20 protein-coding genes (1 of these 20 cut by a window edge) are annotated in these 44,157 nt (G+C 72.2%); 7 read left to right on the forward strand and 13 right to left on the reverse strand.

Features of this window, described 5'->3' with window-relative positions; all coding sequences use genetic code 11:
- Window positions 1-2,987, forward strand: partial view of a phosphocholine-specific phospholipase C gene (locus ACIP82_RS20545; protein ID WP_400654947.1) — the 3' portion only. Its footprint begins 133 nt before the window's first position; the window shows 2,987 of its 3,120 coding nt (coding positions 134-3,120); its start codon lies beyond the left edge, outside the window; the stop codon is at window positions 2,985-2,987.
- Window positions 2,988-3,096: 109 nt separating this feature from the next.
- Here ACIP82_RS20545 and ACIP82_RS20550 read toward each other — a convergent pair whose 3' ends face one another.
- Window positions 3,097-3,300 (reverse strand): hypothetical protein, encoded by a 204-nt coding sequence (locus ACIP82_RS20550; RefSeq protein WP_363610337.1) that lies wholly within the window; start codon window positions 3,298-3,300, stop codon window positions 3,097-3,099.
- A gap of 270 nt (window positions 3,301-3,570) precedes the next feature.
- Here ACIP82_RS20550 and ACIP82_RS20555 point away from each other — a divergent pair, with 270 nt between their 5' ends.
- A complete protein-coding gene (locus ACIP82_RS20555; RefSeq protein WP_400655057.1) occupies window positions 3,571-5,691 on the forward strand; it encodes an MMPL family transporter in 2,121 nt (706 codons plus the stop codon).
- Window positions 5,692-5,773: 82 nt separating this feature from the next.
- Complete coding sequence (locus ACIP82_RS20560; RefSeq protein WP_400654950.1) at window positions 5,774-6,277, forward strand: MarR family transcriptional regulator; 504 nt, start codon at window positions 5,774-5,776, stop codon at window positions 6,275-6,277.
- 79 nt (window positions 6,278-6,356) lie between these two features.
- Here the strand turns inward: ACIP82_RS20560 and ACIP82_RS20565 are convergent, their stop codons facing one another.
- The 4 genes from ACIP82_RS20565 to ACIP82_RS20580 all read right to left on the reverse strand — a co-directional run bounded on the left by ACIP82_RS20565 (window position 6,357) and on the right by ACIP82_RS20580 (window position 12,400).
- On the reverse strand, window positions 6,357-6,728 hold the full coding sequence (locus tag ACIP82_RS20565; RefSeq protein WP_400654951.1) for a nuclear transport factor 2 family protein: 372 nt from the start codon (window positions 6,726-6,728) through the stop codon (window positions 6,357-6,359).
- Between the two features lie 54 nt (window positions 6,729-6,782).
- Entirely contained in the window at window positions 6,783-10,184 is a 3,402-nt protein-coding gene (gene car / locus ACIP82_RS20570; protein WP_400654954.1) for a carboxylic acid reductase, read from the reverse strand.
- Window positions 10,185-10,308: 124 nt separating this feature from the next.
- The gene (locus ACIP82_RS20575; RefSeq protein ID WP_363610329.1) at window positions 10,309-11,505 is read right to left on the reverse strand and encodes a cytochrome P450; all 1,197 of its coding nucleotides are present in this window, start codon (window positions 11,503-11,505) and stop codon (window positions 10,309-10,311) included.
- A gap of 148 nt (window positions 11,506-11,653) precedes the next feature.
- Window positions 11,654-12,400: an SDR family oxidoreductase gene (locus ACIP82_RS20580; protein WP_400654957.1), complete on the reverse strand. Its 747-nt coding sequence runs from the start codon at window positions 12,398-12,400 to the stop codon at window positions 11,654-11,656.
- 407 nt (window positions 12,401-12,807) lie between these two features.
- Between ACIP82_RS20580 and ACIP82_RS20585 the strand changes: the two genes are divergently transcribed.
- A complete protein-coding gene (locus tag ACIP82_RS20585; protein ID WP_363610325.1) occupies window positions 12,808-13,896 on the forward strand; it encodes an NADH:flavin oxidoreductase in 1,089 nt (362 codons plus the stop codon).
- A 96-nt stretch (window positions 13,897-13,992) separates the two neighbouring features.
- Here ACIP82_RS20585 and ACIP82_RS20590 read toward each other — a convergent pair whose 3' ends face one another.
- From ACIP82_RS20590 to ACIP82_RS20620, 7 genes are all read right to left on the reverse strand, one after another.
- Window positions 13,993-33,078, reverse strand: coding sequence for an SDR family NAD(P)-dependent oxidoreductase (locus ACIP82_RS20590; protein ID WP_400654960.1), 19,086 nt, complete (start codon window positions 33,076-33,078; stop codon window positions 13,993-13,995).
- Window positions 33,075-35,069, reverse strand: a complete 1,995-nt coding sequence (asnB, locus tag ACIP82_RS20595; RefSeq protein ID WP_400654962.1) for an asparagine synthase (glutamine-hydrolyzing) — start codon at window positions 35,067-35,069, stop codon at window positions 33,075-33,077. Before asnB ends, ACIP82_RS20590 begins: the two co-directional genes overlap by 4 nt.
- Window positions 35,070-35,080: 11 nt before the next feature.
- The gene (locus tag ACIP82_RS20600) at window positions 35,081-35,332 is read right to left on the reverse strand and encodes an acyl carrier protein (protein ID WP_363610320.1); all 252 of its coding nucleotides are present in this window, start codon (window positions 35,330-35,332) and stop codon (window positions 35,081-35,083) included.
- Window positions 35,333-35,335: 3 nt separating this feature from the next.
- Window positions 35,336-36,193, reverse strand: a complete 858-nt coding sequence (fabD, locus tag ACIP82_RS20605; RefSeq protein WP_400654965.1) for an ACP S-malonyltransferase — start codon at window positions 36,191-36,193, stop codon at window positions 35,336-35,338.
- A gap of 96 nt (window positions 36,194-36,289) precedes the next feature.
- On the reverse strand, window positions 36,290-37,273 hold the full coding sequence (locus ACIP82_RS20610; protein ID WP_363610316.1) for a LysR family transcriptional regulator: 984 nt from the start codon (window positions 37,271-37,273) through the stop codon (window positions 36,290-36,292).
- A 531-nt stretch (window positions 37,274-37,804) separates the two neighbouring features.
- A complete protein-coding gene (locus ACIP82_RS20615) occupies window positions 37,805-39,694 on the reverse strand; it encodes a hypothetical protein (protein ID WP_400654969.1) in 1,890 nt (629 codons plus the stop codon).
- Window positions 39,695-39,760: 66 nt separating this feature from the next.
- Window positions 39,761-41,293, reverse strand: a complete 1,533-nt coding sequence (locus ACIP82_RS20620; RefSeq protein ID WP_400654971.1) for an SDR family oxidoreductase — start codon at window positions 41,291-41,293, stop codon at window positions 39,761-39,763.
- A 362-nt stretch (window positions 41,294-41,655) separates the two neighbouring features.
- On the opposite strand from ACIP82_RS20620, the gene ACIP82_RS20625 reads away from it, so the two are divergent.
- Together ACIP82_RS20625 and ACIP82_RS20630 are read left to right on the forward strand one after the other, a co-directional pair.
- Entirely contained in the window at window positions 41,656-42,282 is a 627-nt protein-coding gene (locus ACIP82_RS20625; protein ID WP_363610310.1) for a CBS domain-containing protein, read from the forward strand.
- A 118-nt stretch (window positions 42,283-42,400) separates the two neighbouring features.
- Window positions 42,401-43,051: a beta-glucanase gene (locus ACIP82_RS20630; RefSeq protein WP_363610308.1), complete on the forward strand. Its 651-nt coding sequence runs from the start codon at window positions 42,401-42,403 to the stop codon at window positions 43,049-43,051.
- A 45-nt stretch (window positions 43,052-43,096) separates the two neighbouring features.
- Here the strand turns inward: ACIP82_RS20630 and ACIP82_RS20635 are convergent, their stop codons facing one another.
- The gene (locus ACIP82_RS20635) at window positions 43,097-43,468 is read right to left on the reverse strand and encodes a hypothetical protein (RefSeq protein WP_400654975.1); all 372 of its coding nucleotides are present in this window, start codon (window positions 43,466-43,468) and stop codon (window positions 43,097-43,099) included.
- A gap of 149 nt (window positions 43,469-43,617) precedes the next feature.
- Here ACIP82_RS20635 and ACIP82_RS20640 point away from each other — a divergent pair, with 149 nt between their 5' ends.
- The gene (locus ACIP82_RS20640; RefSeq protein WP_400654978.1) at window positions 43,618-43,953 is read left to right on the forward strand and encodes an SHOCT domain-containing protein; all 336 of its coding nucleotides are present in this window, start codon (window positions 43,618-43,620) and stop codon (window positions 43,951-43,953) included.
- The last annotated feature ends 204 nt before the right edge of the window (window positions 43,954-44,157 follow it).

Here is a 44,157-nt window from a genome sequence, read left to right on the forward strand (position 1 = left end):
TCCAGCACGTCGTGGTGTTCATGCAGGAGAACCGCGCGTTCGACCACTACTTCGGCACACTGCCCGGCGTGCGCGGCTTCGGCGACCGGACGGCGGTGCGCGGGGTCAACGGGCGCTCGGTGTTCCACCAGCCCGACCCGGGCCGCAAGGAGGGGCACCTGCTGCCGTTCCCGATGAACGCCGCACACACCAACGCGTACCAGCAGGGCGCCCCCGCCTTCGGCTTCGTCGACTCGATGAAGGCCTGGAACGACGGCCTCGCCGACGGCTCGGTCACCCGCCGCGCCAGCGGCTGGCTCGGCCAGGGCTACTACGAGAGCGCCGACATGCCGTTCTACAACGCGCTCGCCTCGGTGTTCACCACCTGTGACGCCTACTACGCGTCGGTGCAGTGCAACACCAACACCAACCGCGAGCACCTGATGACCGGCACCAGCGGCGGCACCGTGCGCGACACCCCGGTGACCGACAACACCGAGATCCCCGGCGGCTACGAGTGGACCACCTACGCCGAGCGGCTGGAGCGGGCCGGCGTCAGCTGGAAGACGTACCAGGCGCTGGACAACTTCGACGACAACGCGCTGGCCTGGTTCGCACCCTTCGTCAAGGCCAAGCCGGGCGAGCCGCTGTACGAGCGCGGCATGCGCGCCGTCGGCGACCCGGCGAAGAAGAACGACCCGTTCGCGATGGGCGACGCCCTGGTCGAGGCGTTCACCGCCGACGTCCAGGCGGACCGGCTGCCGCAGGTCTCCTGGCTGATCGCGCCCGCCGCGCTCTCCGAGCACGCCAACTACGCGCCGCCGAACGGTGAACACCTGACGGCCCGGCTGCTCGCGGCGCTGGCGGCCAAGCCCGAGGTGTGGGAGAAGACCGTCTTCATCCTCAACTACGACGAGCACGGCGGCTTCTTCGACCACCAGCTGCCGCCCGTCCCGCCGCTGGCGGCCGGGCGCGGCAAGTCGACCGTCTCCGTCGACGGCGAGGTGGTGGTCCGGGTGAGCAAGGGCGGCTCGACCTACCACCGGGTGGTCGGCCAGGACGGCAGGTACCGGGTGAAGGCCGCCGACGGCTCGCTCACCTGGTCGGACACCCTGCCCGCCGGGGAGACCGTGGTCTCCGGCCCGTATCCGATGGGCCTCGGCGTCCGGGTGCCGATGGTCGTCGTCTCGCCGTGGACGCGCGGTGGCGTGGTCGACTCCACCGTCTACGACCACACCTCGGTGCTGCGCTTCCTGGAGCAGCGCTTCGGCGTCCAGGAGCCCAACATCAGCCCCTGGCGGCGCGCCGTCTGCGGCGACCTCACCAACGTCTTCGACTTCTCCGGCCGCAACCCGGTCTGGCCGGAGCTGCCCGACACCAGCGGCAACCGGCAGAAGGTCGTGGACACCGGCAAGCTGCCCGCCCCCACCGTGCCCAGCCCGCAGGTCCTCCCGCAGCAGCAGCGCGGCACCCGCACCGCCCGGCCCGCGCCGTACAACCTGCTGGTCAAGCCGAAGCTCAAGGGCAACGAGCTGACCGTCGACTTCATCAACCAGGGCCGCCAGGGCGCCGTCTTCGCCGTCTACCCCGAGCCCGGCAGCGCGCCCCGCCACTACACGGTGGGCGCCAAGAACCGGCTCTCGGACGTCTGGACGGTCGGGCCCGACGGCTACGACCTGCGCGTGCACGGCCCCAACGGCGCGCTCTGGCACCTGCGCGGCGACGCCGCCGCCGCGTACGAGGTCTCGCTCTCCGAGGAGCGCAACGGCAAGGTGCTGGAGGTGGACGTGATCAACCGCTCGCGCACCGCCCAGACCTTCCTGGTCGGCGACCTCGCCTACGGGGACGGGCTGCGCGAGGTCAGGGTCGCGGCGGGCGACGACAAGACCGTCAACCTGACCGTCGGCCCGGAGGGCTGGTACGACGTCGCGGTGGCCGTCCGCGGCGACCTCGCCTTCCGCCGCCGGATCGCCGGCCGCTTCCCGTGGGACGAGCGGACCGTCACCGACCCGGCGCTGGGCCTGTCCGACCCGCTCGCCCTGGAGGTCGCCCTCAGGGCCGCCTCCACCACCATCGACGAGGCCGTCCTGCTGCCCGGGCGGCCCGCCCGGATCAGCGCCCGGTTCACCGCCGCCGCCGCGCTGAGCGCGATCGAGGCACAGCCGGTCGTCCCGGCCGGCTGGACGGTCACCGCCGTCACCGTGCCGCCCGCCACGCTCGCGGCGGGCGCCACCGGCACCGCCGAATGGGACGTCACCCCGCCCGCCCAGCTGCCCGACGGTGCCACCCACCGCGTCCTGGTCACCGCCCGGGCACTGGCCGGGAACCGCTTCGCCGTCGCCGACGGCGAGATCGCCGCGCGTACCGCCCCCACGATGGCCGGCCACCTGCTCGGCGAGGACTTCGAGTCGCTGGCCGGGGCCCTCCAGCCGCTGGACGGCGTGCTCGGCTGGACCCCGCAGGCCCCGCAGGGCTGGTCGGTGGTCAACGCGCCGGGCATGCCGCAGGGCACCGTCCGGCTCCAGGGCTGGACCTTCCACACCAAGCGGGCCTGGTCCACCCCGGCCGGCCAGGACCGGGGCAACTTCACCCGCGGTCTGGGCGTCCTCGCGGTCGCCGACCCCGACGACTGGGACGACACCGGCGCGCCGTCCCGCAAGGGCGTCTTCGACTCCACCCTGGTCTCGCCCGCTGTCCAACTCCCGTCCGGCGCGAGCACGCTGTACCTCGCCTTCGACTCGCACTACCGTCAGGAGGCTCCGCAGAAGGCCGCCGTGACGGCCGTCTTCGACAACGGCACCGAGATCCGCCTGCTCAGCTACAGCAGCGACGCCACCGGCAACGACAACGCCGGCAAGGACGTCCAGAACGCCTTCGTCACCAAGCAGTTCGCCGTTCCGGCGGGCGCCCGTACGGTGACCCTGAAGTTCCGGATGTACGACGCCGGCAACAACTGGTACTGGGCCGTCGACCACATCCGCCTCGACACCGGGCCCATCGCCGGCTGACCCCCACCGCCGTGCCGGCCCGGCCCGCGCACCCACCGGGGTGCGCGGGCCGGGCCGGGCGGGGCGACGGCCCCGGGTCGGAGCCCGGGGCCGTCGGTGCCGCGAGGGCTCAGAGGAAGTAGATCGCGTCCACCTGCCCGTCCGGGCGGTAGGAGAACCCGAACTCCCCGGCGCCCTGGGCGGGCGCGAGGTTGACGAAGGTCACGGCGTCCTGGACGGTCGCGAACGTGAGGGAGTGCCACGTCTTGACCTGGTCGACGGTCACGGCGAGGGCGGACTTGAGGGTCTTGGCGTCGGCGATGGGGAGGGCCATGGGAACAACTCCTATGGTGAGGGTGTGAGTTGAGGCTGATGGGTCAGCCATGGACTAGTGTGTCCGGGCCGATTTGTTTCTATGCGCACCAACCGCCACTCGATCGGGTGAATCTGCGTGTCCGGATCCCGGAGGCCCTCGGCGGGTGCGCGCTCCCGGTGGCCGCTCCGCCGACGGGGCGGGAGGCCTCTCGACGGTGAAGTCTCTCGATCATCGAGAGATATGATCCCGCTGTCCGTGACCCGCCCCCGCGCGAAGGGCGTTCCCGCCATGCTCACCGCCCCCCCTGCCGTCCGGCGCCGCACCAGGCTGCTGATCCCGCTGTCCCTGCTCGTCGTCTGGCTCGGGCTGGGCGGAGCCTTCGGCTCCTACGCCGGAAAGCTCTCCCAGGTCGCCACCAACGACCGGGCCGCCTTTCTGCCGCGCAGCGCCGAGTCGACCGAAGTGGCGAGGCTCGGACGGGAGTTCCAGACCGGGGCCGCGATGCCGCTGATCGTGGTCTGGGAGAGCCGCACCGGAGCCGTGGACGACGCCCAGCGGGCCGCCGCCGAGCAGGTGCTGCGCGCGGCCGCCGGCGTCACCGGTGCCACCGGGCGGGTCTCGCCGGCCGTGCCCGCCGGGGACGGCCGGGCCCTGCAGGGCGTCGTCCAGTTCCGCTCCGACCTCGGGAGACAGACCGGCGACAGCGTCCGGGCCGTCCGCGAACTCGCCGGGCAGGTCCCGGACTCCACGGTCGGCCTGACCGGGCCGGCCGCGATCCTGGCCGACCTCGGCGGTGCCTTCGCCGGGATCGACGGGCTGCTGCTCGGTGTCGCCCTCGGGGTGGTGCTGCTGATCCTGCTCGCCGTCTACCGCAGTGTGCTGCTGCCGCTGCTGGTGATCCTCGGCGCGGTGTTCGCCCTCGGCATCGCCTGCGCGCTGGTCTACCTGCTCGCCGACCACGGCGTGGTCCGGGTGGACGGCCAGGTGCAGGGGCTGCTGTCGATCCTGGTGATCGGCGCGGCCACCGACTACGGGCTGCTGCTGTCGGCCCGCTTCCGCGAGGAACTGCACCTGCACGGCGACCGGTTCGCCGCGATGCGCACCGCCTGGCGGCAGTCCGTCGAACCGGTCGCCGCCTCCGGGGCGACCGTCGCCCTCGGCCTGCTGGTGCTGCTGATCTCCGACCTGACCAACAACCGGGCGCTCGGGCCGGTCGGCGCGATCGGGATCGGCTGCGCGGTGCTCTCCGCGCTCACCTTCCTCCCGGCCGCGCTGGTGCTGCTCGGCCGCGCCGCGTACTGGCCGGCCCGCCCGGCCGCGGACGGGCGGGCGCCGGTGCACGCCGTCTGGGCCGGGGTGGCCGGGCTGGTCGGCCGGCGGCCGCGCGCGACCTGGGCGGTGAGCCTGGCCGTCCTCGCCGGGCTGGCGGCCTTCGCGCCCACCCTGGACGCGGGCGGGGTGCCGCAGACCGAACTGTTCATCAAGGCCCAGCCCTCGGTGGCCGGCCAGCGGCTGCTCTCCGCGCACTTCGCGGGGGGCTCCGGCAACCCGGCCGTGGTGATCGCCGCCGCCGGGCGGGCCGAGGCCGTCACCGCGGCGGCCGGTGCCGTCCCCGGGGTGGCGGCCGTCCGCCCGTACACCGGCGGGGCGCCGGGCGGGCCGGCCAAGGAGGTGGACGGGAAGGTCCGGCTGGACGTCACGCTCGCCGACCCGGCCGACAGCGACGCCGCGATCGCCACCGCGCGGAGCCTGCGGCAGGCCGTGCACGCGGTGCCGGACGCGGACGCGCTGGTCGGCGGGTACACCGCGCAGCAGTACGACACCCGCGTCACGGCCGAGCGCGACCGGACACTGATCATGCCGGTCGTGCTGGTCTGCGTCCTCGCCGTGCTCGTGCTGCTGCTGCGCTCGCTGCTCGCCCCGGTGCTGCTCGCGGCCACCGTGGCGCTCTCCTACCTGGCGACGCTCGGGGTCAGCGCGCTGGTCTTCCCGCACGTGTTCGGCTTCTCGGCCACCGACCCCTCGGTGCCGCTGTACGGATACGTGTTCCTGGTGGCGCTCGGGGTGGACTACAACATCTTCCTGATGACCCGGGTGCGCGAGGAGGCGCTGCGGGCCGGCACCCGGGAGGGGGTGCTGCGCGGCCTGACGGCGACCGGCGGGGTGATCACCTCGGCCGGGGTGGTGCTCGCCGCGACCTTCGCCGCGCTGGGCGTGATCCCGCTGGCCTTCCTCGCCCAGATCGCCTTCATCGTGGCGTTCGGCGTGCTGCTGGACACCCTGCTGGTGCGCTCGCTGCTGGTGCCCGCGCTGGTCCGGGACCTCGGCGACCGGGTCTGGTGGCCGGCCCGGCCGCGTCCGGTGACGGTCCGCCAGGCCGTCCGGGAGCCGGTCGCGGACCAGGTGTGAGCGGCCGGCGGCCGCGTCCGGCGCTATCCCGGCCGTTAGGCTGAACGGGTAGGAACGCCGTCCGCGACCGGAGAAGATGACCTTGTCGGAGCAGGAGCCGATCACGACCCCGCCGCCCCCGGGGCCGTCCGACACCCCGGTACTCGGCCGGCTGCTCCAGGACCTCGCCTCCGAGATGAACCTGCTCGGCCACGGCTTCGCCGCCGCGAGCGGGCTGCACGCGACCGACGTCCAGGCGCTGCTCGCCGTCATGCGGGCGGCGCCCGGCCCGGCCGGCGGGCCGGGCGGGATCACCCCCGGCCGGCTGGGCGAGGAGCTGGCGCTCAGCTCGGGGGCGGTCACCGCCGTGCTGGACCGGCTGGAGCGGGCCGGGCACGTCCGGCGGACCAGGGACGCCGCCGACCGCCGGCAGGTCCTGGTGCACTACCTGCCGGGGGCGGGGCGGATGGCGGCCGAGTGGTTCGCCCCGGTGGCGCGCCGGACCGAGGCGGTACGCGGCGAGTTCACCGCGGCGGAGCTGGCCGCGGTGGCGCGCTTCCTCGGCCGGATGACCGGTGAGCTGGAGGAGCTGCGCCGGTCGCGCTGAGCGGTGCCGGACGCCGAACGGGCGGCATGGACGGCACGGTTGCGACCGGCTGCCGCGCGGCCACCTGGCCGCCGCCCGACTATCCCGGCGTGCCCGCCGGCACGGTGTAGACGTACTCCTCGATCCGGTCGATGAGGCCGCCGTCGAACCGGAAGTACACCGCGGTGTGGAGTTCGCTGCGGGACCCGTCGGCCATGGCCAGGTGAAGTACTTGCTGCTGGAGCACCTCGTTCGGATTCTGGAACTGGCGGATCACGTCGTACCGCAGCGAATCGAGGGTGGTGACGAAGGACTTGAACTGTTCCAGCCGCTCGTCGATCGCCTGCTCCGCCTTGCCGTCGTTCTGCCACACGGTGGCCCCGTCGGTGCACATCGCCCGGACGCCGGCGAAGTCGTACTCCTCCAGCCGCCGCAGACACCGGATCGCCGTCTCGCTGATGTTCTGTTCCATGCCGGGTTCTCATTTCGTTCTCGTGACGCCACCGCCAACGGGCGGGACCAAGCCCTAGAGCAGGCCGAGCCGGCGCAGGTCGGTGACGTACTTGCGGATGAGGGCCGCCGACAGGTGGGGGATGTCCTCGCCGGGGCCGATCTTGGCGGCTCGTACGGCGGCGTGGAACCGCTCGGCGGGGACCGCCGGACCCGGGCCGCCTTCCTGGGGTTGCGCGAAGGCGTGCAGCAGGGGCAGCAGCGAGTGCGGACGCTGCCTCTCCGGCAGGGCGCGGACCGCGGCCGTGACGCGGGCGAGCCATTCGTCGTAGTCGTCGATCCGCTGGATCGGGTGGCCGGCCTCGGTGAGCCAGTCGGTGAAGGTGTCCAGCGAGATGCCGTCGTCGTGCGGGTTCAGCACGTTGAAGGTCCGGTAGCCCTCGGTGGCCCGCGCGCCCAGCGAGGCGATGGCCTCGGCGGTGAAGTCGACCGGCAGACCGTCGTAGTGCGCGCGGGCGCCGGTCCGGTAGAACGAGCCCGGCGCGATGCCGGTGGCGACCAGGCTGAGCAGCAGCCGGGTGAACATGTCGGGCACGTTCACCTGCCCCGCGTACCGGCTGTGCGCGAGGATCATGTCCGACCGGAAGACGGCGACCGGCAGGCCGCACAGGTCGTGTGCCTCCCGGAGCAGGACCTCGCCGGCCCACTTGCTGGTCGCGTACCCGTTGGCGTAGCCCTGATCGAGCCGCCGCACCGGGCTGGTGCCGCGGATGTCGGCGTCCTCGTCGAGGGCCGCAGCCGCGGCTCCGGCCTGCACGGCGACGCTGGACACGTAGGTGACGGGCTTGATCCGCGTGGTGAGCGCCAACCGGATCAGTTCGGCCGTGCCGACGACGTTGGGTCCGAACAACTGGGTGTACGGCAGCACGTGGTTGACCAGGGCGGCCGGATGGACGATCAGGTCCACGGTGTCGGCCAGCCGGTTCCAGGCGTCCTCGCCCAGGCCCAGGTACGGCTCGCCGATGTCACCCGCGAGCACTTCCAGGGTCCCGTCGGCCAGCTCCCGGTACCGCCGGAGCAGTTCGGCGTCGCCGCTGTCGAAGGCCTTCTCGAGCCGCTTCGCCGCTGCGACCGCGTCGCTTCCGCGGACGACGCAGATCAGCCTGCCGCCCGAGGGCGCCAGCCGCTCCAGCCATTCCAGGCACAGGAACCGGCCGAGGTAGCCGTTGGCCCCGGTCAGCAGGACGGCCCGCACGGCACCGTCGGGGCGGGGCAGCGCCGGGGCGGCGGCGAGCGTCGGCGCGTCGACGAACTTCTCCAGGGTGAGGTCGCCGGCGCGGACTTCGGAGCCGTTCCCGCCGTGGACGGAGGCGAACGTGGGCCGCTTCGCCCCGGACTCGCGCTCCGCCTCGATGTATCCCGCCAACCGCGCCAGGTCGTTGGTCGGGCTGATGACCACCCCGACCGGAACCTCGATGTGGAAGATCTCCTTCATGAGGCTGGAGAAGGACAGCGCGGACAGGGAGTCCCCGCCCAGGGCGGTGAAGTGCGCGTCGGCGCGCAGCTCGGTGTCCGGGCAGCCCAGCAGTGCCTGGGCGGCCCGGCCGACCGTTTCCAGCACCGGCTGGTCCGGCCCGGCCTGCCGCAGTTCGCGCAGTCGCCTGGCCTGCCCGTCGGCGAGTTCGGTGTAGAGCCGTTCGAGGGCCTCGCCGTAACGCTCCCTGAGCCTGGGGCGCAGCAGTTTGTGGCTGTCGGCGAGCAGGCCGTTCGCGGAGCTGAAGGGTTCGGTCTCGATCACGAAGTCGCGGGGGATCTCGTACGAGTTGAGTTCGGCCTCCCCGGCGATCCGCTGGAGCGACGCGCTGAGCAGCGGCTTGAGCGACTCGACGTCCCCGCCGCTCCTGGCCAGCGCCTCCGGGGTGGGCACCACCACCGCGAGCAGGTAGGCGCGTTCACTGTTGCCGTACACGAAGATCTGCCGGACCAGGGGGCCGGCGACGAAGAGGGCCTCCAGGCGGGAGACGGCCACGAACTCGCCCTGGGACAGCTTCAGGACGTCCTTGGTGCGGTCGACGTAGACCAGCCGGTCGGGCCCGAGCTCGGCCATGATGTCGCCGGTCCGGTAGTAGCCGTCCTCGTCGAAGATCTCGGCGGTGACCTCGGGCCGCTGGTAGTACCCGGGAATGACGCTGGCCGTCTTGAGCAGCAGTTCCCCGCGCGGATGCGGGAGGTCGGTTCGGAAGTAGCCCAGTTCCGGGACGTCGACCAGCTTGTAGTCGATCACCGGCGGGCGCTGCACCACCGTGTCGAGCAGCACCCCGCCGGCCTCGGTGGAGCCGTAACCGGTGTACAGGTGGAGATCCAGGCAGGACTCGACGAAGGCCGCCAGCTCGGCGGAGATCGGGGCGGTCCCGACGAAGGCCTTGGCGACGCGCCCGCCCAGGAAGTTCTCCCGCAGCTCCCTCCTCACCGCCGCCTCGACGTCACCCGGCTCGCCGGCCCGCCGGTCCAGCTCGCTCCGGTACTGCTGGAAGAGCATGTCGCACACGCGCGGAACCATGGTCAGCTCCGTGGGGCGGACCAGCGCGATGTCCTCGAACAGGGTGGAGAGGTCGCTCCTGGCGGTGAAGTGGCCGACACCGCCCCGGGCGAGCGAGCCCATCAGCGAATAGCGGCCGGCGAGGTGGCTCTGCGGCATGTAGTGGACGACGATCGCGGGCACGTCCGCCGAGCCGTAGGTGAACCCGTTCCACGCGGTGCCGACCAGCCGCTGGGTGTACATGGCACCCTTGGGGGTCCCGGTGCTGCCGGACGTGTAGATGAGCAGGGCCAGCGGATCGTCGCCGGCGTCGGCGGTGAACAGGGGAGCGGGCGGCAGGCGGGTTCCGCGTTCGATCACCGCGGCCAGCGATTCGACGACCACCGGGCGGCCGGCTTCGGCCAGGCGCCGCCGGGTGGACTCGAAGGCCTCGCGCTGGTCCGCGACCTCGGGGCGGTAGTCGAACACGATCACGCGCTGGATCGACGTTTCCCCGAGAACGGCTTCGACGGCGGTGTCCAGGCGCTCGGTGCTCGCGGCGAGGACGCGCGGCCCGGTCTCCGCGATGATCGGCCGCAGCTGGGACAGCGGCGCGCTGGACTGCAGCGGCACGGAGACGATGCCCGAGTGGATGCAGGCGAGGTCGAGCGTCGCGTAGTCGGTGCTGCTGAAGCCCAGGATGCCGATCCGGTCGCCCGCGCCCAACGGATACTCCGGGTCGTGGTACCAGGTGCCGGCGACCGCACGGACGCGTGTCCACAGTTCGCGGTAGCTGATGGTGCCGAACCTCGGGAGCAGGCGCCCCGTCGAAGGTTCCCTGACACGTTCGCCGAGGGCCGGCCGGTCCCCGTAGCCCTCCATGACGGCCGCCATGACCTCGGCAAGCCCCTTGCCCGGGTCATGCACCGCCGCAGTGATCGCCTCCAGTGGTTCGGCCATGGTCAGCCCTCCCGTAGCGTCCCGGTGATGTCGGCGAGTCGTGCAGGTCGGACTGGGTACTGGTCGAGGGGCAGGGGACGCGGGCGACGACAGCCTCCGGCGACCCTTCCCGCCGGTGAGAGCCTCACCAGCTGACCGGCAGCGCGGCAGCCCCGCGGATCAGGCGCTCGGTCCGCCAGGACACCTGGTCGGCCGGCACCGCGAGGCGCAGACCGGGCAGGCGGCGGACCAGGGACTCGAGCACCACGCGCAACTCCGTCCTGGCCAGCTGCGCGCCGAGGCAGTAGTGCACGCCGTGCCCGAAGGTGACGTGCGGGACGTTCCCGCGGTGGAAGTCGATCTCCTCGGGGCGGTCGAACACCTCGGGATCCCGGTTGGCCAGGGCCAGTTCGGCGACCACGGCGTCGCCGGCGCGAACGGTTCGCCCGCTCAGTTCCACGTCCTCGGTGGCGATACGGGTGAAGCCGGCCAAGGCGCTGATCGGGATGATCCGGGAGAGCTCCTCGACCGCACCGGGCACCAGGCCGGGATCGGCGACGAGCTCCCGCCAGAGACCGGGCTCGGTCAGCAGCGTGTAGACGAAGTTGCCGAGCTGGTTGGCGGTGGCCTCCTGACCGGCGGACAGCAGGCTGACCCCGAGGCTGACCAACTCCTCCTCGCTGAGCCGGTCCCCCTCGTCCCGCACGGTGACCAGCTCGCCGAGCAGGTCGTCGGTGGGGGCGGTACGGCGGAGGGCGACCAGACCGGCGAGGTAGTCGTTGAGGTCTTCGCGGGCCCGCGCGGACCGGGCCGGATCGGACAGCATCAGCAGGCCGTCCACCCAGACGCTGAACCGGTCGCGGTCGGCGACGGGCACGCCGAGCAGTTCGCAGATCACCGTGAGCGGCAGCGGCCAGGTCAGCGTCCGAGTCAGGTCGGCGGGCGGTCCCGCGGCGATCATGGTGTCGATCAGGCCGTTCACGATCTGCTCGATGCGCGGGCGCATCGCCTCGACACGGCGCAGCGTGAAGGCGTTTGCCACCGGGCGCCGCAGCCGGCTGTGTTCCGGCGGGTCCATGCTCAGCATGGAGGTGCTGGGCAGCCCGGCGGAGACCGTGCGGGGCACGTCCTCGCCGACCGCGGCGGCCCGGCTGAAGCGGGGGTCGGCCAGCACCGTCTTGACGTCCGCGTGCCGCGTGACCAGCCAGCCGTCGCCACCGTAGGGCAGGCTCACGCGCAGCACCGGCTGTTCGCCGCAGATCTCGGCCAGCTTCGGGTCCACGTCGAGCCGGTCGGCCGGACCGAACGGATAGGCCGGCACCCCGTCCTCTGTCGCGGTCATCGTGTCCGTCCTTCCCGTCCTGGCAAGCGGTTGTCTGTGCGTCCGTGGTTACTGGGCATACGTGGTGACTGGTCCGGTCGGAGTCCGTGATCCTCGGAGTTCGCGGGTCTGCGGCCGATGCCGGATCCCGTCGGGTGTCAGCCGCTGGTCACAGGGCCGTGGTCCGCCCGCCGTCGATGACGAGATTGCTGCCGGTGATCCACGAAGCGCGTCGGGAGACCAGAAAGCCGACCGCATCGGCGATGTCCTGGGACTGGCCGATCCGCCCGAGCGGAATTTCGTCGGCCCACTCCTCGGACTCGCTGCCGAGATAGTCGACGATCTTCTCGCGGGCCTCGTCCGCCCCCGGTGTCATCACGTTCCCCGGAGAGACGGCGACGACGCGGATGCCGTGCGGTGCCAACTCGGCCGCGAGCCCCTTGTTGTACGTTTCGAGCGCGGACTTGGCGGCGGCATAGTGCAGGATCATCGGATAGGACGAAATGGTGGCGATGGACGAGAGGTGCACGATGACCCCGCCGCCGTTCGCGCGCATGGACGGCACAAGTGCGGAATTGAGCCGGACGGCGGCCAGAAAGTTGATGTCCACCGTGTACTGCCAGTCGTTTTCAATGTCCAGCGCGCTCTGAAAGGCCCGACAGCCACCCGCGTTGTTGACGACGATGTCCACTCCGCCGAGATTTTCCAGCGCGGCGGCCGCGAACCCGCGCACACCGTCCGGCGTGCTGAGATCGGCCCGCACGAACGTGGCCGCGGACGGGGTGTGCTCGGTCGGGTTGCGGGCGGAGGTCACCACGGTGGCGCCGGCGTCGAGCAGGTTCTGTACGATCGCGGCGCCGATACCGCGGCTACCGCCGGTAACCACGGCCCGCTTGCCTTCCAGCCCGTCGGGCATCCTTGCGGTAAGGCGACTTTGGCTCACCCTGGGTTCTGCCCCCTTTTCCTGCCTCGACAACCCTGTCCGCGACACGGATCAGCAGGGGAAATCAGTTCTCCGGTCGCGATTTGCCGTGGGAGTTTCGCTTCGGCCGATCATGGCGGTGCGGAATCACTACGACCACTATCAGCGATCTCGTTGACACGGTCAAGCTGATTATGTCGATGCACTGGATCGCATCAGGCAATCCACCGGCGGCGCAGCCGTCACCACCGGCTGGACGTTTGCGGTCGGAAAGGGCGATAATCATGCGCTGCCCGTGCGGCCACAAAACTTTCCGAACAGCCTGGAAGCGCTTTGTCGGGTTGGGGGAAAGGCGCACACGGGGCGTCTGTCCAAGTAGTGCCGACCATTCGGGAGGAACAATGGCAAGCCTTGACGAGCCGTTCACCGTGGGTGATCTCAGGCTCCCCAACCGGATCGTGATGGCCCCGATGACCAGGATGCAGTCCCCCGGCGGGGTGCCGGGCCAGGACGTGGCGGAGTACTACGCCCGCCGGGCGGCCAACCAGGTCGGGCTGATCATCACCGAGGGCACCTACGTCAACCGCGCTGCCGCCGCCGCGTACGAGAACGTGCCCCACTTCTACGGTGAGGAGTCCCTGGCGGGCTGGGCCCACGTGGTCCGGCGGGTGCACCAGGCCGGCGGCAGGATCATTCCGCAGCTGTGGCACACCGGGGTCGCGCGGACCGGGACCGAGCCGCCCGCCGAGGGCCCGTCCGGGCTCGGGCTGGACGGCGCCCCGACGGGGAGGGCCATGACCCAGCAGGACATCGACGACACGGTGGCCGCCTTCACGGAGGCCGCCGTGGCCGCCGAGCGGCTCGGGTTCGACGGCGTCGAACTGCACGGCGCGCACGGCTACCTGATCGACGACTTCCTGTGGAGCGGCACCAACCGGCGTACCGACCGCTACGGCGGCGACCCGGCCTCCCGCGCCCGCTTCGGCGCCGAGATCGTGCAGGCCGTCCGCGCGGTCGTCAGCCCGGGGTTCCCGGTCTTCTTCCGGCTCTCCCAGTGGAAGGTCAACCAGTACGGGGCCCGCATCGCGGAGAGCCCGGACGAGCTGGCGCAGCTGCTGACCCCGCTGGCGGACGCCGGTGTCGACGTGTTCCACGCCTCGACCCGCCGCTACTGGCTGCCCGAATTCGACGGCAGCGAGCTCAACCTGGCCGGCTGGGTGCGCAAGCTCAGCGGCAAGGCCACCGTGACGGTCGGCTCGGTCGGCCTGGACCGGCAGTACGGGGAGGGCGAATTCGCCCAGGGCTTCACCCGGCAGGCCGGCGTGACCGGCATCGACGAGCTGGTGGCCCGTCTGGAGCGCAACGAGTTCGACCTCGTCGCCGTGGGCAGGACGCTGCTGGCCAACCCGGACTGGGCGGCGAAGGTGCTCCGCGGTGAGCTGGCCCAGACCGTCCCCTACGACCCGGCCGTGCTCAGGACCCTGGCCTGACCGTCACGTTCGGGCGAGCCACGGCATCCGGGCCGCGACGACCGTCGCGGCCCGGATGCCGTGCGGCGCCCGGCGTCGCCGGGGCGCGACGATCCCTTATCGCAGGCCCAGCTCACTCTGAATGATCGAATACCACTCGTCCGTCATACGGCGCGCGGTGGCTCCACTGAACGCATTCGCGTCGTACTTGAGGAACATCTTGTACCCGTCACCCTCCCGATAGAATTCCGCGGAGAGTACATATTCCCCGGTGTACGGCAGGTCGTCGAACAGCCGCAGGTCCAACTCGCCCTGACCGGCCGGCGAGTCGTTGGTGAGCAGTTCCGCGCCGTCGAAGTTCTGGAACAGGAAGTTCGTCAGGACCAGCGGTTCGTCGTCCGTTCCCAGCGCGCGGGTGATCTCCCGCAACGGGTAGGCGCCGTGCTCGATGCCGGCGACCATCTTGCGCTGCACGGATTTGAGCAGTTCGGGGAAGCCGTCGGTGACCGTGCAGCGGATGGGCAGGCAGTTCGCGAACTGGCCGACCACGCCCTGGAACCGCTCCTCGTGGCGGGCGGCCGTGGTCATGCCCAGGACCAGGTCGTGCTGCCCGGTCAGTTGGTGCAGGAACCGCACGTACGTCGTGAACAGCACGGTGGCGACACTGACCCGGTGTTCCCGCGCCTTGTCGGCAAGCGCGGTGACCAGCGCCGGCGGCAGCCGGACCGTCGCCACGTCCACGCGGGGCAGCCGCTTCGGGTCGTACGGACGGTCGTAGGGCAGCGCGAGCGTGGCACGCGGCCCCTCCAGCTCATGGACCCAGTAGTCCCGGTGCTGCTGTGCCCGCGGACCGGCGAGCATCGCCTCCTCCCAGGCGACGAAGTCGCCGTAGGTGGCCAGGACCGGACTTACCTTGCCCTGGTAGGCGTCCTTGAGCGTGCGGATCAGGACCGCCGTCGACGTGCCGTCCAGCAGGATGTGGTGCGCCGTGATCAGCAGCAGCCGTCGTCGCCCGGCCAGGGAGACCAGATGTGTCCGGACCAGCGGGCCCGCCGCCAGATCGAACGGGACGTCGACCAGGTCCCGCAGCCTGGCCAGTTGCGCGACGCGCGAGCCGGCCGCGATGTCGACCCGGTCGAACGACGGGACCCTGGTGGGGTCGATGTCCATGTACGGCAGGCCGTCCCGCTCACCGAAGACCGCGCTCAGCACCGGGTGGATCTCCGTCTGGGCGCGGATCGCCCGCTCCAGGGCCGCCTCGTCCAGGTCGCCGTGGATCTCGAAGAGGATCGGGAGGTTGTAGGCGGTCGACTCCGGCCGGCGCCGCTGGTCCCGGTACATGGTCAGCTGACCGCGCGAGAGGTTCCACCGTTCGCCCGCCGTGCCCGCGAAGTGGGCGCACAGGCCGTCGACGGATTCGATGTCGAAGAGCAGGGCGGAGGAGACGTCGTCGCCGAAGTCCTCGCGCAGGGCGTTGGTGAGCTGGAGGACCAGGATGGAGTCCAGGCCGTAGCCGATGAGCGGGGCCGAGGTGTCGATCCGGTCGGCCGGGATGCCCAGGACAGTGGCGGCTTTGGCCAGGATGAGCGCGGACAGGTCGGATTTCGCCGCCGGCCCGGAGGAAGCGGAAGGAGCGGGCTCGGGGCTCATGGCCGCGGGCCGGGCCACGGGGATCGGGGTGGCCTCGGGGCTCATGGCCGGGGGTCGGGGCACGGGAACCAGGGCGGGCCTGGGCTCCGGTCGCCGGGCCGGCACCGGCCGCTCCGAAACGCCGGCTCCCTGCCGCGCGGCTCCCGCCGGCCTGACCCCGGCCCCTTGCCGAGCCACCCCGTCACTCTCCGCCGCGATGACCTGCTGCCCCAGCGGCAGCGCCTGCGGCAGCGGGAACACGACCGTGCCGAAGCCCTCCCCGGCCAGCACGTCCCGCCAGCTCTCCGGTGACAGCGCCGGCGAGCCCGGGATCCGCAGCGACCGGTCGTCGAACAGCCACCAGCCTTCGAGCAGCCCGAACGTCAGGTGGCTGAACAGGTCGAACGCCGACAGCTCGTTCAGCAGCAGCCACCCGCCGGCCCGCAGGGCGGCCTTGGTGTTGCGCAGGGTGGTGCGGGTGTCCCTGGTCGCGTGCAGCACGTTGGCGGCGATCACCAGATCGAAACCGCCCTCGGCGATGTCCTGCCCGGCCAGCGGCTGTTCGATGTCGAGCAGCCGGCAGTCCAGGTACGGCACGTCCGGCCCGTACGTGGTACGCGCGTGGTTGAGGAACGCCTTGGACAGATCCGTGTAGACGTAGGTCTCGATGCTCTCCCGGTACGGCTCGAGCGCGGCGAACATCCCGGCGCTGGTGCCGCCGGTACCGGCACCGATCTCCAGAATCCGCAGCCGGGCACCGGGTTCCCGGCGCAGCCGCTCCGACACGACGCCGACGGCGGCACGGGCCATGGCACGGTTGAACAGGTCGGCGACGTGGTTGTCCCGGTAGCAACCCTCCACCAGTTCCACGGAACCGCGCGGGAACATGACGTCGGTGGGCCTGGTCCGGCCGGTCAGGATGGACGGCAACGCCCTGAGCGTGGCGGAGACCAGACGCAGCTCGGCCGTGCGGTCGGCGTCGGCCGACCACAGTGCGCACCGCCGGTCCCACTGCCCGAGCACGACGTCCACCGGCTCGACGGCCGACGACCCGAGGACTCGCCTGGCGTGCTCCAGCCAGTCGGCGTACAACGGCAGGATCGTGGCGTGGTCGACGGAGGCCAGCTGCGCCGCCAGAACCCTGGCCAGCCAAGGATCCCGCTCGGTCCGGCGCCACCGCACGACCTCGTCCAGGAGGCCGTCCACTCGGTCGGACGTGATCAGCAGCTCACCGCGAACCCGGGACGGCGTCCGATCGTGCACGGTGACCCTGGTGGCACGATCGAAGTTCGCCAGGGTGTTGTGCTGGTCGGTCTTGACGAACGCGAGCTGCCGCTGGTCCCCACCGAGCAGTGAGTCCAGGGCGACGAGCCCCTCGCGCGGTTCGATCGACACCAGCCCGACCCGGCTCAGCTGCTCCCGGTAGAACTCGGACGTGACGCTCCCGAGGTTGCCCCACCACCCCCAGTTCATGACCCTGACCGGTGTCTCCCAGTGCTGTCCGAGCGCGTGTGCGTAGGCGTCGCTGAAGGTGCACCCGGCCGCGTAGTTGCCCTGGCCGGCCGCTGTCGTGAAGGACTGCATCGACGACAGCAGCACGGCGAAGTCCAGCTGCTCGCCGTCGAAGACCTCGGCCATCGCGGTCGTGACGTCGACCTTGGCCGCCAGCCCCGCGCGGAGCGTGGCCTCGTCCATCCTGGCGAAGGTGGAGTCCCGCAGCACGAGCGCGGCCTGCACAACCCCGTTGACCCGCGGGTGGCGCTGCTTGATCTCCGTCAGGGCACGGCGCAGCGCGGCCGGATCCCCGGCGTCGGCGCTGAGGTAGCGGACCGTGCCGCGCCCCTTGACCGTGCGAATCCTCTCCTCGATGGACGAATCGTGGGCGCTGCGGCCGATCCAGATGACGTGCGCGCCGAAGTGCCGCACCACGTGCTCGGTCCACGCCGTGCCCAGACCGCCGGCACCGCCGATCACGACGTAGACGCCACCTTCGCGGTACACCGGTTTCGCCGGTGCCTCGCACGGCGCCCAGTGCCGGGCGAGCCACTGGCCGGCCCGCCGGACCCAGGCGTCATCGGGCGACCGGGCGGGCAGGGCCGTGAGATCGGCGGGCCACTCGGGGCCGTCGAGGTCGACGCGGCGAACGGTCCACTGCTGGTACTCCCGCCCCAGCGACCCGAACAGGCCGTGCAGCCCGGCGTGCGCCGGCTGGACGGGGTCGCCGGCGTGGGTGGCGAGCGCGCGGGCCGTGACCAGCGTGATCCCCAGCGGCCGGGCGTCGTACCCGGCACCGATCAGCGCCTTGATCATGCGGAACGCCGCGACGACGCCGTCGTTCTGGGCGGCCACGTGGCCGGCGGCGTCGGTGGGCTCCAGTTTGGTCTCGGGTGCGGTCCAGACCAGGTGGTCGATCGGTCCGAGGCCACGCAGCGCGGCGGTCACCTCCTCGACGGACGCCGACGGCGGCAGCGGCCAGGTCAGGGTGGTTTCGAGCGCCGAAGGCCCGCCGACGACCAGTACCCGGTCGGTACGGGAGGGCACGTGCGCGTCGACCGCGGTGATCGGGTCCCACACGGGAGCGAACAGCGCGGGCCCGGTCCGGGCCGTGCGGCGCGAGGTGTATCCGGTCAGCCGCACGCAGACCTCGCCGTCGGCGTCGACCAGGTCGATGTCCAGCTTGCTGAGCGGCCCGGACTCGCCGCCCCGCACCACCGCCCACATCGTCGGCGTGCACGGGGCGAACAGGTCGAGCTGATCCAGGGCGAACGGCACGGCGGTGTCCCGCATCCCGGTGAGGTGGGCCGCGACCGCCGCCTGGATCGCCGAGTCCAGCATCGCGGGCGTCAGCGGCCCCGGCTCCGCCGACTCGGGCAGCACCAGTTCGGCCAGCACGATCCCGGAGCCGACGTGGGCCTGCCGGATCGCCCGGAGGGTCGGGCCGTGGTCGATTCCCATCGACACCAGGGCGTCGTGGATCCGGTCGGCGGAGACGGTTTCCCGGCAGCCCACGCTCAGTGCGGCGAGGTCGACCCGGGGCGGGCGCGGGGCGTCGGACGGCGCGATGCCGCCTTCACAGCAGACGGTTCGGCCGGTGGCGATCTCGAACCGGTGACCGCCCTTGCCGGTCGCGCGCACATCGACCCGTACGTCGACCGGACTGTCCGCAACCTCCAGCGGCTGTACCCACGTCACATTGCGCATCCGCACCGTGACGGCGCCCAGCGCCTTGCGCGCCAGTTCGAGACAGGCGACCGCGGGCAGGATGTGGCGGCCCTGCACCACATGGTCGCGCAGCAGGCCGTCCGCACGGGTCAGCGTCACCTGGTCGCGCGGCGGGCCGTCCGCACGGGCCGGCGTCACCCGATCGTCGCCGGTCGCGGGCCAGTGCCGGTCGCGGGAGAAGGGGTAGGTCGGCAGCGGGATGCGCCGGCCCTGGGCCGGCACCCGGCCGTCCTCGGGCAGCCGGGCCGGGACCGTGCCGTCGAGGACCTGGAGCAGCTCGTCACGATCGCGGACCACGCAGGCGAACCGGTGCGCGAAGCGCTCCCTGCCGACGGCCAGGGTGTACGCGAGGTCGCCGAGGTCGATCGACGCGTCGGCCCGGACGTGTGCCGCCAACCGGCGCTTCTGTTCGACGAGTTGCCGCTCGCTCCGGGCCGACAGCACCACCGGGTGTTCCGCCGGCGGTGCACCGGTTCGCGCAACGGGCGGAGCCTCTTCGATCACGAGGTGCGCGTTGGTCCCGCTGGCGCCGAAGGAGCTCACCACACCGCAGCGCGGGACGCCGGGCGGTGAATTCCAGCCGTGGGTACGGGTGCTCAGGTAGAACGGGCTTCCCGCAAGGGGAATCGCCTCGTTGGCGGTCTCGAAGTGTAGTGAGGCGGGGATCTGCCGGTGCTTCATCGCCAGCAGCACCTTCAGCACGCCCGCGATGCCGGCCGCGAACTGGGTGTGGCCGATGTTGGTCTTCAGCGAGCCGACCGCGCAGTACTCCGTCCTGTCGGTGCGGGCACGGAACGCGCGGTTGAGCGCCTGGAACTCGATGGGGTCGCCGAGCCTGGTGCCGGTGCCGTGCGCCTCGACGAGTCCGATGCGCTCCACGTCGACACCGAACCGCTCGTACACCTCGCCGAGCAGGCTCTCCTGGGACACCGAGCTCGGCGCGGTGATGCCGTTGGTGGCGCCGTCCTGGTTGACCCCGCTGGCCTTGATCACGCCGTGGACGTGGTCGCCGTCGGCCAGCGCGTCCTCAAGCCGTTTGAGCACAACGACTCCGACGCCCTCACCGGGCACGAAACCGTCGGCGCGGTGGTCGAACGTGTGGCAGCGGCCGGTCGGCGAGAGCATGCCGGCGCGGTCCGCGAGCGCGTACAGCCGCGGTGTGGACTGGAGGAACACCCCGCCCGCCAACGCCATCGAGGTCTCACCGGACCAGAGGTCCTTGCACGCCAGGTCGATCGCCACGAGCGAGCTGGAGCACGACGTGTCGACGGCGATCGCCGGGCCCTTGAGGTCGAGGAAGTAGGACACCCGGCTCGGGATGACCGAGGTCATGTTGCCCCACAGGGTCTGCGCCGGTGCGTCCCGGTCGAGCAGCCCCTGGTAGTCGCCCGCCCAGGCCCCGACGTAGACGCCGCAGCGCCGCCGGCCCATCCGGCCCGCGTAGCCGGCGTCCTCCAGCGCCTTCCAGGACTCTTCGAGCAGCAGCCGCTGCTGCGGGTCCATCACGGCGGCCTCGGTGCCGGAGATGTTGAAGAACATCGCGTCGAACTCGTCGATGCGGCTGAGGAAGCCGCCCCGGGTGCAGATGCTCACGCCGTCGAGGTCGAACCGGGCCGTCCCGGTGACCAGGTCGTCGCCGTCGGCCAGGTGCGTCCACAGTTCGTCGAGCGAGTCGGCGCCCGCGAACCGGCCGCTCATGCCGATCACCGCGATCGGTCCGCGCTCCCCGTCCACGGAAGAGCGTCCCCGGTGCCCGATCCCCACGGGTGCGGGTTCCACGGCCGGTCCCGGGACGGTTTCCGGCGTCGGCACGGGCACCGGCGCCGGCGCCGTCTCCGGGACGCCTTCCGTGTGGACGATGGTGTCCCTGTACTCGGTGAGCAGGTGCGCGGCCAGCCGGTCGGCCGTGCTGAAGTCGAAAACCACGCTCGTCGGCAGGTCCAGCGACAGCGCCTCGTTGAGCTGGTGCACCACACGGATCGCCAGGATCGAGTCCAGGCCGTAGTCGGCGAACGCCAGCCCGCCCTCGACCTCGGCGGCCTCCAGCGCCAGCGCGCGGGCGATCTTCTCCCGCACGACGGCGGGCACGAGCTCGTCCGGACCGCGCCGCACCGCGTCCGGACTCCGCCGCACGACAACGGGTTCGACGACCGGAGCCGCAACCGGCGCGGGCATCGGCCGGGTCAGGTCACCGATCCAGAACCGCTCCTTCGCGAACGGGTACGTGGGCAGCGACACCACCCGGCGCGGCGCCCCCCGGTGCAGGCGCTCCCAGTCCACCTCGACGCCCGACGCCCACAGCGCCGCGAGCCTGGACAGCTTGCCGGCGGCGATCCACCGCTGGACCAGCAGCTCCTGGAGATCGCTGTCGCCGGTGATCTCCGCGAGCAGACCACCGGAAGCCCCGACGGTGCCCCGGTGTCCCCGGCCGGCCCGCAGGCCGGTCCTCAGCTCCGCGGTCGACGACACCGCGACCGCGTACCGCTCGGCCATCGCCTCCCGTCCGACCTGGAGGGTGAAGGCCAGGTCGGCGAGGTCGGTGTCCGGGTTGCGGTCGAGGAACCCGGCCAGCCCGTCGACGGCCGCGGTGAGCTGCTCGGGAGTCCTCGCCGAGAGGACGACGACCTGTTCGGTGCCGCTTGTCGCACCGTCAGTGGGCTGCACGGGATACTCCTCGACGATCACGTGCGCGTTCGAGCCACCGGCACCGAAGGAGGACACCGCCGCGATCCGCGGGCCGTCGGAGTGCCACGGGCTCAGTTCGCGCTGGACCCGGAACGGGGTCCGCTCGAAGCTGATGTTCGGGTTGAGCTGTTCGGCGTGCAGGCTCGGCACGAGCTGCCGGTGCTTGAGCTGGAGCAGGACCTTGGTCAGGCCGGCCACCCCGGCCGCGGCCTCCAGGTGGCCGATGCCCGACTTCACCGAGCCGATCGCGCAGTACTGCCGGTCCGCGGTGTCCTGCTCGAACGCCGTGGTCAGGCCGGTGATCTCGATCGGGTCGCCCAGTTCGGTGCCGGTGCCGTGCGCCTCGACGTAGCCGATCTGCCGCGCGGAGACCCCGGCCCGGTCCAGCGTCCGCCGGATCAGATCGGCCTGGGCGACCGGGCTCGGCACGGTGTAGCCGGTGGTGCGGCCGCCGTGGTTGACGCCGGAGCCCCGGATCACCGCGAGCACGCGGTCCCCGTCGGCCACCGCCCGGGACAGCGGCTTGAGCAGCACGCATCCGACGCCCTCACCGGGTACGAACCCGTGGCCGCCGGCGCCGAAGCTGCGGCAGTGCCGGTCGGGCGAGAGCATGCCGGAGCGGCACAGCTCGACGTAGTCCAGCGGGTGCGTGTAGAGGTTCACGCCGCCGGCGATCGCCACCTCGCACGCGCCGCGCCGGAGTTGTTCGCACGCCTCGTGGATCGCGGTCAGCGACGCCGAGCACATCGTGTCGATCGTCAGGCTCGGTCCGCGCAGGTCGAGCAGGTAGGAGGCGCGGGCGCTCAGCGAGGCGAACGACAGGCCGGGCACCACGAGCTCGCCCGAGGGCAACCGGCCCACGCCGTGCCGGGCGTGGCCGATCTTGGTGACGCCCGCGAACACCCCGATCCCGTGGCCGTGGCGGTCGGCGAGGCGTGCCCTCGTGTAGCCCGCGTCCTCGAGGACCTCCCACGCGGCCTGCACGAACAGCCGTTCCTGCGGGTCCATGGCGTACGCGTCGCGCGGGGCGATGCCGAAGAACCTGGGGTCGAAGGCCGCGAAGTCGTCCAGGAAGCCGCCCCACTTGCTGTAGCTGCGACCGGTGGCGACCGCCGTGTTGCGGTCCGGTTCGAAGAAGCCGTCCAGCGGCCAGCGGTCCACCTCACGGACGCAGTCACGGCCGGCCCTGAGGTTGTCCCAGAACTGGTCCGGGTCGGCGGCGCCCGGGTAGCGCCCGCTCAGCCCGATGATCGCGATCGGCTCGTCGGTGCCGACGGTCGGCTGTTCGACGGTGGCGGCCGGCTCGTCGGCGGTGGCCACGGGCTGCTCGGTACTGATGGTCGGCTTGTGGGCGGTGGCGGTCGGCCGTCGGCGCGCCGGTTCCGGCCGGCGGCCCGCGAGCTGGTCGGCCACCGCCCGCAGGGTCGGCTGCTCGTAGAAGATCGTCGAGGAGACATCGGGATGGCTCTTGACCAGCTCCCGGTTCAGCTGGAGGACCAGCACCGAGTCCAGGCCGATGTCGATGAGCGGGCGGTCGGGGTCGACCGAGCCCGGCGCGAGCCTGGTGACCTCGGCGAACAGGGTGACGAGGTGGTCGAGGACGTGCGGGTCGCCGGCGGGTTCGGGAGTCGCCGCCGGCAGCGGCGGGGGCGGGGCCGGCGTTCCCGTCCGCGCCCGCTCCGGGTCGCCGTGGTGCACCCATACCTGGTCCGCCCCCGCGTTCCAGGCGTCGGTCAGCGCCGTGAACCCCGCCTCCGTGGGCATCGGCGACAGCCCCCGGTCCTCCCACAGATACGCCCGGGTGCTGTCGCCGACCCGCATGCCGCCGTCCTCCCACAGCGGCCACGCGACGGACAGCGTGCGCCCACGGCGGTGCCCGTCCGCGACCAGGGCGTTGCGCACGGCGGCGAACCCGTCGAGGAAGGCGTTGGCGGTCGCGTAGTCGGACTGCCCGGGGTTGCCGGTGATCCCGGCGCCCGAGGAGAACGCCAGCACGAACTCCAGCGGACAGTGCGCGGTGGCCCGGTCGAGGTGCACGAGACCGTCCACCTTGCTCGCGAGCACGTCGTCCCACTGCTCGACGGTCTTCTCCGCGAGCAGCGAATCCCGTACCACGCCGGCGGAATGCACGATCCCGGTGATCTCGCCCGCCTCGGCGACGAGGTGCCGCACCTCCTCCCAGCGGGAGACGTCGGCGCGCACGTACCGCGCGACCGCGCCGGCCTGCCGCAGCTCGGCGAGCAGGCTCTCGACCCGGTCGTCACCCGGCGACCGGCCGGCCAGCACAATGGTCGGCCGCCGCACGTCAGCGGCGATTCGGCGGGCCGTCAGGGCGCCGATACCACCGGCACCGCCCGTGATCAGATACCCGCCACCGTCTCGCCAGGGCCTGCCGGACGCCGCTCCCCGGGGCGCGGCCGGGGCCCAGGTGCGGGTGTGCCGGACACCGTCGCGGTAGACGATGAGGTCGTCGGTGGCACCGGCGTTCTCCGCCACGACGGCGGCCACGTCGACACCGCCGTCACCGCCGTCACCGTCGACACCGATGACCTGGCCGACGATCCGCGGGTTCTCCTTGGTGACGGTCCGCAGCAGACCGGCCAGGGCGATGTTCTCCGTGATCACCTGGACCAGGGTGGTGCCGTCCTGGGCACCGAGGCCACGGATGCTCTCCAGCACCTGCCAGGACAGATCACGGAACCGGCTCTCCGGCCGCTGCTTGTCCGTGTCGAGGCGGATGGCCCCGGGCACGGACCCGTCGACCCCGCACAGCAGGACAACGCGACGGTCGTACCGGCCGGTCGCGGCGGCGGGCGTCGGCGTCCACCGCGGAGTCAGCAGCGTCGTGCCGGTCTCCTTCGTGGTGCCGGGAAACCAGAACCGGTCCCGGGCGAAGGGGTATCCGGGCAGCTGTGCGCGCCTGGGCGGCTCGCCGCCGGACAACGAGCGCCAGTCGACGGTGGCACCGCCGATCCACCGCCCGATCGGGTCCCCGCTGACACCACGGTCGCCGGTGGTGACGAACGCCCGCAGCCTGTCGACGAGTTCGGCACGCGAGGAGACGACCCAGCCGACTCGTTCCGCCATCTCCTCGCGGCCGACCTGCAGACTCCACGCGACGGACCGCAGCGGGACCTCGTCCGACGTCTCCAGGTAGGACAGCAGATCCCGGGCGCGGTCGGTCAACTGCCGCGCGGTGCGTGCCGACAGCGGCACCGCGACCGTCCCGGCGGCCTCCTCGGTCAGGTCGCCGGGAACGTATTCCTCGACGACGACATGGGCGTTGACGCCACCGAACCCGAAGCTGCTCACCCCGGCACGCCTCGGCGCGGGGCTGCCGTCAGGGTTGCGGGGCCGCGGCCAGGGCTCGTTCTCCCGCACGAGGTGGAACGGACCGCCGGCCAGTTCGATGTACGGGTTGACCTGCTCGACGTGCTGAGTCGCGGGCAGCACACCGTGCTTGAGCGCGAGCAGCACCTTCAGCAGTCCGGCGATGCCCGCCGCCGACTCCAGGTGGCCGATGTTGGTCTTGACCGAACCGAGGCCGCACGCACCGTCGTCGCTGCGCCCCAGCCGGCGGAACGCCGTGCGCAGCGCGCGGACCTCCACCGGATCGCCGAGGGCCGTGCCGGTGCCGTGCGTCTCGATGTAGCCGATGGTGTCCGGGTCGAGGCCGCCGACGGCGGCCGTCACGAGCTCGGCCTGGGCGTCGGCGTTCGGCGCGGTCAGCGAGTTCGCCCGGCCGCCGTGGTTGTACGCGCTTCCCCTGAGCACGCCGAGGATCGCGTCACCGTCGCGCTCCGCCGCGGCCAGCGGCTTGAGCACGACCGCCCCGACGCCCTCGCCACGGACATAGCCGTTCGCGCCGGCGTCGAAGGTCTTGCACAGGCCGTCCGGGCTGAGCATGCCCGCGCGGTGCGCGCTGACGAACGTGTCCGTGCTGAGCAGCACGTTCACCCCGCCCGCGACGGCCATGTCACACGCGCCGGAACGGATCGCCTCGATCGCGCGGTGCACCGCCACCAGCGAGCTGGAGCAGGCCGTGTCGATCGGTTCGCTCGGGCCGCGCACATCGAGCAGGTACGAGATGCGGTTGGCCAGGATCGAGTGCGTCGTCCCGGTCGACGTGAACGCGTCCGGCCGCACGCCGAACGTGGTGAGCAGCGTCGCGTAGTCGTTGCCCGTGACGCCGATGAACACTCCGGTGCTGGTCGGCAGGTCGGCCGGCCGGTACGCGCTGTCCTCCAGCGCCTGCCACACCGTTTCCAGCGCGAGGCGGTGCTGCGGGTCCATCAGCTCGGCCTCGCGCGGCAGGATGCGGAAGAAACCGGCGTCGAAGGCGTCGATGTCGTCCAGGGCCCCGATCCGCTTGGGGAAGTCCTGGGCCTCGATGGTCCTGCGGTGGTTCTCGTCGTACCGGTGCAGCGGGAACGCGGTGACGGAGTCCTTGCCCGCCACCAGGTTCGCCCAGTACTCGTCCAGGTTGCGGGCGTCCGGGAACCGCCCCGCCGCGCCGATGACGGCGACCGGCATGCGCGGATCGGACTCGACACGGACCGGCTGCGGCCGTGGTTGTGGCTGCGGCTGGACCTCGACGGTGGCACCGTGTTCGTCGGCCAGGTGGGCGCCCAGCGCCTCCAGCGTGCTGACGTCGAAGAAGACCGCCGGACTGACCGTGACACCGAGCCGCTCGTGGATCTCCTGCGCGAAGGTCACCAGCGAGATGGAGTCGAAGCCGAACGCGTCCAGGCCGGTACCCGGGTCGAGTTCCTCCGGCTCGAACTTGAGGATGCCGGCGGCGATGGACCGCAGAGTGTCCACGACGGCCGGTACGGCCGGTGCGACCGGCTTCGCGCTCACCGGGACCCGGTCGACCGGGATCAGGGCCGGGCCGGCCTGCGGCACCGTCCGGTCAGCCGGCGTTGTCCCGCCGACCCCGCGCCGCACGCCGCTCAGCTCTCCGACGATCTCACCCGTGCCCCCGACCAGGACGATCCGGTCGTCCCCGAACACCACGTGGGTGACCGGCGAACCGGCCCGCACCCGGATCTCCCCGACCCGGTTGAGCGCGACCCGGGTCCAGTCCGGCACCCCGGCGTGCTTGGCCTCCCACTGCACGCCCTGGGCGATCACGGCGAGCACGAACGGCTCGATGGTGACGTTGCGCCGGACATGGTCCTGTTGGAATCCGGGCCGGCCGACGCCCAGCACGGTCCGACCGTCCGGCGTGCGGAACACGCCGTCGGCCGCGCACGACGCGGGCTTGTAGTCCAGCCCGCCCTCGGCCAGCTCGGCCAGGAACCGTTCCCGCGTGAGGACGCGCCGCAGTCCGCTCAGATCGACCCGGCCGGACGGTGCCGTGGCGGCCCGCACGGTGAACTCGACGGCCGCCGAGCCGTCCTCGGTCCGTACGGTGCCGTGACCGTCGGTGAACTCCGTGACGAGCCGCTTGGCCGTGGACCAGTCGACCGGCCGCAGCACACGGAGGTCGTGGACCGACGCCTCCGCGGCGAACCCGCTGACCCTGGCGGTGGCCAGCGCGAGATCCACGGCGAAGGTGGACACGACGGCCGGCACCTTGTCCAGGCGGTAGCCGTAGTCGAGCAGGTCGGCGAGGTGGACGTCCAGGCCGTAGCGCAGGCCGCGGACATCGGATTCGTTGCGCCCCAGGAACGGGTGCAGCCGCTCCCGCAGCGCCAGCGGGGCCAGCACGGACGGCGCGCCGTCGGTCTGCTCGACCCAGCAGCGCACCTTCTCGAACGGGTACGCGGGCAGCGACACCCGCCGCGCCGTCGGCAGCTGGTCCCAGTCGACGCTCCGGCCGGCGACCCAGGCCGTCGCGAGTTCGTGGGCGGGCAGATCCCGTCGGCCGGCCAGGTATCCGTCGACGGCCGCCAGCGCGGACCGCTGGTCACCCGCCACGAACGCCCAGCGGGTGGGCAACTCGTTCTTGCCCACCCGCAAGGTGAACGCGATGTCGGGAAGGTCGGCTTCCCGCACCCCGGCGAGGTGGTCACGGAAGGCGGCCAGGTAGCGCCCGAGCGCGGCCTCGTTCATCGCGGAGAACACGAACAACTGCTCGCCGAACGGCTCCCGGCGCACCGGACGTTCGGGATACTCCTCAAGAATGATGTGGGAGTTCATGCCGCCGGCGCCGATCGACGTGATGCCGGCCCGGCGGGGGTGGGTGACCTGCCGGCCGTCGACCACGGTGACCGCCGGCCGCCAGTCGGCGAGCGACTGCTGCACCCGGAACGGCGTGTCGGCGAAGTCGATGTCCGGGTTGAGCTCCGTGCTGTGCAGGGACGGCACCAGCTTGCCGTGCCGCAGCTGGAGCAGCACCTTGGCCAGGCCGATCATGCCGGCCGCCGCGAGCAGGTGTCCCATGTTGGCCTTGACGGACCCGAGCGCGCAGAACTGACTGTCCGGGGTGTACTTCCGGTACGCCGACGTCAGCGCGCGGACCTCGATCGGGTCGCCCAGCGCGGTGCCCGAGCCGTGCCCCTCGACGTAGCTGATCGTCCTCGGGTCGACCCCCGCGTCGTTGATCGCCTTCTCGATCGCGTGCGCCTGCATGCCCGGACTCGGCACGGTGAAGCCGTTGCGGGCACCCGCGTTGGACAGGGCGGTGCCCCTGATCACGGCGTACACCTGGTCGCCGTCGCGCTCGGCGTCGACCAGCGGCTTGAGTACCACGGCGCCGACACCCTCACCGAGGATGGTGCCGTCCACACCGTGGCCGAAGCTGCGGATCACATCGGAGGTGCCGGTGGTGAAGTGCTCCTCCGACGAGGTGATCAGGTTGTACGGGTGCAGCATCAGATTGACGCCGCCCGCGACCACCATCCGGCACTCGCCGGCCCGCAGCATCTGCACGGCCTGGTGCACGCACGTCGACGAGGCCGAGCACATGGTGTCCAGGAAGATCGACGGCCCGGTCAGACCGTAGAAGTAGGACAGCATGTTGGGGAGCGTCCCGGTGTAGCTGCCGCTCTGCGGCGCGCCGCGGGTGAGGCTGTTCTGGAAGCCGTACAGGTTGTAGTGGTTGCTCATGGTCCCCACGAGCACGCCGACGTCACCCTGGTAGCGGCGGTGGATGGTCTCCCGCGAGTAGCCGGCGTCCTCCAGCGCCTGCACGCCGGCCTGGAGGAACAGCCGCACCTCCGGGGACATCTGTTCGGCCTCGCGCTTGGAGATGCGGAAGTAGCGGGGATCGAACTTGTCGAGATCGCGGAGGAAGGTGCCGGTCCTGATCACGCTCTTGCCCGGCACGGCCCGGTCGCTGTCGTAGACGGCCTCGTGGCCCCAGCGGTCGGCGGGGATCTCCTCGAAGGTGTGCCGGCCGTTCTCCAGCAGCTCCCACAGCTCGTCCATCGTGTCGGCGCCGGGGTAGCGCCCGGACACGCCGATGATCGCGATGTCGTGCCGGTCGTCGCGCCCGGGTTCGCGGACTTCGGTGGCGGCGGACCCGGCCGGGTCTTCGAACCGGGTGGCCGGGGCCTCCGGCTGCGCGGCCGGTGTGCCGGCCCCCTCCGTCGCCCCCAGCACGGCTTCCAGCTGCTCCCGCCGCGACTCCACGAAGTGCGCGGCCACGTCCGCGAGGTTCAGGTACTCGAAGAAGATCGTCTTGGACAGCGGCCCGAACAGCTTCTCCAGCCGGGCGGTCACCTCCAGGATGCTCAGCGAGTCGATGCCGTACTCGATGAGGTTGCTGGTCGGCCGGATGTGCTCCGGGGCGTGCCGAAGGACCTCGGCGACGACCCCCCTGAGCAGGTCCTCGGTCCGCTCCAGCAGGTCGCCCGCCGCGTCGCCACCGGAGGGCGCCGTGACATCACCGGGCGACGCCGTGAGGCCGCCGGAGGACGCCACGGGGGCCGGTACCGTTCGGCGCCGTACGGCGAGGGTGGCCTCGGCGCCGTAGGCGACGACGATGTGCGCGGGGGCGTCGGCGAGCAGGGACCGGCCGAAGGAGCGCAGCCCGTCCTCGGTGGGCAGGGCCTCCCACCCGCGCTCGCGGCGCATCGACTCGCGGGTGACCTCGTCCAGCGTCATGCCGCCGTCGGCCCACAGCGGCCAGCTGATGGCGACGGTCCTGCCGTTGCGCTCACCCGCGTCGACCAGCGACTGCCGGTGCCGGGCGAACGCGTCCAGGAACGCGTTGGCCGCCGAGTAGTCGGACTGTCCCGGGTTGCCGTAGACACCGGCGACCGAGGAGAACAGCACGAAGAAGTCCAGGTCGAGGTGGCGGGTGGCGGCGTCGAGGTTGAGCGTGCCACGGACCTTCGGCGCGGTCACCAGCCGGACGTCGGTGAGGTCCTTGCGCAGCAGGTACTGGTCGCGCAGCACACCGGCCGCGTGCACGACGCCGTCGAGCGAACCGTGCTCCCGCAGGATCGTCCCGACCGCGGCTCGGACGTCCTCGGCGTCGGCGACGTCGACCGGCAGGTAGTGCGCGTCGACACCCTCGGCGCGCAGGGACTCGGCGGAGCCGGCGGTGGATCGTCCGCTCAGGACGACCGTCGCCTCCGCACGGCTCAGATAGCGGGCGATGTCGGGGCCGATGCCACCCAGGCCACCGGTGACCCAGTACACGCCGCCCGCCCGCAGTTCCGGCACCCGCGGACCGGCGCCGAGCCGCGTCTCGACGGGTTCCAGCACCTGCCGGGTGCCGTCGGCGGAGTAGCGGACCTCCGTGTCGGCGGAGTCGTCGGCGCACTCCTCCCGCACGATCCGCGCGACCTGTGCGGGGGAGGCCGAACCCAGGCCGGCGACCCGGACCACACGGCCCGAGACGAGCGGGTTCTCCAGCGTGACCGTTCGGAACAGGCCCGCCAGCGGTTCGTGGAAGTGCGCCGGCGTCCGGCCGTCGACCAGCACCACGAACCGGTGCCCGGCCCGGGGACCGGACGTGAGCAGCCGCTGGACCTCGGCGAAGACCTGATCCGTCATGGCGTCGATGCCGTCGGCCGGATCCGCCGGAGTGATCTCCGGCAGGGTCACGGTGTGCGCGGTGCGGGAGCCACCGTCCGGGTTCAGCGGCCTGTCGATCCACCGCGAGGTCGCCGTGACGACGCGCGGGCCCGCGGCGGTGGTGCGCTGGGCGAGCCCCCGCAGACTGGCGCTGATCACGCCGTCGCGGTCGCACAGGTCGATGTCGAACGTGGCGAGCGCTCCGGAGTCCCCGCTCCGCCGGACCCACGCCCAGGTCTCGGACGGGCAGGGCCGGTACACCTGGAGCTCGTCGAGGGCGAAGGCCAGGGTCGGGCCGGCCGTCTCGTCCATCAGGAGCACGGAGGTCTGGAAGGCGGCGTCCAGGACACTCGGCGGCAGCACGCACCCGTCGGTTTCGGTCGCCAGGATGCGGGCGATCGCCTCGTCCCGGCCGACCCGGACCCCGCGCAGCGCGCGCATGGCCGGCCCGTACTCCAGGCCCTGGGCGCGGAACCGGGCGTAGATCTCCTCGGTGCCGCGCGTGGTACGGCAGGACGCGCGCAGGGCGTCCAGGTCCAGTGGCGACGGCTCCGGCACCGTGACGATCTCGGCGGAGCCCGTGCTGTGGATCGTCTCGCCCTGGCGGAACTCGAACGCGATGGAGTCATCACGCGGCGTCAGTCCGATGGGGACATCGACCGGTTCGTCGACGACGATCGGCCGCATCCAGGTGACCTCGCGCAGCCGGACCGACCCGTCCCGGGTGGCCGCGAACTCCACGGCGGCCCGTGCCATCTCCAGGTACGCGACCGCGGGCAGCACCCGCCGGCCGCGGACCTGGTGCGAGGCGAGGAAGGGCTCGGAGCCTGTGAACGTGGAGGTGTAGCGCTGTTGTGCCAGGTCGGAGGTGTTGCGGTGGACGAGCGGGTGCAGCGTCGCGGTGCCCGGAGCCTCGGTCCGCGGCGCGGCATACCAGTGCCGGTCCCGGGCGAACGGGTAGGTCGGCAACCGCACGCGACGGGCCCCGGGCTGCCGGGGCCAGTCGGAGGTTCCGCCGCGCACCCACGTTTCCACCGCCGCCACCACCTCCGGGCCGGCCCCGGCGGGGTTGCCCACCTCACCGGCCACCTCACCGGCCACCTCACCGGCCACCGCGGACTCCAGTGCGGACTCCAGCGCGGCGACGAGCTGGTCCCGGTCCGAGACGACGAACGCGACCCGGGCCGCCATCGGCTCGCGGCCGACCTGGAGCGTGTGGGCGATGTCGGCCAGCGACTGGCGTGGCCGCAGCGCGTTCTCCGGTGCCAGCAGGTGGTCCAGCAGCCCCTGGGCCAGCACGCGCAGCCGCTCCGGGTTCTTCGCCGAGAGCGGGACGACGTACGGCCCCGGCGCCTCGGCAGCGGGCGCCTCGCCGCCGTGTTCCCGGCCGACGTGTTCCTCAAGCAGCACGTGGGCGTTGGTCCCGCCGAACCCGAACGAACTGACGCCCGCGCGGCGCGGTACACCGTCGCCGCCCGGCCACGGCCGGGTGTCGCCGACGATGTAGAACGGGCTGCCGTCCAGGTCGATCAACTGGTTCTGGGTCCGGAAGTTGACCGTCGCCGGCAGGATCCCGGCGGCCATCGCGCCGATCACCTTCACCACGCCCGCCACGCCCGCGGCCGATTCCAGGTGGCCGATGTTGGTCTTGACCGAGCCGATGCCGGTGCTGTCCGGCCGCGGCCTGGTCCCGTTGGTGTCGTGCAGGCTCTGGAAGGCGCGCTTGAGGCCGACGATCTCGATCGGGTCGCCGACCGGGGTGCCCGGCCCGTGGGCCTCGATGTAGCTCACGGTTTCGGGCGCGACCCCGGCGCGGGTGTAGACGTCCTCGATCAGCGCGGCCTGCGCGGCCGGGTTGGTCACGGTCAGCGAGTTGGTCCTGCCACCGTGGTTGGTGCCGACCCCCTTGATCACCGCGTACACGGAGTCGTTGTCCGCCAGCGCCCTGGCCAGCGGCTTGAGCAGCAGGACCGCGCCGCCCTCGCCGCGGACGAACCCGTCGGCGTCCTGGTCGAAGGCGTGCGACCGGCCCGTGGGCGAGAGCATGCCGGCCTTGCTGAACGCGACGAACAGCTTCGGCGACCAGCACAGGTTCACGCCGCCCGCCAGCGCCAGGTCGCAGTCGCCGTTGTGCAGTGCGGCGACGGCCTCGTAGACCGAGACCAGGGAACTGGAGCAGGCGGTGTCGTTGGTGATGCTGGGGCCGTGGAAGTCGAAGTAGTAGGACAGCCGGTTGGCGACGATCGAGTACGCCGTGCCGGTCGGGAAGTAGGCGTCGGTCGGTACGTCGTCGCGTTCGATGAGCTCGGCGTAGTCGGCGTGGCACAGGCCCATGAACACGCCGGTGCGGCTGCCCGCGAGCTCGCCCGCCCGGTATCCCGCGTCCTCGATCGCCTTCCAGGCCAGCTCCAGCGCGAACCGCTGCTGCGGGTCCATCGTCTCCGCCTCGCGCGGAGAGATGTTGAAGAAGGCCGCGTCGAAGCGGTCGGCGTCCTCGACGAACCCGGCCCAGACGCTGTTCGTCCGCTCCTCACCGCTGCGCGGATCGCCGAAGTAGCGTTCCTTGGACCACCGTTCCGCGGACACCTCGGTGATCAGCGAGCGCCCCGCCGCGAGGTGGTCGAACAGCTCGACCAGCGTGTCGGAGCGGGGGAAGCGCAGGGCGAGACCGGTGATCGCGATGTCGTCGGCACTCATCGGCTCTCCCTCGCTCGCCGCACGGCACGGCGGTTGTCCACGGTCACGCGCAGGTTCGGCGCGGCGGTCGGCGGCGTGGCCGGCCTGCTCTCGTCGCCCAGTACGAACTGCTGGTTGAGCACGGCGGTCGTCAGCAGGTAGAGGAAGGTCTGATCCTCCTTGGTGCTGATCTCCTCGACCGGCGACGACATGATCTTGTTGACCAGGCGGCGGGCGAACTTCTGGTCCACGCAGCCGATTCTGGCCAACTCGTGGTCGGACAGCAGCAGTTCCAGGTAGTCCGGGCGGCTTTCCTTGAACGCGGCGCTGCCCGGCGCGCGGTAGGGCTGCTTGGGTCGGCTGGTGGTCCACTCCGGGAGCTCGGCGCGGAACGCCTTCTTCAGGATGGCCTTCTCGATCCGGCCGTCGTCGTAGCGCAGGTTCACCGACGCGGCCGCGCGCACCACGGCCGGGTCGAGGAACGGGCAGCGGTTCTCCACGCTGTGCGCCAGCGCGGCGCGGTCTCCCTGCGTGGACAACAGGAATCCGGGCAGCAGCGTCTTGTACTCCAGCCACTGCGCCTTGTGCACCGCGGGCATGTCCGCGTAGCCCGGGGTCCCGGCGACGAGGTCGAGCAGGTCGGCGAACGGGTCGAGGCGGCCGGCGAGCAGCCGGGCCGCGAACCTGCCGTTCTGGTAGCGCATCTCGTGGGAGAACAGGCCCGGCAGCCGTTCCACCGAGAACTGCTGGTACAGGCCGAGCAGGTGGGCCTGGTGGGCGGGGCCGAAGTGATCCAGCTCCGGGTGCAGGCCGGCCAGCCCGCTGCGGCGCTCGTCCTCGGGGAGCTCGTTCCACCGCCGGCGCAGCAGGGTCTCGCGGAACAGCGAGTAGCCGAGGAACGCCTCGTCGGAGCCCTCGCCGCTGAGGACCGTCTTGATGCCGGCGTCGCGGACGTGCCGGGACAGCAGGAACATCGGCACGAAGGAGGTGCGGAAGGTGGGGACCTCGGCGTGGTACACGGCGGTCTGGAAGTTGTCGGTGATGTCCGCGCTGGTGATGGGGACCGTGGAGTGCAGGGTGCCCAGGTGCTCGGCGACCAGGCGCTGGCTGTCGGACTCGTCGAAGTTCTTGTCCTGGAACGCCACGGAGAACGTGCGGACCCGGTGCGGGGAGAGCTGGGTGGCCAGCCTCGTCACCACCGAGGAGTCCAGACCGCCGCTGAGGTAGACGCCGACCTCGACATCGGTCCGCAGGCGCAGCTCCACGCTGGTGCGCAGGGTCCCCCTGACGAGGTCGATCGCCTCGGCCTCGGTGCCGTCGAAACCGGGCACGTCGAAGGTGAGGTCCTCGTAGGAGCGCAGCGAGCGGCGGTCCGGGTCGATGGTCAGCACGGAGCCCATCGGCAGCTGGCGGATGCCCCGGAACGGCGTGCGGTCGGGCAGCGGCGTCCACACGGCGTAGGTGGTGGCCAGCTCCCTCGGGTCGAGTTCGAAACTAAATCCGGGAAAGGCGCGGAACGCCTTCATCTCGGACGCGAACAGGAAGTCACCGCCGTGGTCGGCGTAGAACAGCGGGCGTTTGCCGTAGCGGTCCCTGGCGAGGACGAGTTCGCCGGTCGCCGCGTCCCTGATGGCGACCGCGAAGGCGCCGTTGAAGCGTGTGAAGCAGGCCGCTCCCCACTGGATCCACGCCTGGAGCACCACTTCGGTGTCGGAGTGGTCGGTGCGGAACGGGCGGCCGAGACGTTCCAGTTCCGCGCGGAGCTCGATGTGGTTGTAGATCTCACCGTTGAAACAGATCCAGTAGCGCTGTGACGGGTCGGACATGGGTTGCGAGCCATCGGGGAGATCCACGATGGCCAGCCGCGCCGCCCCCATGGCGATGCCGTCGTCCAGGTAGTAGCCGGCCTCGTCCGGCCCGCGGTGGCGAATGTTCGACAGCATCGAGGTGATGACCTCGGCGGTGGCACCGGGGTGCAGCGAGGTCGAGAGGAAACCAGCCAGCCCGCACATGATCCGTCCTTCTAGTTCGCGGAGATCTTCCCGTCAACGAATCCGGCGATATCGGTGAGCGACACAAAGACGTTCATGAGGATGTCCTCCGAGACGATCTCGACGGAGAACTCGGACTCCAGGAACTCCATCATCCTGACGTAGCCGAACGAGTCGATGACACCCGCCTTGAAAAGGTCGGTGTCCGGGGTGATCGCATCGTCGAACTCGAAGAGGAAGCGGTCCTCCAGGTACTGCCGGATCGTTTCTTTCGTCGTTGCCATCCGTCACACTCCAGACCTGATCTTCTGCACCATGTGGGTGAGGGCAGAGCCCCCTATTTCGGTGAATTCCAGCCCGTCGTCGCCGTCGAGCAGGGTACGGACGCTGTCGGTCCAGCGCACCGGGGTCACCAGCTGTTCCGTGAGCATTCGGGTCACCTGTCCCGGCCGGTAGGGCCGGCCCGTGACGTTGGAGACGACCGGTACGGCGGGTTCGGCGAAGCTGAACCGCTTCAGGAACTCGGCGAAGCGCACCCGGGCCGGCTCCATGTACCGGGAGTGGAACGGCGCACTCACCCTGAGCCGCACGAAACGGATTTCCCGGCGTTTCAGGCAGGCGTGCGCCACGGCCAGTACGGGTGGTGTGGCCGCGATGACGATCTGCGAGGCGGTGTTGAAACCGGCGATGTCGACGCCGTCGACGCCGTCGTCCGCGAAGATCTTCAGGAGGTGTTCCGCCGGTGTGTTCAGCACCGCGGTCATACCGCCGTCGGAGGCCGCCGCCATCAGTTCACCGCGCTTGGCGACCAGCCGTAGTCCAGTTTCGAAGTCGAAGACGCCGGCCGCGAGCAGGGCATTGTACTCGCCCAGACTGTGGCCCAGGTAGAAATCGGCCGGCCGGTCCTCGCGGTGAACCCGCTCGAAAGTACGCAGCGCGTTGACGACGTAGAGCGCCGGCTGGGTGTACTCGGTACGGGCCAGCAGTCCGTCCGGATTTTCCGTGCACAGCGAAACGAGGTCGTATCCCAGCGTGTCCGACGCGAACTGCACCAGCCCCGGGTAATACCCGAAGACCTCGGCACCCATCCCCTTTTCCTGACTTCCCTGACCTGCGAAGATAACCGCCAGCACAACACTCCTCACCTACGGTAACCCGTGCCGGGCAGCCGTCCGGCAGAAATATGCAAAACGCTGGTACCGGGGAATGGAACCCGGTTTCGAGCCCGACCGGAACCGCGCTCAGGACGGCCGCGTGCCGGCGGTCGCGCCGAGGGGTCTCCCGGGTCGCGCAAGTGAATTCATGCCGTAGCTGATCGAAACCGCTGATCTGAGCACGTCCAGGAAGGCGTCACCGCGGCTGCTCATGGCCAGCTCGGGCATCATGGCGACACCGAGGGACGAAGAAGGCGTATCGCCGGTGATCTCGACGGCTCGAACCTTCCCTCCGTCCAGAGTCGTCATGTTCGAAGCGCGTTGATACATCAACGTGAACCCGGAACCGGCGGCCACCAGACCGCGCATTGTCTCAAGGCTCGTTGTCGTCATCACCTGCGGCATGGGGACGCCGGTGTCGGCGAACATCGTTTCGAAATGGCGGAGAACGGCCGGGATGTTCAAAGTGACGAGCGGTCGGGCGGCCAGCTCCGCCAGATTGACCGGGCCGGCCCTGCCGATCGGGTCGCCATCGGCCACCAGGGCATGGACGGGCAGGTCGACCAGCGGGTGGAACGTGGAATCGCCCGACAGGAAATCATATGTCACAGCCAATTCGCACCGGCCGTCCTGCAGAAACTCCAGAAGCCGGTCGGCGGATTCCTCGTGAACGTTCAACTGCAGCGCCACGGACCGCTCTCTGGTCATTCGGCAGACCAGGGGCAGCAGAAACGGGGCGACCGGGAAGAAGAACCCGACGTCGAGCCGGCCGGCCGTGCCGCTCGCCAGGGCGTCGCCCTGGGCTTTGAGACTCCTGGCCTGCCCCAGCAGGGTTCGTGCCGCTCGCAGCAGGTGCCGACCGCTCGGGGTGAGGGTGACCCCGCGGGCGTGATGGCGAAGAAGCAGCTGAACACCGAGCTGACGTTCCAGCCGCATCACGGCCGACGAGACCGTCGACTGTGATGCGCACAGCTTCTCTGCCGCCTCCGATATGTTGCCGAGCTCGGCGGATACCACAAAGTAGCGCAATTGCGTCAGACTGAAGCCCAGGTGGTCGGTCGTAGTGAACATTCGGGGACCTTTTCCCGGAGTGCGACCATGCGGATTTCACGTTCGACGGCGTCACGGCCGGGATGTCATCCTGGGCGGTGACCGGACCGGCATCGGTCCAGAATTAACGGACTGTTCACCGGAATTTCGACCTGGCTTGGTCTGTGCGAGGCCGTCGGGGGCGGAAAATCGGACGGGAAGCGTGTCCGGTCCACTCTTGTCTGCCGCGGCTGTCGAAATCCCGAAAATGTTCCGGGTGGGCGAGCGGTGGGAACATGCGCGATGACCATGATGACACTCTCCTCAGCTCCGATCGGCGATGAGCAGATGTCGGGCGGGATGTCGCGGTCCGGGTTTTACCTGGCGGGATCAGCTCACTGAACAAGGAGTCCGAAGTGGACGGGCCTTCGATGAGCCTCTGTCCGGGCCACCCAGCGTGAGGCTGTATGTCATGCACAGATCAAAGTGGACCGCGTGTCACACAGTAACCGATTGGTCGCCGGTTAACAAGGCGGGGCAGGCAGGCGAATGGATCAAGCTCGGAGGGTACGGCTACCGCATCGGCGTGATCCTGGCGCCGCCGTCCAGCAGGGCCTCGACCGAGACGGCGGCCCGGGCCGGGCGCTCCACGGCGAGGGTCCGGTCGGGGACGGGCCGGTCGGCCGACCAGTCCGGGCCCTTGACGGTGATCCGGCCGACCCGGCGGCTGCCCGCGGCGAGCAGGAACTCCGTGCCCTGCGGGGAGCGCCACCACGTCCAGCCGACGGTGTCCTGCTCGAACCGGCTGCACGCCCGGCCGGGGCCGCCGCCGGTGCGCTGCGGGCCCCGGGCGCCCGGCAGCAGGACGGCGGTGGCGGCGCTGCCCTCGCCGGCCCAGCGGTCGGCGCGCAGGCAGACCCAGGACGCCGCGCCGGCGTTCTGCGGGAGCTGCTGGACCGCGAACGCCCAGAGGTTGAGCCGTCTGACGCCGGGAGTGCCGTCGGGCACGGCGCAGCCGCCGCGCGCCCAGGCCTGGAGGGCGTCCGGGGTGACCGCCTCGCGGGGCGACCGGGCCGGCTGGGCGCGGTCCGGCGCCGGGGTGTAGGTGAGATGGGCCGGGACGAGGCCGCCCAGATCGGCGAGCAGGAAGGCCTGCTTCTCGGCGATCACGGGGGAGGAGCGCAGCAGGAGCAGGGCGGCGCCCTGGCAGTCCGCGACCGTTCCGCCGGGGGCCCCGCCGGGCGTCGCGGCGGTGACGCCGTCGGCACGGTCCAGCGGACGGGCGGGCGCGTCCGGCTGGTCGATCCGCCGGGTCTCGGCGGTGTCGATCCAGGGGGCGAGCAGATAGCGGGCGGCGGTGCCCTGACGGCGCAGCACCACCGCGCCCGCCGTGGTGACGTCGGAGCCGTCGGCCCGGGCGAGGTCCAGCCCGCCGCCGCGCCCGTCGGTGTACCGGGCGAGCAGCCACCCGTCGTACAGCACCACCACCGGGGTGTCGTCGACCGTGCCGGCGAACAGCAGCTGCGGCTCGCCCCGGGGCGGGGCGGGCGCGGTGCCCGGTTCGGCCCTGCTCCGCGGGCCGGCCCCGGTCCAGGCGGTGAGTGCCCGGCCGAGCAGGGCGGTGTCGTCGCGGCGGTCGCCGCGCGCGGGCCAGGCGGAGAAGTCGACCCGGCTGGTGTGCTGCCACTGGTCGGCGGCCACCCGGACCAGCCGGGCCGGGTCGGGCGGGGGCGCCGTACCGCCGGGCGGCCGGGGGAGTGGCGTGGCGCCGGGGGCGCCGCCGTCCGGGCCGGTCAGGACGGCGGCCGTGGTGGTGAGCGCGAGCACGGCGACGGTGAGGGAGGCGCCGAGCGCGCGGCGCCGCCGCAGCAGGTCGGTGGGCTGCACCCGGACCGCGCACGGATCGAAGGCCGGCCGTCCGGGTTCGGGCCCGGCGGAGAGCCGCCCGGCCGCGTCGACGGCCTGGTCGGGGCGGTCCGCACCGGCGCGCTGGAGCACCTCGGCGGCCACGGCCGGCGTCAGCTCCTCCACGGCCAGCAGGGCGAACGCGGCCCGGGCGGGCGCGTCCAGACCGGCCAGCGCGCGGTCCAGGGCCGCGTCCTCCTCGCCGCCGCCCGGGGTGAACAGCCGCAGCCCCCAGACCCTGGGCGCGAGCAGCCGGTGCGCCGGGCGCGGCCGCAGCGTGGCGCGCAGCACCCGCAGGCGCAGTGCGGCGTACACCTGCTCGCCGTCCGCGGCCGCCGGGTCGATCCGGCGGGACCAGTGCGTCCAGCGGGACGGCAGGGCCCGCTGGACGGCGGCGTGCGCGGCGAGGACCCGGCTGTGCCGGTCGCGGTCGGCCGGCAGGGCCAGGTAGGCGAGCCGGACCAGGCGGCGGTAGTGGCGTACGAGAGCAGCCTCGGCCAGCGCCACCGGGCGGGCCGGGCGCGCGGCCCGGTTCGCGGCTGGTTCTGTGCCGTCCATCCGTCCTGCCAACGGGCCCTCCCCGGAACCGAGCGTTCTGTCGTGACGGACGGTCCAACGAGTCGATCATGTGATGGTTGCGCCGTCCGGGGAGGTTTCCCGGGGCTCGGCCGCGGCGCGTTCGGTGATCCGGCGGGCCATGCCGCCGAAGACCACCGCGTGGAACGGTGCCACCGACCACCAGTAGGCGTGTCCGGCGAGCCCGTGGGGGTGGAACAGCGCCCGCTGCCGGTAGTCGCTGCCGCCCCGCCCGTCCGGGGTGACGGTCAGCTCCAGCCAGGCCAGGCCGGGCAGCCGCATCTCGGCGCGCAGCCGCAGCAGGCGCCCCGGCTCGATCTCCTCGACCCGCCAGAAGTCCAGCGAGTCGCCGACCCGCAGCCGGGCCGGGTCGCGCCGGCCCCGGCGCAGGCCGACGCCGCCGGCCAGCCGGTCGAGCCGGCCGCGCAGCGCCCAGGCGAGCGGGAAGGAGTACCAGCCGTTCTCGCCGCCGATGCCCTCCACCACGCGCCAGAGCGCGGCCGGGGAGGCGGCCACCCGGCGCTCCCGGACGTCCTGGTAGAGGCTGCCGCCGGCCCAGTCCGGGTCGGTGGGCAGCGGGTCGCTCGGCGCGCCGGGCAGGGAGGCGGACGACCAGCGGGTGGCCACCCGGGCGTCCCGGATCCGCCGCAGGGCCAGCCGGACCGCCTCGTCGAAGCCGGTCAGGCCGCCCGGCGGGTCGGGCACGTACCCGGCGATGTCGTGCTCGGCGCAGACCACCTCGTGCCGCAGTGACTCCACCAGCGGCCGGGCGAGCCGGTTCGGCACCGGCGTGACCAGGCCCACCCAGTGGCTGGAGAGGCGGGGGGTGAGCACCGGCACCGGGACGATCAGCCGGTGCGGGAGCCCGGCGACGGCGGCGTAGCGTCGCATCATCTCCCGGTAGGTGAGCACCTCGGGGCCGCCGATGTCGAAGGCCCGGTTCACCTCCGGTGGCAGCGACGCCGCCGCGGTGAGGTAGCGGAGCACGTCCCGGACGGCGATCGGCTGGATCCGGGTGCCCACCCAGCTCGGCGTGACCATCACCGGCAGCCGCTCGGTCAGATAGCGGAGCATCTCGAACGAGGCCGAGCCGGAGCCGATGATCACGGCCGCCCGCAGCTCGGCGGTCGGCACCCCGCTCGCCCGCAGCGCCCGGCCGACCTCGGCGCGCGAACGCAGGTGTGGCGACAGGTCCCGGGCCGGTACCCCGGTGGGGTTGAGCCCGCCCAGGTAGACGATCCGGCGGACCCCGGCCCGGGCGGCCGCCTCGCCGAACGCCCGGGCGGCCGAGCGGTCCGTCGCCTCGAAGCCGCGGCCGGTGCCCAGCGAGTGCACCAGGTAGTACGCGACGTCGATGCCGGCGAACGCCCCGGTGAGCGTGTCGGGCCGGGTGACGTCCCCGGCGGCGGCCTCCACCCGGGCGCGCCACGGGTGGTCGCGCAGCCGCCCGGGGTCACGGACCAGGCAGCGCACGGAGTGCCCGGCGGCCAGCAGCTCCGGGACGAGCCGTCCACCGATGTAGCCGGTGGCACCGGTGACCAGACAGCGCAGCGGGGCGGCGGGGGTGCCGGGTGCGGTCATGGGAACTCCAGGGGCGTCGGGCGCGCGGCGGGGCGGCGCGGTGGCCCTGTGGCGGACTTCGCGGGGGTGCCCCGCCGGTGTTCTCCGACAGCTTCGCCCGTTGCCGGCGGGGGCGCCACGGCACGGCCCGGCCCGTGCGGACGGGTGCGGTGCGGCCCGCGGTCCGACGCGGCACGGCCGGCCGTCGTCGGGGGCGTGTTCGGCGGCAGGGCCGTTGGTCCCGGGTTTTCAGCCCCTTGGCCCCTGGCGGTGCGAGCCGTCAGAGGCGATGCTCCTGGTACCAGCCGGACGAGGGCTGTCCGGTCTAACGACGCTCGCGGACGAGGTGAACCGGCGTGCGCCACGCCACCGTCGAATCAGTGATGACCAGTCCCGTGGTCCGGGTCGCGCCCGAGACCGGCTTCCGGGAGATCGTCGCGCTGCTGGCCGAGTACGACATCACCGGCGTGCCGGTCGTCGATGCCGACGGCCGGCCGCTCGGGATCGTCTCGGAGGCGGACCTCCTGCGCACCCTGGCCGCGCAGGAGGACCCGGGCAGCCTGCTCCCGGCTCCGGAGCTCCCGGCGGGCGGTTCGGGCGCCGCCACCGCGGCCGACCTGATGACCGGCCCGGCGGTCTGCACCACGCCCGGCACGAGCGTGGTGGGCGCGGCGCGGCTGATGAGCCGGCACGCGGTGAAGCGGCTGCCGGTGCTGGACGAGGAGGGGCGGGTCTTCGGCATGGTCAGCCGCGGCGATCTGCTGCGGGTGTTCCTGCGCGAGGACCGGGTGATCCACCGGGAGATCGTCGAGGAGGTGCTCGGCCGGATCGAGGGCGTCAGCCCGGCCGAGGTCGGCGTGGAGGTGAACCAGGGCCGGGTGGTGCTCAGCGGCACCGTCCCCGAGCCGCACCTCGTCCCGATCGTGCTGAACCTCTGCCGCTCGGTGGACGGCGTGGTCTCGGTCACCGACCGCCTCGGCAGCGGCGGCCGGCCCGCTCCCGTCGGCTGATCCGGGCCGCCTCGGACCCGGAAGGTCCGCTTCGCATACTGCGGAACGTACCGGGTAAGTCACCCTGTGTGTTCGGCGGCGCCGGGTCGCCGGGACGCGGGGCTCCCAGGAGGCGGCCGTGGCAGTCGTGTTCGACGCGGACTTCACTTCGACCAGGCAGTGGACAGCGGGCCGGAGCAGCGCCTATCCCCGGATGGGGCCGACCAACCGGGGCGATCACAAACTCGACTTCCTCAGCCGCGCGTACTGCCCAGGCGGGCTCTTCACGGCCGTCCGCCGGCCGGCCGGCGGACTGTGGACATGCAGCCTGCTCACCACCGAGGGGAGCCCGGACGGCTTTCAGCTCCGCTCCGGGGACGCGCTCACCGCGCAGGTCACCCTCCCGGTCGGGCTGGGCGCCTGGCCGGCCATCTGGACCTGGCGGGACGGGGGCAACGAGGTGGACGTGTTCGAGTACCACCCCGACAACCCGGACCTGCTGGAGCTGTCCAACCACGTCCGGGGCGGCTTCCGCTACTGGCACGGGGCCGCCGCCGGCATAGCCCCCGGCTCGACCTTCACCCTGCGGACGGTGCTCGGCACGTACTCGGTCGACTGGTACGTCGACGACACGCTGGTGTACGCGGACCGGCACGGGGTCGGGCCGGACTGGCGCGCCTATCTGATCGTCAACCTGTCCGTGGCGGACGGGACGTACCACCCGCGGCCGCCGGAGAACGGGCCGGGCGTGCTCGGCTGGACCTGTCACAGCCTTCGCGTCGACCGCTGAGCGCGATCACCGGCCGCCGGGAGACGGCAGGGGCGGGTGGGGGCGTCACGAGTCGGGCGGGAACGTGGCGGTGATGTGCCCGCGCGGTCCGGTGCGCTGGAACCAGACCACCCGGCGGTACGGCCCGATGTGGGCCGGGTGGGTCACGTACAGGTCGTCACGCGGGGCGCTCTCGTTGCCGGGCGCGAGGGCGGCGTCCGCCGCTTCGGCGGCGATGGCGCGCAGCAGCGCGTGTGCGGTGGCGGTGGCCGCGGCCGGTGCGATGGCGAGGGCGGTGAGCTCCGTCCAGAGCCGGGTCGAGACGTAGCTGATCGGCGAGTGGGCCAGGGCGGGGTGCGGGAGCCCGTCCTCGTACCGGCGCAGCACCCCGGCCGCCACGAGCTGCTCGCGGTCGTCGGTCGGCGGATGGGGGTTCATGGGGCGCAACGCTACCCGGTGGGCGGGGCCGGTGTGGCCGGGGCCTTTTCTCGGAAACTCTTCAGCCCGTTCGGTCGGTCGTGAGCGCACGATGGTGGTGGAGGCGCCGATCATCTCGGCGGGTCCCGGCGGGGGCGGAGGAGGAGGTCATGATGAGGCACTGGTACGGGCACGGCCACGGACATGTCCTGGGCGGCTGGGGCTCCGGCCTGATGGTCGTCGTGGGGCTGCTGGTCCTGGCGGTGCTGGTGATGGCCGCCATCGCGCTGTTCCGCTACGTTTCGCGCTCGTTGCGGCCCGCCCCGCAGGGTCCGGCGGCGGCCGGCTCCGCCGGGGCCCCGGGGCGGGCGGCGACGCCGACGCCCGAGCAACTGCTCGCCGAACGCTTCGCCCGCGGTGAGATCGACGCGGAGGAGTACCGGCACCGGCTGGACGTTCTCCGCTCGGTGAACGGACCGGGGGAGCCGGGGCCCGGCGGCGGCTGAGAGGCTGTCGGGTGGGCGTCCGGCGCCTCGGCCGGGAGGTCCGGATCCCGGCCGGCCTCGATGCGGACCTGTCGTCGCACGGTCGCACGGTCGGGGGGGGGGGGGGGGGCGGCGGGGGGGGGGGGGGGCCCGCCCCCCCCCCGGGGGGGGGGGGGGGGGGCCGGGGCCCCGGGGGGGGGCCGGGGGGCGGGCGCGGGGGGCGCG

Origin of the sequence: Kitasatospora sp. NPDC088548 (assembly GCF_044753005.1) — a bacterium.
Classification (GTDB): Bacteria; Actinomycetota; Actinomycetes; order Streptomycetales; family Streptomycetaceae; genus Kitasatospora.

Excerpts from the sequence above, each read along its gene's own strand:
- ACIP82_RS20550 (WP_363610337.1), bottom strand. The coding sequence starts at position 3,300 with ATGGCCCTCCCCATCGCCGACGCCAAGACCCTCAAGTCCGCCCTCGCC.
- ACIP82_RS20555 (WP_400655057.1), top strand. The coding sequence starts at position 3,571 with ATGCTCACCGCCCCCCCTGCCGTCCGGCGCCGCACCAGGCTGCTGATC.
- ACIP82_RS20565 (WP_400654951.1), bottom strand. The coding sequence starts at position 6,728 with ATGGAACAGAACATCAGCGAGACGGCGATCCGGTGTCTGCGGCGGCTG.
- car (WP_400654954.1), bottom strand. The coding sequence starts at position 10,184 with ATGGCCGAACCACTGGAGGCGATCACTGCGGCGGTGCATGACCCGGGC.
- ACIP82_RS20575 (WP_363610329.1), bottom strand. The coding sequence starts at position 11,505 with ATGACCGCGACAGAGGACGGGGTGCCGGCCTATCCGTTCGGTCCGGCC.
- ACIP82_RS20580 (WP_400654957.1), bottom strand. The coding sequence starts at position 12,400 with ATGCCCGACGGGCTGGAAGGCAAGCGGGCCGTGGTTACCGGCGGTAGC.
- ACIP82_RS20585 (WP_363610325.1), top strand. The coding sequence starts at position 12,808 with ATGGCAAGCCTTGACGAGCCGTTCACCGTGGGTGATCTCAGGCTCCCC.
- ACIP82_RS20590 (WP_400654960.1), bottom strand. The coding sequence starts at position 33,078 with ATGAGTGCCGACGACATCGCGATCACCGGTCTCGCCCTGCGCTTCCCC.
- asnB (WP_400654962.1), bottom strand. The coding sequence starts at position 35,069 with ATGTGCGGGCTGGCTGGTTTCCTCTCGACCTCGCTGCACCCCGGTGCC.
- ACIP82_RS20600 (WP_363610320.1), bottom strand. The coding sequence starts at position 35,332 with ATGGCAACGACGAAAGAAACGATCCGGCAGTACCTGGAGGACCGCTTC.
- ACIP82_RS20610 (WP_363610316.1), bottom strand. The coding sequence starts at position 37,273 with ATGTTCACTACGACCGACCACCTGGGCTTCAGTCTGACGCAATTGCGC.
- ACIP82_RS20615 (WP_400654969.1), bottom strand. The coding sequence starts at position 39,694 with ATGGACGGCACAGAACCAGCCGCGAACCGGGCCGCGCGCCCGGCCCGC.
- ACIP82_RS20620 (WP_400654971.1), bottom strand. The coding sequence starts at position 41,293 with ATGACCGCACCCGGCACCCCCGCCGCCCCGCTGCGCTGTCTGGTCACC.
- ACIP82_RS20625 (WP_363610310.1), top strand. The coding sequence starts at position 41,656 with ATGACCAGTCCCGTGGTCCGGGTCGCGCCCGAGACCGGCTTCCGGGAG.
- ACIP82_RS20635 (WP_400654975.1), bottom strand. The coding sequence starts at position 43,468 with ATGAACCCCCATCCGCCGACCGACGACCGCGAGCAGCTCGTGGCGGCC.
- ACIP82_RS20640 (WP_400654978.1), top strand. The coding sequence starts at position 43,618 with ATGATGAGGCACTGGTACGGGCACGGCCACGGACATGTCCTGGGCGGC.